The following is a 55,776-nucleotide window of genomic DNA, read 5'->3' on the forward strand; positions in this document are numbered from 1 at the left end:
CCGCTCCTTCCCAGCCAGGGAAATCTCAGCGGAAAACTCTAACGTCCGGTGATCCAGTTTTCGGGGAGCAGATCACTCCGCGTGGAGGAAATTCTCAGGGGCACGTCACAGGCACAAACGGTTGCTGGGCCAGGGCGTCCAGAGCGTCGGCGATCTCAGTAGGGTTCATCATCAATCCAGAGACGGAAATCGATTGCGGTCAGGGCGGCGCGGAAGCGCCGTCAGTCCTGGGGCGCGAGGAAATAGACCGGCACCAGCGGCAGGCGACGGCGCGCCTCATCGGCCAGTTTGTCGTAGGTCTCGACCCACAGGGTGACGAAACGGCGTGCGTCGATCAGGGTGACGCGGCGGTTCTCCTGATTGCGGGCGTAGTCCTGAGCGTCCTTGGTGAAGCCGGCCAGGCAAACGTACAGGCCCACATCGCCGTTCGAGAGGGAGGCCAGGAAGGACTTCAAGCCGTCACTATCGACCTTGGACTGCCAGCGCTTCACCTGGACCTTGATGCGCGGTCCAGCGGCGCCAAGCGGATCGGTGAAGGCGATCACATCGACCCCGCCATCCTTGCCCGGCGGCGAGACCCACGGGACGTGATAGCCCATGCCGCGCAGCAGATCGGCCACCATCTCTTGGAACTCGAACGGGTCGCTGGCGTGCAGGAAGGCCGAGATTTCGGCCCAGGCGTGATCCTGCGCGGACTCGACCGTCACGCTGAGCTTTTCAGCCGCATCCTCGATCGCCTCAGGCTCGACAGCCGGGCTGACCGGCACCGCCGAGGTCGCATCCCTCTCCGCTTTCCAAATCGCGTACAGGCGGCACGCCTCCTTGTAGAAGGCCTCCGGGTTCACGAAATCGTTGTAGGCTTTCGCGCCCGCGTCGGTGACGGTCCAGACGCCATCGTCCTTGCGCAACCACCCCGCCTTCACGCCGTCCACGGTCGCAAACCGCAGGATCTTCTCGAACCTCTGCCCGCCGGACGGATAGGAACCGGCCTCATAGTCGCTCAACTTCGTCGCGGATCGGACCAGGTCGATGGCCGCTGACGCGTGCATGCCTTCAGGCTCGGCCATCAGCACTTCGAACAGCTTGCGCAGAAACTCGCCCGTACGGGCCCGTGTGATATTCGCCATGACGCCTCCCGTACCGGGCTTAGCCTAACGGCGGGTTGGCGGCCAGAAGACAGCGCGCCACGATCGGAGCCAAGATAAACTCCCGCTATGGACAGCCACCTCTGTGGTTATTTCTCGCCACCTCGGCGCGGCTGATACGTCCTCGACATCAACATCCCACCGATAAACAAGCCTTCGACCGGCTCGCCGTATGTCGTCGAACGCGGCTGCGGGCATCATCGCCGCTCCTCCCGTCTCAACGACCAGAGTGAATCAGCGTGCCGCCCTCACGCCAATTGCCGGACGCCGCGTTTTTCGACGAAATCCGCCAGTTGCGGACATTGGTACCGGCGCGGAAGTGAACATTCTGATTGTGCTCGGCACCGCACACCTTACGCGGGTCTGCATCAAAACATCAAATCGCGTTAACGTTCGCGTAGGATTATCGGGAAACCCAGGGACGCGTTTCGGGTGGTTCTTCGCCTTCAGGGGGAGCAGCGCACCTGCCTCACAACTCTTTGCGCCCCCTCCGAATCAGAGACACTAGCCAATCTAACGTTGATCGGCGCGCGCCAAACGGTCGCTTTCACATCGGTTTCCATGATGAAAAATCGCTTCCTGAACATCCTCCATCTGAGTGATTTTCACCACGCAACCAGTTCGGGAAGCAGCGAAGATGTGGTGGTAACCGCCCTCGTCGAAGACCTGCGCTCGTTGAGACACACCGAGCTAGCTCCTGACGTGTGCCTGTTCACCGGGGACCTCCTCTACGCTGCCGACGACTGCGCCTACTCGGACTTCCACGAGATGGTTTTTTCGCGCGTGGCCGAAGCTACCGGCCTTACCAAAGATCGCATGTTCGTCTGCCCTGGAAATCACGATGTCCATCGTGGCGTGGCTGAGCGTCAGCGCAGTTTTGTAGAGGGTCTCAGAACATCGCCCGACGCAGTCGACGCGATGTCCAAAGCCTACGAGTCCGGGGACTTGGCCAGGTACGCAGATGAAGCTTTCAAGAATTACCTTGAGTACGAAAACCGGCTCGACAACGCGTCAACGATTAAGCGATCGAGTCTCATAAGCTTGTACGAAATTCCCGAGCTCGATCTGCGGCTGGCGGGGATTAACACTGCAACCCTTTCCTTTGGTGGTTTGAAGGGGTTCCCGCGCGATGAGCGCCAACTGCTTATCCCAGAAGCCTTTCTCTTGAATGGGCCGGAATCACTGTCCCGGTTTAGGCCCGATATCGTTTTCGGCCACCACCCGCCCGCCTCACTGAACCCGGCGCTCGAAAGTCGCTTTCGCGGTGAACGCCTAGGCCAGGCGCACTTGCATGCCTACGGTCACATGCATGCGCCGAAGCCGGCGACTGCCTTTGAAGACGACAGCGCTCGTATGACCAACCAGTCTGGAGCCCTGTTCTACAAATCTCACAAGGAGAAAGACTATAAGGGCTACGCCGTTGTGGTCCTGGACAGAGAGGAACGCATCTACAAGGTTCATCATCGGTCCTATTATAACGACAGGGTCAAGTTCGACTTGGCGCTTCAGCATTACGACCATGGGACGTACTACTCGTCGCCCGGAGCTCGACAGCACTTCTTAACCCACACTCCCCGCTTCAACCGACAAAAGCTGCTGGATTGGTCAGCAGGTGACGGCTTGCAGGCGGTCTCGGAGAAGCTAGAGGCCCACCTAAAGCGCCTAAGCTTTTTCGGGGAGCCGATTACCCCGAACTTCGAACTTGAAGGCCAAGTGACCTCGCTAACGGCGGAGGTGGGTGCGACACAACGAAGAGAAGTGAACTCTCTCGATGAGCTTGCTGCCCTTCCGGATCACGTCCTGATCCAGGGACAAACGGAGAGCGGAAAATCCACTGCGCTGTTGATCTGGGCCAAGCTGAGGTCGACTTGCCCTGGCCCCTACGACCGTGTCCCGGCATACGTTCATTGGGGCGATCTACCGAAGGGTCCGAAAGCCTTTAGTCGCCTCGTTAACCGATCCATCGCCCTTCCTGACGGCTTCAGCGCGACCGACTTGCTGCGTCGGGGAGCCTTGGAAGTCCTCATCGACGATTTCGTCGTAACGTCAGAGTCGGTGGAGTGCCTTCAGGCCGCCGTCACCGAATTCCCGATGACTCGGTTTGTTGTTGCCTACAAAACCAAGGCGATTAGCGAACTGGGATTTGCATCGTTCGTCCCCGCTGAAATCCCGTTCCTCAGCACACGCGTCATCCAACTCAAGCGTGGTCAAATCCGGGCAATTGTTAAGACAAAGGCAAACCTACCGAAGAGCGATGAAGACACCCTGATCCGGGAAATCATGAGGGAGCTTGTTTCCAATAACCTCCCACTGACGGCGTTCACCATCAGTTCGGTCATGGAAATCTATGGGACCGAGGGCGCTCTAAAGTTCACAAACAAGGCTAATTTTCTAGAGCGCCTAGTCGAGATAAAACTTGAGAAGTTCTCAGAGGGGGACATCAAGGTTGGAGCATTTGACTTCAGCAACAAGGTGAGATGTCTTGCTGACATTTCGTACTGGATGGCGACGAATGATAAGTATGTGATCTCAGAAAACGAGGCATTCCAGATCGTCAAGGATCACATGGATGCACACGGATTTGAGGTAAAGGTAAGAGATCTTCTCGACCATTTCTACAGGTCATCAATTCTAACGGAATCTAACGGCCAAGTTCGATTTGGATTTATGTGCTTTTTGGAATTTTTCATTTCCAAAAAGATGCTGAACAACAAATCATTTAGAGATTACATTGTCGATAAAGAGAGATACCTAGAATACCAGAACGAAATCTCTCTTTACTTTGCCCAATCGAGAGAAGACGCTTCTCTACTTGACGAGATTGCAACCCGTATTGGAGAAATCCGCGACCATCTGGTGTCGAAGCAGATATTTGCGCGAGACGCGGGTTTCTCGCTGGATAAGGTCGTTGTTACGCGGGGCGGTGCCAGTCAGGAAGAGCTTGCTGATTACGAGCATACCGTGCTCTCGCCACAGCTTTCAGACGAGGATAGAGACCACCTTCTTGACGGCGAAACACCAAAGGACATTGGGGGCCGCCAAGAAGTTTATCGCCCTAAACTCGATACACCAGAAAGCCAGTGGCTTTATGCGCTCATACTTTATTCATCAATGGTCCGCTCTTGCGATTACCTCCTCAAGTCCGACAAAGAAAGACATCTTAACAACGCACTTGAATGCTGGCTAGAATTTTTACAGTTCAGCCTTAACATAATTCCAACACTGGCAGACAAGGGCTACGTAAAGATAGACGAGGTTGAATACAAAATTCCAGGTCTTATGAATTTGGAAATGCCGGATAGATACCGCGCCCTTCAAGTAATGATGCCCATGGGTGTTTCCAGGATGATTTCTAACTATATGAATACGGATAAACTTCGCGCTCAGATAAAATCTGGGGATAGGGTGAGTGAGTCTGGATTTATGTCATTCCTTAGACTCTCTATGCTTATGGATCTGTCATATGCTGGCCTGCCGGAGGACATGAAGCCCCTTTTCGAGAACATCAAAGGCAAATCGACTTACGCCGAGTATGTCGCGATCCGAAACGCGGCTGAGACGTACACCTACAACCGGCTCGTAGAGGCCGACCGGAAGGAATTCGTTTCGGTGGTTAGTACGGCGATTGCCCGGCTGAAGGCGAAGACAGCCTCTGGCATCAAAACAGAGGCTTCTAAAGTCACGGCCCGACTTGAGCGGAACCGGCTTCAGATCGTGGCAAAGGAGAAGGGCGGCCAGTAGCCCTTTCAGGTCAGGGAACTCGCCAGGGCATGCCCTTGGCGAGATCCCTGACCCGAGAAGTCAAAGGGCGTCTCAAATGGGTCGCTCCATGGATTAGGATGACGTGCTCCTGAGTTTTCATCCAGCGGTGACCAGAGCAGCGTGGGGTGAGTAACTGGCCGGGCCGCGCAGCTTTCATACTGCGCAGCGGGTCGGCCTGTTGCGATCAGACTGGCGACAAAATCCTCGGGGTGAGGTAGCCGATCGACGCATTGCCCCCAGCGGACGCCGCCAAAGACCGCGATGAGTCACGCGCGGTTTTTGCGCCTCCTCAAGTCGAGAGGTTGTTGCTAGCGAGGCAGTAGCTCGTACTCCGTCCGCCCCCGGCATCCCTCTCTAGAATTCCTCGTTGCATCAGGTCGCTGATGTCCCGCAATGCGGTGTCAGACGAAGTCTTCGCCAGCGCCGCCCATTTGGCGTTGGTCAGTTTGCCCTCAAAGCCGTCGAGTAGGCGGTTCAGCACCTTCCTCTGGCGTTCATTCAGCGGATGATCCACCAAGGCCTCCCAGAAGCGAGCCTTGCGCATGACGCTGGCCAGAATCGTCTCGGCGCCGTCGAAGGCGCGGTCGAGACAGGCGATGAACCAGAGCAGCCAAGCGGTGACGTCCAGATCGCCTTTCTGGGTCGCTTCCAGCATTTCGTAGTAGGCCTTCCGCTCCGCACGGATCTGGGCGGACATGCTGTAGAACCGCTGAGAGGTGCCTTCAGCGCGAGCCAGGGCGAGGTCCGCGATGGCCCGGGCGATGCGGCCATTGCCGTCGTCGAAGGGGTGATTGGTGACGAACCACAGGTGGGCGACCCCGGCCTTCAGCACCGGGTCGGGCGTGGCGGTCTCAAACCAGTGCAAGAAGGCCATCATTTCGGCGTCGAGACGGTCGGCGGACGGAGCTTCGTAGTGGACGCGCTCGCGCCCAATCGGACCGGACACCACTTGCATCGGGTCACCCTCTGGCGTCCGCCAAGCCCCGACGGTAATCCGGCTCATACCGCTGCGCCCAGTCGGGAACAGCGCAGCGTGCCAACCGAACAGGCGGTCGGCCGTGAGCGGCTGAGCATAGTTCTGAGTGGCGTCGAGCATCATCTCGACGACGCCCTCGACATCGCGATCCGCAGGAACCAGACCGACGACGTCCATGCCCAGGCGGCGGGCGATGGAGGAGCGAACCTGTTCGCGGTCAAGGACTTCACCCTCGATCTCACTGGACTTCAACACGTCCTCGGTCAGGGTGCGGAGGACGGCCTCTTCACGAAGCGCAAAGCCCAAAGCCTCCATCCGCCCGATCAGCCGGCCCTGGCGATGGCGCACAGCGGCAAGCGGCTGGGCAAGGGCGCTGTCGTCCCAAGTCAGGTTTGGCCAGTCGGCCAGTTCGTGAATATAGGTCATATTTGCCGCACCTTATGCGGTGAATGTGGACATTATTCGCCGCAAGGACAAGACTCAATCAACGCAACATTTGCAGGGAATATCGCAAACATTCGCCGCAAGGCCCCGATCAGGCCGCGAGGCGTGTGGCTTCGCAGTGCAGAGCGATAGACACGCCTCTCTCTGCAAGCGGGCGACCGACAAGGTCTTTCAGCCGACCGAATGCGGTAGGACTGGAGCAGACGATGAGCTGGCCGTCGGGCTCCCATCTGGCGCGATCCAGATAGCTCACCGTCGCAGCTTCACCCACGATCTGAACGACCGCCTGTCGGATGTCAGCCTGAACGAACGGAGCACCCCGCGCCGGCGTCCCTGCGCTGCCGTCCGACTGACGGTTTGTCGCGACGCGAAATTTTTTAATGGGGTCATAAAGGTATTGTCGGTCATCGGTGACCGGTTTTCGTGTCGCCAATGTCCAGTTTCCTGGCGCTTGAGCGGTCACCTGTGACCGGTTTTTGCGGGTTTGAGCGGTCACGGATGACCGCTTTTGCGGCGCCTCAACCACCTCACCGGGCATGATTGCGCGGCAGATGTTGGTACGACCACGCCCACGGCGGACCTCGACCTCTAGGTAATCGGCGGCTTGAAGCTCGTCGAGGAGGCGGCGCAATTGGCGGGGACTGACCCCAAGACTGGTCGCCATGCTCTCCTGGCCACGCCAGGCACCGCCTTCGCAGGGGTTCAGGTCGTGGAGGATAAACCCCGCGACGGCCTTGGCCGGGAGGCTGATCGTGGGATCGCTGGCGATCCGCTGATGCCAGGCCAGTTTCTCGGCCACGAAGTTTTCGGGATCGAGACGGCGGCTCATCGGCAAGCCTCCGGCGTTGCGACCGAACCGAGCAGGGCGTAGAATCCCTGTGGCCTTGAGTGTTGTGCCAAGCCCATTCGAACCCCGCCAAGCGCTGCAACGCTGGCGGGGTTTTTCGCGGCCAAGATGTCTCCCGCTGGGTTAGCCAAACGGGGAAAATCCTCAAGGATTTCAGTATAGGGGCTACACCCCGTTAGACGCATCAAGGTTTTGGATTTACAAGAAAAAACGAGTTCCTCTCTGTCCGCCACACCATCGCCATTTCTCCCATTTTCAGTCCGTTACCATTCGATTTGGCTGACTTCCCAGCCTGGCTGACCAAAGCTTGTGCGTGTTGCATGTCGCCAATCATAGCGAAAGCGTCTTGCGTCAGCAGCCGCTGATCCCCGCCTGCGCACCTCATTCTTTCGAACCTCGGTGAGAACGTCCCCGCCTTCTCGTCTGGAGACGCCTCATCATCGCGGACGCGCCCATCGACAAGAACAGCCGCGGCCGCCCTCCGGAGGGACATGCGCGTGACCATGTTGCAGGCAAGCCTCCTCGTTGACATGCGCGCGCGCCTGAAAGAACGACGTCACTGCTGGGAAACAAAATCCATGACGAACAGCCCGTTGAGCGCCGACGCCCAGGCGATTATGACCTTCGAGGCCAACAAGAAATCGGCTGGCGTCGCGTATTTGTTGTGGTTCCTCGCCGGCGGCTTCGGCGGGCACCGCTTCTACATCGGCCGCACAGGCTCCGCCGTGACCCAATTGCTCCTGTCGTTTTTCGGCTGGACCACGATTTGGTTTCTAGGTTTTGGGCTGCTTTTCCTCATCCCGCTCGGAATCTGGTTGCTCATCGACCTCTTCACGTTGGGCGGCATGGTGGCTGAGCACAATAACACGCTCATGCAACGCCTGAACTCCAGCCCCGCACCGCGCGCCGCGTCCGTTGATGAACTGGCCAAGTACGCAGCGCTGCGTGACAGCGGCGCCATTTCCGGCGATGAGTATGAAGTTCAGAAGCGCCGCCTGCTGGACGTACCGGCCGCCGTGACGCCGTAGGACGTGACATTCGACCAAGCGCCGACGTTACACGGTTCACCGCCCGTTCACGATCAGACGAAGGCTCCGCTGGACCGGCGCGTTTCCGGCACGGCTGGCCAGAGTATCTTTTCTTGCCCGCCAAGATAATGAAACTTAACGCTGATTCACGATGGCGTTTAAGCGCCCGCTAAGGCTGTCTGATCGGCGAGCGTTAAGAGCCCCTCCCTTATGGTCCTGTTGCAATCAGGAGCCCATGAGGACGCCATGACCAAGTTGATGCGATCGCGCCGCCACGCGCTTCTCGCCGCCGTCGCCATCGCCATGACGGCTTTCGCTTCGCCGCAGATCGCTTCGGCCGGCCCCAAGGCTGGCGGTTCCTATCAACTGCGCGCGGTCGTACCGGTCGCGTGCTGGGTGAGGCCCGACGCGACCGTCGTGGCGGAAACCGGTCGGACAGGTTCGGTGATCGAAGCCTGCAACAGCCCCGGAGGCTTCACCGTCTCAGCGGCCTACCGACCGCTCAAACAGACGGAGAAGGCGCGCATGACCTATGGCGAACGGTCATTAAACCTGACCAAGAGCGGCAACCTGGAACTGCGTCGCTCCAACATGGCCGCTATCCGCACCATCGCCTACCGTTTCGACGACGTACAGCTGGAAGAGCCGCTGATCCTCGCCCTGACGATCCAGCCAATCTGATCCGAACGCTCAACCCTAGCCCCCCTCCGCCGATACGTCGGCGGGGGGTTTTGTTTGCCTGCTTGCGGATTACCCTTGGGCGCTGCACGGGCTTGAAAATTTACAATCCCCTCTTTCGATTTTACATAATGACGTCGTTCGCTGATCGATATAATGTCGAGGGAAGCGAGATGGGGTCTGCGGACGCCAGATTGTCGACGGAGGGAACGGGGTGGGCCTGCAGGGAACGGCAGAGGCGCGTCGATTCTATGAAATTGAATCGGTCAATGAAGCCGCCTGCTCTGAAGCCTGGAGCAGAAGCTGCAGCCGCGCTGCGATGATCATTACGCCCAGCCTCCACCTTCTGTGGAGCAATGACGAAGGGCGGCGGCTTCTGGACATCGACCGAGATCTTGGAGAGGTCGGCGGGCGGCTGAGCTTCGCACAACGCACCGGCTTGTTCGCCTTCGCCGCCTTTCTCGAGAATCTGGGTGACGAGCCTAGAGCCTGGGTTCTGGCGCGACGTGACGGCGGCGGAGATTGCCTGATCATCCGGGCTGTGCGGATCGCGCTCGGCAAAGCCGACGCAGTCATCCTGGCTTTCAGCGACACCGCAGGATCACGCCGCCTATGGGCCGATTTCGGCCCCGCGCTCGACCTCACCTCGGCGGAGACGACCCTGCTGAAACGTCTGGTCGACGGCGCTACAGTGACGGAAGCCGCACACGACCTCGGCGTGACCCTGGAAACCGCCCGCACGCACGTCAAACGCGCCTACGCCAAACTGGGGGTCAGCAGCCGCGAAGAGATGTTCGCCAAGATATCGCCCTTCCGACTGTCCTGATCCGTCAATGATGATCAGGCTGCAGGACACGGCGGCGGCGGGTCACGCACGATACGTACAACCTCATCCGAACGTTCATGGCCCACGCGCATCGTGGTCGTACGGCTGACTTCAGAAACCCATCCATCCGTCACGTAAAGGGTCGCGCGCGTATCCCGCTTCATGCTGTCCGCCGCACCGGCAGAGCCCGGCCCTTCCGCACTGAGCGATCGCGTGAGCAGAAGCCCGCATCCGTCAACGGATCGGGAAACCGATTGCACCCCTGATCTGGAGGTTTCGCCCGCGCTCTGAACCGGCTGCTCGAAACGCCCTTCGGTCAAGGGCTGGCGCGGCTGCATCTCCGCCAGGAGGGCCACATCGCTCAACAGTTGGGAAAGCCGAACCTCTGACGACAACGTGTCGAGCCCCGCCACCAAGACGTCCCGCTCACCCTTCGTCAGTCCGAGGGAACCAAGCCGAGCGGCGTAGGCGTCTCGTACGGCCGGCCAATCCTCGAACGCAATCGGCCGCCCAGCGCTATCCGCAGAGATAACCACGTCCACCCCGATCCAGGCTTTGAGAAGACGCTCCAGATCGGGAGCGCTGCTGTCAGTCAATGAGGCCTCCAACAGCCGGAACCGGAGCGTCACTCCCTCGGTTGAGGCCGCCATGGTCTCGAGCTCGAATTTCTGGCGGTTGACCTGACGCGCGTCGCCGCCCGCCCCGGATGAAGTGAGTTCGGTCTCGCTGACGAAGACGCGTCGATCACCGACAGCGTCCGCTCGATGTTGAACCTCAAGGACAGCCGCAGGAGCAGCATCAGGCGTAGCGGCGTCCTGCTCACCGACAAACGCCAGAGCGTAAAGGGCCGCCAAAAGGGTTTTCATGCCGGGGCTCCGTCAACGAATTCGACAAGGGGGAAGGCCGCCCCAATTCGCTTACGCGGCGAATTTCATCGAATAATCATGAAATTAACTATTTTTTCTTCGAGCGCGTACCCCAAATGGGGGACGATTAACAAAAGCCTAACGTGCTCCTTAGCCCTCGAACGAGGGAGCGGCGACCGACGCCGGGGAGCAGATGCGAACAGCCTGTATGCTTGCAGTCGCCATGCTGGCCGTCGCGGGTACGACGGCGAAGGCGGACGACGCCGGACGCAAGTCACTGACGCTCGAAGCCGTCGGGCGGATTTCACCGCGTTGCGATATCGGCGCCCTGGGCGGGGTCGATTTCGGCGACTTGCGGCGTAGCGGCCTGGCCGTCGAGACGCGCTTCGGCCTGAGTTGCAACGTCCCGTTCGACATCAATCTGCGTTCCGCCAATGGCGGACTGGCGCATGAAAGCCTGCCCCGCGGACAAGGGCCGTACAGCGGCCTGGCGGCCTATCGCCTCGCCATCAACGTGCCCCTCGAAACCGGACATCCGGGCCGCGGCGGGCGCGGCGGCGCGGCGGCGGGCGATTTCACCAGCCGGCAGTTGCAAGCGGGACAAGTGATCTCAAGCCGTGGCGGCGTCGCCTTCGACGGCGGCAGCTTGAACATCGAGATGATGGAGCCCGAAGGCGCCGGCCTGTTGGCGGGGCGCTACTGGGAAACCGTGGAGATCAGCCTCGTACCGAGGCTGTAAGGACCGGCGATGGACGCAACGCATATCGAGCGTCGAGCGGATGCCTGGCGCCCCAGAGGGGCTGCTGAGCGGACGGTGCGGAAGCTCGGCGTGTGCGGCGCGGCCAAAGCGGGTGTGACTGGCGCAATCCTGCGCACTTCTTGGAGGAAGACTGAAATGAAAGCCTATCAACTGATCGCCGGCGTCGCTGTGCTGGCCCTCTCCGCGACCGCCGCTTCGGCCGGCAGCTTCAGCCAGAGCGCGGCTCACCTGCCGATCGTCGGCAGCATCAGCGGCTCGGGCCAGGGCTCGGCCATCGCCGGCCAGAGCGCCAACGCCCTGTCGACCTTCTTCGGCGGCGAGGAAGTCGCGTCGTGGATTTCGGCCTCGGGCAGCGTCGCCAACAACATCGGCACCGCCGGCAACGCCACCGCCAGCTTCACCCTGCGCGGCGAGGTCTCGCAAGACTGCTCCTTCTACTCGGGCAACATCAACACCGTCCTGAACTTCGGCCAGATCGGCATCAACACGCTGGACAACGGCGGCGTTGACGACGCCTTCGACATGGCCGGAGCCGCCAACGCCTCGATCGAGACCAACACTGCAGGCTGCAATACCCGCAACGAAGTCCGCATCACCAAGGCCAACGGCATTGCCGGCATGAAGTCCAACTTCGCCGGCGCCTTCGACGGCGCCCAGTTCCAGGCCAACCTGCCGTACAAGGTGGATGCGACCTGGACCGGCGTTCCCGCCGGCGCCGGTTCGGCGACCGCCTCGACGCAAACGCTGACTGTCGACACCACCGAAGCCAGCGACCTGAAGGTCCAAGGCGCCTGGAAGTCGCACTTCAACGTCAACATCAACGTGCCGGTCCCGAACAAGTCGCTGGTCTCGGGCACCTATCAGGACACCCTGACGATCGAACTGGCCGCCATCTAAAAACGGCCCAGTGACGAGAAGAAGCCCGCCCGGCCCTGTCGGGCGGGCTTCAAGCATCAGTACGCACGTCATTCGCGTATCAGTGGCACGAATTCTGCATGACGTCGGTACACGAATGCGCAGGCCGTGGGGGAGAATAAATATGGGACTAGGGCTGAAATATCGGACCGCGATGCGCGCCGACCAACCAAAGAAAAGATCCCGTATCGGGTTAATTCTGGCCGCTACCCTGTTCCTGGGAATCACCGCCACCGCCGTCGAAGCGATGCGCGTATCGCCCATGGTCGCGGAAATTTCTTCGCGCGGCGCCGGCTCCTCCGCCCGGATCGAGGTGCAGAACCTCGCCGCCAAAGCGCTGCCCTATGAAACGCGCATCACGCGCATCTCCTTCGACGAGGACGGCAAGCTTGTCGAAACGCCCGCGGATGAGGACTTCCTGGTCTTCCCGCCGCAAGGCGTCGTGCCTGTACGCGGCCGCCAGGTGATCCGGGTCCAGTGGGTCGGAGACCCCGACATCGACGTATCGCGCGCCTATTACGTCGGCATTCGCCAGCTTCCCGTCGAATTGGAAGAGGGCGCCAGCGGCGACCTCGCCGCCCAGGTTCAGGTCGTCTATCATATGAAGTCGCTCGTCACCGTAGCCCCTCCGGGCGCAACGGCGGACGTGTCCGTGGTCAGCGCTCGCGCGATCGAAATAGACGCCGCCCCAGCCGCCCCAGTGATTGATGAAAGCCTCGGCGGGACCGGTGAGGCTACGCCCACGCCGACCGCCGACAAGGTTCCCGGCGTCGAGGTCCGTGTGCGCAACGCCGGCCGCCGCTACGCCCTGATGAGCGGCGCCACATGGTGGGTCGAGGGAAGCGGCCCGGACGGAACCCGCACGGAAATCCGACTGGACGCCTCCACCGTCAATGAGGCGGTGGGCGCCGGCTATCTTGAACCTCTGAAAGGCGACCGGACCTTCTATCTGCCCACCAGCGTCGCCTTCTCGCCTGACGCGCCGATCAAGGTGCGCTTCAGCCAATGAAGCCCCGCATGGTCCCCACGGCGATTCTGGCATCCGTGCTGGCGTCAAACGGCGCGGCCCCCGCCAGAGCGGCTCCGCTCCCGGAGGACGCGCCCATCATCACGGCCCCTCCCTTGCTCCAGGATTCACCTCAGGAAAGCGTCGCAACCGGCGCCACGCTTCAGGCTCCGGATCAAGCAGACGTTCAGACAGCGTCCACGGGTCAGACCGACGCAGCGCCTGCGGCTGTCGTTCGGCCGAACATCAACCCCTACAACCGCGATATCACCCTGACCGCGCCTCTGACCTTCAATCGGCGGCCGCTGGGGGAGGTGCCGGTAACGCTAACGCGCGACGACCGTTTCATCGTCGATTCAGCGGGCTTTCTTGAACTGATCGCTCCCCTGCTAACCGATGAGGCCGCTGCGGCGCTCACGATGAACCTGGCCGGTCAGCAGGGTTTCGAAGGCGACGAATTGGCAGATCAGGGCGTTTCGCTCGAATACGATCCGACGGCCCTGTCTCTGCTGGTAGTGCGCATCGCCCCCAACCTGCGCCGCCTGGAAGTCTTGTTCGAACGCGGCGGCCCCGAAGAAGCAGGCGTGTCTCCCCTTCCCTTCTCGGCCTTTCTGAACGCGGCGGCGTCCTGGAGCTATCGTCACGCGACCAGCGAAGCTCCCGCGCCGAATGTTTATCTAAACGGGGCCGGCCGCTGGCGGGGCCTGGTTCTGGAAGCCGAAGTTCAGGGACGCGAAACGCTGGGATCCGGCGACTATGAATGGCTGAGGCGCTACGCCCGTTTTGTCTATGATCAACCGCAGGAATACAGGCGCTGGACCGTCGGCGACCTCAACCCCGAGTTCCGCGGATTGCAGGGGTATGCCGATGTGGGCGGCGTCGGGGTGACGCGCCAAAGACGGCGTTTCGATCCTTATCGTCCGAACGTGTTCCGTCAGGATCGCCAACTGCTGCTGCAGAGCGAATCCACCGTCCGTATCTTGCGCAATGGCGCCCTAGTGCGCGAACTGCGCCTGGATCCTGGCCAGTACGACCTCTCCAACCTGCCGGTACAGACAGGCAGCAACGACCTGGAAGTCGTAGTGGTGGACGGATCCGGCGCATCACAGTCCTATCGCTACAGCGCCTATATCGACTCGATCGACCTCGACCCCGGCGAATATGAGTATGGTGGTTACTTCGGTGTCGTCGGGCGGCCCAGCTTCGGCCAGCCGGATTATTCGGATGGCGACCTCGCGTTCACCGGCTACTGGCGCAAAGCCTTCATCGACAGGCCCGCATTAGGCGTCGGGTTTCAGGCCAGCGAACGGGTCCAGATGGCCAACGCCCAGACCCAGTTCATCCTGCGCAACGGGTCGCGCCTGAACCTTCAGGCCGGCGCCAGCAACAGCAACACGGCCGGCAGCGGCTACGCCCTGGTCGCAGCCTACGACTTCTACATCGACCGCCCCACGACATCGGACTTCTTCACGCTCCAGTTCGAACATGTGTCGGAAGGCTTTGCGACGCTTTCGGACCCGGACGCGTCCAACCCAATCGCCTGGCAGGCCTATGGCCAATATTCTCGCGTCTTCTCCGATCGTCTCTACGGCAGCGTGGGCTTGGCCTACAACAAATCGCGAGACAACGCCGGACTGGGGGATTCCTTCCGCTCGGACCTGACGGCCAACTACGCCATCAGTCGCCAGTGGAGCGCCCAGGCGGGCGTGAACTACCTCAAATATGAGGACACGCCCGGCGGCCGCCGCGACCGCGACGGCTGGGGCTTTACCTTCGCCCTGACCTGGCGGCCGTCCAGCGACGTGCGCGCTGACGCGCGTTACGATTCCAACCTGAACAGCGCCAGCGCCTCCTTCTACAAGATCCCCGAGAATCTGGCGGGTTCGATCGGTTATTCCGCTATCGCCACCTATGACGACGGCCCCGCCAGTTTGACGGGCGGCGTCGACTATGTCGGCAACCGCTTCAACGCTTCGGTCTCGCACGCGGGATACGGCCAGGACTTCGGCTCCATCAGCGACCAGCAGGTCACGACGGCCAGCGTCTCGACCGCCATCGCCTTCGCGGGAGGCAAGGCCGCCATTGGCCGGCGCGTCGCCGACAGCTTCGCCATCCTGTACGGCCACCCCAGCCTGGAAGGCCGTCCGGTCATCGCCGGCGAAGTCCTGCGCGACGGCCGCTATTCGGCCGCCAGCGGGCCGCTGGGTCCGGTGCTCTATCCCTACCTGGGGTCGTATGTGAACGATTCCGTCTATTACGACGTCATCGACGTACCGGCCGGCTACGATATCGGCGAGGGTGTCCGGCGGGTGCGGCCGGCCTATCGCAGCGGCTACGCCTTCGAGATCGGTTCGGACGCCTTCGTCAGCGCCGTGGGATCCGTAACAGGGCGCGGCGCTGACGGCCCGACCCCCTTGTCGCTGATCGGCGGTCGCGTGATCGCCCTGGACGAACCGGACGCCCCTTCCCAGCCCTTCTTCACCAACAGCGTCGGTCGGTTCGCCGTCCAGGGGCTTAAGCCGGGCGGGCGCTATCGCGTCGAACTGTTCACTGACCCCAGGGGTGGTTTCGACTTTACCGTCCCGGGCGACAATGACGGCCTCTACAATCTGCGTGTCGTCCACATCGACATCGCTGCGCCCGAAGGAGATTGAGCATGAGCGTTCTTCAAAAGCGTGCGGCGACCGCCTTCGCCGGCATGGCACTGATCGCGTCGCTTGCTGCGGCCGGAGCCGCCTCGGCGCAGGCGTCGCGCCCGGCCCCCGGTTGCCAGGTGAGGATCGAGCCTCAGCAGGCGCGATGGGAGATCCGCGGCTACGACCCTTATGGCGACGATGCGGCCTTCGCCACCTTCGACATCGCCTGGTCAAACGACGGTGCAGCCGCCTGTGAGGGCGAGGTGGAAGTCAACACTGTGGGACAGCCGTTCGGTTTGCGGCCGACCACAGGACCGAGCGGCCGCTGGTCCACCCTGCCCTACAGCCTGACGGACGAGTTTTCGGCGGCGAACCTGACCCCGGTCGCGGGCCGATCCCAAGCCCGCCCAGGCGGCGCTGCCTTGGCGCTTCAGCCGGGCGCGCGCGTCCTGCGCCGCTATCGTCTCGAAGTCGATGTCGATCAACTCAGCCAGGACGGTCTGTTCGAACAGCCGGTGCAATTCGCCTTCCGCGCCAAGGACAATCGCATTTCAGCGGACAAGCTGCTGGTGCTTGCGCTCAACGTCCAGCCGTCGGCCGTCATGGGCCTGCGCGGCGCATTCACCCGCACGGACGGCGGCGGCCGGATCGAACTGGGCGAACTGGCCGAAGGCGGGACCAATCTGCCGCTGCAGGTGTGGGTCAAGAGCACCGGCGGCTATCGCGTCGCGGTGTCGTCGCGCAACAAGGGCCGCTTGGTGCTGGCCGAGGACTCGTCCTGGTGGGTGCCCTACCGCCTGAGCCTGGGTAGCCGTTCCATCAACCTGGGCACGGGTGGTCAGGTAGAGAGCCGCAAGGGCACCGGCCTGGGCGAAGACGCATATGATCTACAACTGCAGGTGGGTGAGACGGCGCGGCGTCGGGCCGGTCTCTATTCCGACCTGATCGAACTGACCGTGGCGCCGATCTGAACCGCAGGCGCTTTTCGCCGGGTTTTCGGTTAAGGGGCGGGCATGAGTCTTCCCCTTCTTCCCGACCGGACCTGTGGCGGCTGTGTCGAGTGCTGTCGCGTGATCCCGCTGGACCTGCCCGAACTGGCCAAGCCGACGGGCGAGCTGTGCGGCTATTGCGTTGATGGGGCCGGATGCTCGGTGCACGAAATCCGGCCGCAGACCTGCCGCGTGTGGTTCTGCCTGTGGCGCGCGGTCGAACTATCGGACAACTGGCGCCCGGACCGCAGCGGCGTGATCGTGCGGCCCGACGGGGTCGAGGACGGGGTGATCACCCTCTATGTCCTGCGCCGCTCGGACTTCCTAGCGGGGATGGAGTTCTTCGTCACTGTGGCGGGCTGGATCGCCGAGGGTATCGAGGTGGCCTTGAGCGTCCCCGGCCCGGTCGGAACCTATCCGGCGCGCGCCGTCGTCACCGACTGGCTGCGCCCGGCGATCGAGGACGGCGATCCCGAAGACTTCCTGGCCCGCGTCCTGGCCTCGCTGGAGCGGCTGGAGCAGCACGACTTCCAGCCGGACGGGATCACCGCCCTCTATGCGGTGGCCTGATCCTTCTCCCCTTGCGGGAGAAGGTGCTCAAGCAGCCGAAGGCGGTAGCACTCTCAGAGCTTTCTCCCCTTGTGGGAGAAGGTGGCCCGTCAGGGCCGGATGAGGGGTGGCGGCGCGAGGTTTGACAAGAGACCGTCAGCCCGTTTCCCTCGCACCCCTCATCCGTCCGGCTTCGCCGTCCACCTTCTCCCACAAGGGGAGAAGGATCATGTCGTTCGCTAACGCCTTCGGCTGCTTGAGCGCGTCAGCCCGCGATCTGGCCGAAATCGGCGACGCGGTTCATGACGCCGCGCACCTGAACCAGCAGCTTCAGGCGGTTTTCGCGCTCGTCCTTGTCGTCCGAGTTGACCATGACGGCGGTGAAGAAGGCGTCCACCGGGCCGCGCAGGGCGGCGAGCGCCGTCATGGCGGCGGCGAAGTCCTCGGCCTCCAGCGCGGCGTCCACGGCCGAGGCGGCGGCGGCGGCGGCGAAGGCCAGGGCGGTCTCTTCCGCCGGCTGGTTCGGCAGGCCGGTGGCGACGGCGCCTTCCGGCAGCGGTCCCTTCTTCTCCTCGGCCTTGAGCAGTTGGGCGGCGCGCTTGTAGCCCGCCAGCAGGTTCGCCCCGTCGTCCGTCGCCAGGAAGGCGGCCAGCGCCTCCACCCGACGCACGATCCGCACCAGATCGTCGTCGCCCAGCGCAAAGACGGCCGCCACGAGATCGTGACGCTGGCCCTTGTCGCGGAGCAGAACGGTCAGGCGGTCCATTACAAACAACCCAAAATCGAGGGAGCGTCGACGCTCCCACTCCTGAGGCGGCGTTTTCTCAATCGTATCAACGACAAGCACACCGGCAGTCTTTTGAGATACGCTTGAAAGCTGTTGCAACAGCCCATCGTCTGCCAAGTCGCCGCTCTTGCGAAGCGGCTCCAAGAAAGCCTCAAGCTTGTCAGCGCGGCCAGCCAACTGCTGAGCCATTAGTCGCCGCCCTGCATGGATGACGATATTCGAAAGCTCGACCCGCACCCCATTCTCCAGCACCAGCCGGATCACGCCCAGCGCGGCGCGGCGAAGCGCATAGGGGTCTTTCGAGCCCGTGGGCTTTTCGTCGATGGCGAAGAAGCCGACCAGGGTGTCCAGCTTTTCGGCCATGGCGACGGCGACCGTGACCGGGGCGTTCGGGACGGTGTCGCCCGGTCCCTGCGGCTTGTAGTGGTCGCGGATGGCGTCGGCCACGGCGTCGGGCTGACCGGCCAGGCGGGCGTAGTAGCCGCCCATGATCCCCTGCAGTTCCGGGAACTCGCCCACCATGCCCGAGGCCAGGTCGGCCTTGGACAGGCGCGCGGCCTGTTCGGCCTGCGCCGGATCGGCGCCGACCAGCGGGGCGATCTCGCGCGCCAACGCCGCGATGCGGTCCACCCGCTCGGCCAGCGTGCCCAGCTTGGCGTGGAAGGTGACGTCCTTCAGCTTGGCGTTCCAGGCGTCGAAGCCGACCTTCTGGTCCTCGGTCCAGAAGAACTCGGCGTCGCTGAGGCGGGCCGACAGCACCTTGGCGTTGCCCGCCGCCAGAGCCTGCCCCCCGTCGGTCGCCTCGACGTTGGCGACGACGACGAAGTGTGGCGCCAAGCCTTCCTTGCCCGGTTCGCGCACGGCGAAATACTTCTGGTGCACCTTCATCGACAGCTGGACCACTTCCGGCGGCAGGGCCAGGAACTGGGGGTCCATGTCGCCGAGGATCGGCGTCGGCCATTCGGCCAGGCCCGACACCTCGTCCAGCAGGCCGTCGTCATCGACCAGGGCCAGCCCCCTGGCCGCGCACACGGCCTTGGCGCCTTCGAGGATGCGCAGCTTGCGGTCGGCGGCGTCCAGCAGGACGAAGTTGCGCTCCAGCTTGGCGCGATAGTCGGCGAAGTCCTTGACCGCGAACGGCTGGCCCGCGCCCATAAAGCGGTGGCCCTCGGTCACGTCGCCCGAGGGGATGCCGTCCACCTCGAACGGGATCACCGCCCCGTCGTACAGGGCCAGAATGCGCTTGATCGGCCGCACCCAGCGCAGGGTTCCCGTGCCCCAGCGCATCGACTTGGGCCAGGGGAAGTGGCGGATGATGTCGTCGACGCTCTCGGCCACGACCTCGGTGGTCGCGCGGCCCTTGCTGCTGATTTCGGCGAACCAGACGCCGTCGCGCTCGACCAGTTGGTCCTGCGTCAGGCCGGTCTTGCGCAGGAAGCCTTCCAGCGCCTGCGCGGGGGCCGAGGTCTTCGGGCCCTTCAGCTCTTCATTGCGGTCGGGCGTGGCGGCGGGCAGGCCGTCGATGACCAGCGTCAGGCGGCGCGGCCCGGCGTAGGTGGTCAGCGCCTCCCAGGTCAGGCCCGCGGCCTTCAGGCGGTCCGACGCCATGCGCTCCAGATCGCGCGCGGCGCCGGGCTGCATGCGGGCGGGGATTTCTTCGGAGAAGATTTCGAGGAGAAGCTGGGACATCAGGCGGTCGCCCGTTCGTGTTCGACTTGAGCGAGGGCGCAGGCTTTGCACAGGTCGCGGATGCGGCCGATGTAGCTCTGGCGTTCGGCGACGGCGATGGCGCCACGGGCGTCCATCAGGTTGAACAGGTGCGAAGCCTTCAGCACCTGGTCATAGGCGGCCAGCACCAGCGGCTGTCCTTGCGGCCCCTTCATGGTCAGGAAGTGGGCGGCCTCGCGCTCCATGTCCTCGAAGCGGCGCTTCAGCGCGGCGACGTCATAGCCGTGGAAGTTGGCTTCCGACTGCTGGCGCTCGTTCTCGAGGAAGACTTCGCCATAGGTCAGGCCTTCCTTGTTGAACTTCAGGTCATAGACGTTGTCGACGCCCTGAACATACATGGCCAGACGCTCCAGCCCGTAGGTCAGCTCGCCCGAGACGACGTCGACCTCGATACCGCCGACGCCCTGGAAATAGGTGAACTGCGTCACCTCCATGCCGTCGCACCAGACCTCCCAGCCCAGCCCCCAGGCGCCGACGGTGGGGTTTTCCCAGTCGTCCTCGACGAAGCGGATGTCGTGCAGGCTGGGGTCAATGCCGATGGCGCGCAGGCTGTTGAGATACAGCTCCTGCAGGTTGTCGGGGTTCGGCTTCAGGATGACCTGATACTGGTAATAGTGCTGCAGCCGGTTGGGGTTCTCGCCGTATCGGCCGTCGCCGGGACGGCGCGACGGCTGGACATAGGCGGCCTTCCACGGCTTCTTGCCCAGCGCCCGCAGCACGGTGGCGGGGTGCAGGGTGCCGGCGCCGACCTCGATGTCATAGGGCTGCAGGATGGCGCAGCCCTGCTCGCTCCAATAGTGGTGCAGGGTCAGGATCAGATCCTGAAACGAAAGAGGTTCAGCAGCGGCCACGGTCGACATTTCGGTCCGATTTCGGGAGGCGCGGACCATAGGGCCGCCACGCTTCGCCAGCAAGGCGAGGCGGTGGAAACCTTCACCCTTCCGCAAGCGCATCTGCGCTAGAAGGCGGCCATGATGCAGCAACGGATCGATCAGATGCGCCGCCGGGCGGCGCGCTACCTGGGCGTCAGGCCGGTGACGGTCGCGCCTGCGCGCGGGATTCTCAGCCTCAGCTTCGACGACTTCCCGGCCAGCGCCTGGACCGAGGCGGGGCCGATCCTGGCCGAGCACGGGATCAAGGCGACCTACTATGTCGCGGGCGGCCTGTGCGGCGGCGAGAACATCGGCAAGGCCCAGTTCGAGGTCGAACACCTGCAGGCCGCGCATGAGGCGGGCCATGAGGTCGGCTGCCACACCTTCGACCACGTCAGCGCCCTGCGCCTGAGCCCCGCCGACCTGACGGGCCAGTTGGCACGCAACGCCGAGTGGGTCGCCGAGCGGCTGGACAGCCACGTCATGACCACCTTCGCCTGGCCCTTCGGCGACGTGGCTCTAGGCGCCAAGGCGGTGATCGACGAGCGGTTCCTGCTGGGGCGCGGCGTGCGCGACGGGGTCAACGCCGGACGCGCCGACCGGGCCAACCTTCAGGCCATCGGCCTGGAGTCCCGCCGCCTGCCCCACTACGACCTGGAGGCTCTGGTCGCCCGCGCGGCCGAGGCGCCCGGCTGGCTGATCGCCTATGGCCATGACGTCGAGAGCGATCCCACCCCCTACGGCTGCACGCCCGAAGACCTGGACCGCCTGATCCGTCTGGCCAAGGCGGCGGGGCTGGAGATCCTGCCGGTCGGCGAGGCGTGGGAGCGATTGGGCGGCGCCTGAATCTTCCTCACCGCTCATCCCGGCGGACGCCGGGATCCAGTAAGAGCCTCCCGCGCGGCCGTCTGAGGTGAGCGAGCCAGCTATCCGCCTTGGAGTTGGCAGCCAAAGCACTGGATCCCGGCGTCCGCCGGGATGAGCGGTTTCAACATGCGCCGCCCAAAGAAAAACGCCGCCGCCCGCTGAGGGCGACGGCGTCTGTCCGTCAGGATCGCCGGGGCCGAAGCCCCGGCGCCCGCCTTATCAGAACCGGAAGCTGACGCGGCCGGTCAGGCGATGGTCCTTGTAGTCGTCGTTGAAGACGCCCGAGTAGCCGACCTCGATGTTGGTCGACTTGGACGCCTCGATGTTGAAGCCCAGGCCCGCCTGCAGCGCGCCCGAGTTCAGGTCGGCGCCTTCGACGCGGAACACCGGACCGTCCGAGAAGGCCGCGTTGAACACGGGGCCGTCGCCGCTCAGGTCTTCGGTCCAGGCCAGGTGGCCGATCGCCGACAGCGCCGGACGGCCGTTGCCGCCCGCCAGATGCGTCTCAGAGCGCAGACCCGCCGTCAGCAGGTCCGAGGTCTGGGAGACGTCGCCCGACAGGGCCGCGTCGCCGCCGCGCTCGACCACGTCCGCATCATATTCGACGCGGGTGTAGTTCAGGTACGGCTCCAGCACGGTCGAGGCCATGACCGACTTGCGCCACGACACTTCACCGTAGGCCTGCCAGGCTTCGCCGTCGTAACGGCCGGTCAGTTGCTCGTTGAAGCGGTTCAGCGAGGCCGAACGGTCGGTGCGGGTGCGCGAATCCATCCAGGCGCCGCCCAGACGGAAGTCGAAGCCGCCCAGCGTCGCGGCGCCGTAGACGCCGATGTGCTGGGTCTTGACCTCGCCCGTCGAACGCAGACGGTTGGCGCGGATTTCCGACTGGCTCTCACCGACGGCGACGCCGATGTGGGCGCGGCCGTTCAGCGTCTTCTCGACACCGGCCAGATAGCCGGTGGCCTCGCTGCGGAAGCCGGCCAGTTCGCCGTTGTCCTGACGTCCGCTGCCGAAGACGCCCGAGGCCCAGACGGCGACGCCGCGGCCGTCGGTCGCCTCGGTCGTGCCGTTACGGCCGCGCGTCAGCATGGCGTCGCGGATGAAGCGCGAGTCGCCCGAAGCGACGCCCGCCAGGGTGGCGTGAACCTCGCCCGTCAGGCTGTTCAGAGCCGCGCGGACGTTGTCGGCGCTGCCGTCCAGGATGGCGTCTTCCAGAGCCGTGTTGCGGCCGGCCGGCGGATTGGTCATGGCCGAGGCGGTCATGACGTCCAGGGCCCCGCCCAGCGCCTTCTGGTTCGGGGTGGTCCCGACCGAGGCGATGGTGACGTCGTTGCGCGCCAGCGTCAGATGCACGGTGTTGGCGCTGTAAGTCAGCATCGGCGTCAGGAAGGCCAGATCGCTCTTGGCGCCCGTGAAGGTTCCGGTGACGCCGCCCGCCGACTGCAGGATGTTCATGCGGGTACGCAGGTTCCAGTTGCCCTGGTCGGCCTTCACGATGACCTCGCCGCCTTCCAGCGTGGTCTTGCCTTCCACCGCGAGACGCGAGTGCGCCGCGCCGTTCACGTTCGAGCGGATCCACAGATAGGAACCGGCCTTGAATACGGCGTCGTCGGCGACCGTCAGCGTACCGAACAGATTGCCCGAGCCGCCCGGCGCCAGAACGCCGCCCTTCTCGACGGTCAGGCCGGCCAGACGACCAACGCCGCCCAGCATGCCCAACTCGGCCACGGTCGAGGCCGAGTTGATCAGGCTGCCGTTGACGGTCAGCAGGCCGCCCTCGACGCGGGTGACGCCGCTGTAGTCGTTGGCGCCCGTCAGGATCAGCTCGCCGCCGCCCTTCTTGACGATGCCGCCGATATCGTCGGGGTAGGACGCCAGAACCTCGGCCGAATAACGATCGCGGGCGTCGCCGATGTCGTTGCTCCACACGTCCACCGTGCCGACGCGGACATCGACATCGCGGACGTCGCGCAGGGCCGTCGGGCCTTGCAGGGCGACCTGCATCTGAGGCGCGCCCCAGCCCGACTTCAGGTCCACCCCAGGCGTGTCCAGGTCCAGCGAGCTGGAGACCAGGATGTCGCCGATCAGGGCCGTGTCGTATTCGGGGAAGTGCTCCATCAGCAAGGCCGCGAAGCCCGAGATGTTCGGCGCCGCCATCGAGGTGCCCGTATAGGCCTCATAGCCCGGCCCCGTGTAGGTGATCAGCGTCTCCAGGCGCTGCATCAGCAGGGCGTTGGCCTGGGTCAGCACGTCGGACGAGAAGTCCGGCGTCAGAAGGGCCATGTTGTTGGTCGAGGTCAGCAGACCCGCGAGCTGAGCGGTGAAGCCGTTCGGATCGCCCAGACGACCGCCGGAGATCAGGGTGATGGCGACGGCCTCTTCGGCCACGCGACGACGCGCGGCGGCCTCGTCGAACGGGCGCCCGGCGGCGGCGGCGGCGCGCTTGTTGGTCAGATAGGCGTTCAGCTCGCCCAGGAAGCGGTTCACCGAAGCGGTCTGCAGCGCCGCGACGCTCGTCGCCGTATAAAGCGGGCGATAGTCCGCCGGACGGTAGATTGCAGCGATAGCGTTCAGGCTGAAGTCGTAACCCGGCACCGACGAAACGATTTCATGGCCCGGTCCTGCAACGCACCAGGTCGCGGTCTGGCCGCAGAAGCTGGTCGAGGCGCTGGGCGTCAGGTCGCTTGTGTAGTTGGCGACGGACAGCCAGTTGGAGCGCAGACGTGGATCGAACATGGGCGCGGCGGCGTCGATGCCGGCGTGAGCCCCGTAGCCGTTACCCGCCGAGAAGACGACCAGGACGTCGTTGTCGAGCACCGGCTTGTAGAAGTCGCCGTAGTTGCTGCGGGGGCCGAAGGCCTGGCGCACCACCGCCTCGGACGCATTGTAGGGCAGGCTGTTGCCCGAGCCCCAGCTGTTGTTGATGATCCGCACCTCGCCCGTGGCGGCCAGATCAACGATGTTGGTCTGGGCCGTGCTGACGATATCGCCGTTGATGAAGACGTCGCGGTACCAGAGGAAGTCGCCGGCGGCGAAATTGGTCGTGGCCGAATAGATGTTAGCGCCGAAGGCGTTGCCGAACATGGCCTCGCCTTCGATGCGGGCGCCGCCGATGGTGCCGGCGACGTGGGTGCCGTGGCCTTCCCAGCGACGACGCGGGTTGATGCGGCCGTCATTGCCGTAGTCGTCAGAGACGACTGTGTTCAAGCCCTTGATCTTGCCTGCGCCGCCGAACAGCGGGTGGTCCATGTAGACGCCCGCGTCATTGACGCCGACCGTCAGGCCCTTGCCCGTCAGACCCAGGGCATAGGCGTGCTCAAGCCCCAGATAGGCCTTGGAGTAGTCGACCGAGAACTGGGCGTCTTCGCGCCAGGACGTCAGCGCCGCGTCGTAGTCCGCAGTGCGCGACCCGTCCGCCATGTAGAACCCGCCCGGCGGCGGCGTCACATTCGCCTGAGCCGAAACATCACTCGCTCACACAAGGGCGGAACCGGCGACCGCAACAAGAAGTCCGGCCTTGAACGCGTTGATCATAATCCCCCACAACGACAATGGTTATTGAGTAAGGCTGCGTACGCCCGACGGTCCCCTGACCGCCGATTCACGTCGCTCCTCCCGGCCCCATTTGAGACGGAAACTTCCGCCTACTGTCAATCGCGGAACGCAGATTCTTCTTCACAAAAAGGAGTTTCCGAAACGGCCACGCTTCAGCGCGCCCAAATTGGAATTTCTAGCCCCGCCGGCGCCCTTCGCGACAAAACGCCGGTCCAACTCGCGAAATCACGCCCGTCGCCTCGACATCGCAACACAGGGGCGCGCTAAAATGTCGCAGATGTTCCGAGTGAAGCCATCATGGCGGCGTCAGATCCGTCCCTGCGTCTCGGCCCAACGGATCAACGACCTGCGCGGCCAGCACAACAGCCAGGAGCAGGCGCTGTACTCGCCCGACTCGATCATGGCGCGGCGGGTGGGCGAGGAGGCGGAGGCGCGCTCGTCGTGGATCTCGCCGCCGCCCTGATGGATCATGAAGGCGCCGTTCTTCATCGGCGTGGCGCGCAGGTAGGTCAGGCGCGGGCTGATGGTCTCCAGCGGAGGATCGAAGAACCAGCTGGAGCCGATGACGCCCGCCAGTTCCGGCCGCGTCTTCAACAGGGCGGCGGCGGCGGCCCAGTTGCGCTCCCAGCCCGCTTCGTTGAAATCCGACAGGTCGCGCGCTTCGGTGTGGGTCTCAAGCCACGGACGCCAGCCGCCCGCCTGGACCCAGGCGATCAGGGGGCCGGGGCCGCGCCCGCCCAGCATGTGTCGCACCACCAGCCCCGGCCCGACGGGCGAGGACAGGTCCAGCATCTGAGTGTTGCTGCCCGGCACGCTGAGCGCCAGGGACACCCGCACGTCCTTGGCCCAGAAGTCGGGGTCATACGAATCCGCCCCGCTGTCCAGATAGGCGGCCAGCCGGTCCACATAGGTCGGATAGCCCGCCAGCACGACTTGCGGCAGGCGCTCGGTGGCGATGCGGCCGGGCAGCTCCAGCGCCCAGGCGGCGATCAGGCCGCGCCTCTGGTCGTCGTTGGCGTCCTCGCCCAGCAGGCCGTCGACGGTGCGGGCGGCCAGTTCGAAGTCCCAGTGCGGGGCGACCTCGGCGGCGGCGCGGGCGGCGGCGTCCTTGATCTCGTTCACGCGGGCGCGGTCGGCGGGCGACAGGCGCGACAGGGCGCGTTCAAAGGCGGCGGTCTGTTCGGGCGAGAGCTGGGTCATGGCGGCCAGCTTGGCCGCAGGGGCTGTAAATCCGGTTAAATAACCGCACGCGGTTCGATATCCGGCGCGCCCAGCACCACCGGCCGCGACCACCAGCCCGGCCGATCCAGGGCGAAGGCCGCCTCGATCGCCGCCGCCCGGTCGTCAAACAGGCCGAAGACCGTCGCGCCCGACCCCGACATCCGCGTCAGTCGACAGCCCGGCGCGGCGCGCATGGCGGCCAGCGCCGCTTCGATGCCCGGCGTGACGGCCAGGGCGGGCGCTTCCAGGTCGTTCCGCTGGGCCGACAGCCAGTCGATGACGGAGGCGACGGACCAGTCGATGGGCCACGACGGCCGGTCCGCATCCCCGGCGGGCGCGGCGTCATAGGCGCGATAGACCGCCCCCGTCGGCGACGGCAGGCCGGGGTTGAGCAGCACCCCATGCAGGATCGGCAGGCGCGGCTCGTCTTCCAGCGCCTCGCCGACGCCCGAAGCCCAGGCCGGGCGCGCCCGCAGGCACATGGGGCCGTCCGCCCCGGCGGCCAGGGCCAGACGCTCCAGCGCGCCTCCCGTCAGATCGAGGCCCAGCAGGCGCGCCGTCAGCCGCAGCGCCGCACCTGCGTCCGCCGAACCTCCGCCCAGACCAGCGGCGATGGGCAGGCGCTTGTCCAGAGTCACGGCCACGGGCGGTTCGCCGATCCCGACCGCCTCGCCCAGGGCGCGCAGGGCCTTGAGGATCAGATTGTCGCCCTCCCCGTCCAGACCGGCGGCGAACGGCCCCTCGACCCTCAGCGACAGGGCCTCGGCGCGACGCACCGTCACCCGGTCGCCGACATCGGCGAAGACGGCCAGGCTGACCAGCGGATGATAGCCGTCGGCCCGCACCGGCCCGACATGCAGCAACAGATTGATCTTGGCCGGCGCCAGGCCGCTCAGAACATCGGAAACAGACATGGCGGCGTCAGTCGTCCGAACCCAGGCCGTGATCCCCGGTCGGATTCTGATTCAACCGGTCGCGCAGCTTGGCCTCGACCTCGCCGCGGCGCTTGTCGTCGACCTTCAGCGTCAGCACGCGGTTCCACTGGAAGCCCGCCTCGCGCTGACGGCCCACGGCCCAATAGGCGTCGCCCAGATGGTCGTTGATCTCGGCGTTGGCGGGCTCCTTGTCGACCGCGCCCTCCAGATTGACCACCGCCGCCTCATACTGCCCCTGGCGGAACTGAGCCCAGCCGAGCGAGTCCTGAATGTTGCCGTCCTTGGGATCCGCGGCGTGAGCCCGGGCGATCATGGCGGCGCCTTCCGCGACGCGCGTCCCGGTATCGACCCACAGATAGCCGAGGTAGTTCAGCAGGGTCGGATTGTCGGGCTGCATCTGCAGGGCGGCCCACAGCTCGGCCTCGGCCTGCGCGTCCTGATCCAGGGCCTCATAGGCGGCGCCGCGCAGGAAGTGGGTTTCATAGCCCTGATCCGCCGTATTCAGCAGCGGACCGTTCAAGAGCTCCAAAGCCTCCTCCCGCCGCTCCATCTGCAGCAGCTGGCTGGCCAGCATATACGCCACCGTGGCTTCGTCAGGTCGCACCGAAGCCGCCCGGCGGAGTTCGACCAAGACTTCGTCGTCAAGGCCGGTCTTGGACAGGCTGATCGCCATCTGCACGCGCGCGGCGGCGTAGATCGCAGGCGAGGCCTCGCTGACGTGAGCCAGGGCGGCGCGGCCGGCGGGCTCGATCCCGCCCTGGATCAAGGTCTGGCCGATGAGCAACTGGGTATTGTCGCTGGGAGCCAGATTCTGAGCCAGGCGCAGATAGACGGCGCCGAATTCATAGGCGCGCTGGGCGATCATCTGATCCGCAGCGGTGCGCAGGGCCTGAGCCGCCCCCTCGCGGAAGTTCAGCAAGGCCGGCGGACGCGCCTTGGACAGCACCCGTTCGCGCCCTTCCATGACACGGCGGTCGGCGGTACGAGCCGCGACGGCCGCGTCATACTGGACCAAGGCGTCGTCGCGACGGCCTCGCCGCTCCAGGAACTCGCCATAGGACTGGCGGAACAAAGCGCCGGCCAGGGCGTGGCTGGTCAGGTCGCGCCACTCGGCGTCGGCTTCATCATAACGACGACGCTGCTCCAGTAGGCGGGCCCGGTTACCGCGCGCCACCAAGGCGCTGACAGGATCGAATTCGGCCGGCGGCATGGCAAGCGCGCGGTCCCAGTCCCCAGCGGCGGCGGCGATCCAGGCCTGAACATAGAAACCAGCGCGGTCATGCGGCTCGCCCACCGGGGCGACCTTCAACTCAGCATTGGCGCGGCGGGCGCCCCCGCCGGCATAGGTCTGTACCGCCTGCACCAGACGCCCCGCCTGGACGATGACCGGCGACACCTCGGGATCCGTGGGGGCGATGCGGCCCGCCTCGTCCAGATCGCCGGCCAGAAGCGCGGCGGTAAAAGCCTGTTCGCGCACGCGCGGCTGTTCCGGCGTCAGGGCGTAGACACGGCTGAGATAGTCGGCGCCGACTGCGCTCTCGCCGCTGGTCAGGGCGTTGCGGCCCGCCAGATAGAGGCCGAAGGCGCTGTTCTTCTCGGCGTCCAGAGGGATCGGCGCCCATTCGGCGGGAATGGGCGTGACCTTGGGTTCCTCGGGCGTTTCCGGCTCGTCGGCGATGATGATGTGCGGAACGGGGTCGCCGTTCGGCTCAGCATCCTGTGCTTCAGCCTCCTGCGCTTCTTCGGCCGAGGTTTCCGGCGCGGGCGCGGGAGCCTCCTGCGCCAGGGACGGCGCGGCCAGCGACAGCGCAAGGGCGGAAGCCGCCAGGAACAGGGCAGGACGAGAAGAGACGAAACGCATGGCCGGACCCTTCACGCTTTCCCCTGCGCCCGCAAGAGTCTGAAAGCGCAAATCCCTCTCCCGCCGGGAGAGGGTTGTCGGCTTACATGTTCGGATAGTTCGGGCCGCCGCCGCCTTCGGGCGTGGTCCAGACGATGTTCTGCGACGGATCCTTGATGTCGCAGGTTTTGCAGTGAACGCAGTTCTGGGCGTTGATGACGAAACGCGGATCGGCGCGGTTCGCCTCGTCCGCATAGACGACTTCGTACACCCCCGCCGGGCAATACAGCCGCGCGGGCTCGCCGTACTTCGGCAGGTTGACGTTGATCGGCACGGACGGGTCCAGCAGCTTCAGGTGCGCGGGCTGGTCCTCGGCGTGGTTGGTGTTGGAGATGAAGACGCTCGACAGCTTGTCGAACGACAGCTTCCCGTCCGGCTTGGGATAGGCGATCGGCTTGTGCTGCGAGGCGGGCTCGGTCGAGGCCGCGTCGGTCTTGCCGTGACGCAGGGTGCCGAAGAAGGAGAAGCCGCCCGTCAGGTGGTTGACCCACAGGTCGAACATGCCGACCGCCCCGCCCATCATCGTGCCCAGCTTGGACAGCAGCGGCTTGGCGTTGCGGACGACCTTTAGCTCCTTATAGACCCACGAGCGCAGATAGGCGGCCTGATAGGCGCTCAGCACGTCGCCCTCGCGGCCCTCTATGACGGCGTCATAGGCGGCGTCGGCGGCCAGCATGCCGGTCTTCATCGCGTTGTGGCTGCCCTTGATGCGCGGCACGTTCACGAAGCCCGCCGAACAGCCGATCAGGGCGCCGCCGGGGAAGGCCAGTTTCGGCACCGACTGGAAGCCGCCCTCGGTGATGGCGCGCGCGCCGTAGGAGACGCGAGTGCCGCCCTCCAGATGCTCGGCGATGGCCGGGTGGTGCTTGAACTGCTGGAACTCGTCGAACGGCGACAGGAAGGGGTTCTTGTAGTTCAGGTGGACGACGAAGCCGACGGACACATAGCGATCGCCGAAGTGATACAGGAACGAGCCGCCGCCCGTCTTGTCGTCCAGCGGCCAGCCGGTGGTGTGCTGGACCAGGCCGGGCTGGTGCTTCTCGGCCGGGATCTGCCACAGCTCCTTCAGGCCGATGCCGAACTTCTGCGGGTCGGCGGCGTCGCACAGGTTGTGGCGGGCCATGATGGTCTTGGCCAACGAGCCGCGCACGCCCTCGGCGATGAAGACGTATTTGCCGTGCAGTTCGAGGCCCGGCTGGAACTCACCGGTCGGTTTGCCCTCGCGGTCGATGCCGAAGACGCCGGCGACGACGCCCTTCACCCGGCCCGTCTCTTCCTCCCAAACCACATGGCTGGCGGCCATGCCGGGATAGACCTCGACGCCCAGGGCTTCCGCCTGTTCGGCCAGCCAGCGCGCGACATTGCCCAGCGAGGCGATGTAGCAGCCGTCATTGTGCATGAAGGGCGGCATCGCGAACATCGGCAGGGAGGCCTGCCCCTGCGGACCCAGGACCAGGAACTTGTCCTTGGTCACCGGCGTCTCCAGCGGGGCGCCGCGTTCCTTCCAGTCGGGGAACAGCTCGTTCAGCGCCTTGGGGTCGATGACCGCGCCCGACAGGACGTGGCCGCCGATCTCGGCCGATTTCTCGAGCACGGCGACGGAAATCTCCTTCCCGTCCTTCTCGGCCCGCTGTTTCAGGCGGATGGCGGCGGACAGGCCGGCGGGGCCGCCGCCGACGATGACGACGTCATACTCCATGACCTCGCGCTCGACGCCCGCCAGGGCCTCGAGCGGCGGCAGGTTGTCGATGACGGCTTCCTGCCATGCGTTCCTGGCGCCGCCTTCGATCATTTCCTCGGCCATGTCCCCTGAATCCTCGTTGTCGTCGTGGTTATCCGCCTTATCGGGAGGTGACGCGGGGGCGGTCAAGGCCTATTGCCTATAGTCAGATGAACGCCCCTTCCCTCGACATGGCTGCCGCAGAGGCCCTGTTCGCCTTCTGGCGCGACGCAGGCGTGGACGCCTGTTTCGAGGCGGAGCCGGTCGACCGCACCGTCTTCGTCGCCCCCGTCGCGGCCAAGGGTCCGGCCACGATCACCTCCTTGCGCGCTCCCGGCGCCGCGCCCGCGCCCGGCGAAGCGGCGGCCGAGGCCCGTCGCCTGGCGGCGACGGCCGCCACGCTGGACGAACTGGCCGAGGCCGTCGCCGCCTTCGAGGGCTGCCCCCTGCGCGCCATGGGCGCCCGCCAGTCCGTCTTCGCGCGCGGCAATCCGCAAGGATCGCTGATGATCGTCGGCGAAGGCCCCGGCGCCGAGGAAGACGCGCGCGGCCAGCCCTTCGTCGGCCAGGCGGGCCAGCTGCTGGACCGCATCCTGACGGCGGCGGGCCTGCTGGACGACGCCTTCATCACCAACACCGTCTTCTGGAAGACGCCCGGCAACCGCACCCCGACGCCGCAGGAACAGGCGGTCTGCGCCCCCTTCCTTGAGCGCGCTGCGGCCCTGCTGAAGCCCAAGGCGGTGCTGCTGGTCGGGGCGGCGGCGGCCAAGGCCGTGCTGAAGACCGACGACGGCATCATGCGCACGCGCGGCCAGTGGCGCGAATGGCGATTGTCCGAAGGCGGAATCGCCGCCCCCGTCATGGCCACCCTCCACCCCGCCTTCCTGTTGCGTCAGCCGCAGGCCAAGGGTTTGGTTTGGAAGGATATTCTAGATTTGTCCGCTCGCCTGCGCGGCGAAGTGGTTGAGCCGGACGCCTGATTCAGGCATCCTGAACTCTTGGAGACCAGTCCGCAGAGCGTCGTAGAATCCCGAATCGAGACGGGACCGACGCCGACGAAGGGGGCCGCCGCGTCATGTATTCTTTCCGCCGGACGCGTCGTGCGTCTCTGTTCGCCTTCACGCTTTGCGCTCTTGCTGCGACCGCAGCCCAGGCTGAAGATGTCGATACCTCCCGACCCTATGTCGCCGCTGGCGCAGACTCTGGCGCGGACGCCTCGCCTTCGCCCACGGCGCTGAGCAGCGAGGATCGTCTCAGCTACACCACCGCCTTCGACGCCCTGCGTCGCGGCGACCTGGAGCTGGCCCGCGCCTCGGCGCGTCAGGCCAAGGATCGCGTCCTGCTGGGCCAGGTCGAGTTCGAGCGCCTGTTCCACCCCAGCCACGTCGCCACCTATGACGAGCTGGCGGCCTGGCTCGAGACCTATTCCGACCTGCCGATGGCCGAGCGGGTCTATACCCTGGCGATGCGGCGCCTGCCCGACGGCGCGGCCGAGCCCAAGCGCCCCGGCGGCCTGCTGACCCGCACCTGGGCCAGCCTGACCAGCTCTGGCTCAGGCTCTGGCGACGGCGGCGTCAACGACCCGGCCAAGGCCGCGCGCGTGGCCCTGAACAACGACGACCTGGCCGGCGCCTACACGATGGGCCAGCAGATCGGCGACTGGTGGACGGCGGGCCTGGCCGCCTGGCGCATGGAACAGCACGCCGACGCCTTCCGCGCCTTCGAGCACGTCGCCCAGGATCCGACCGAGGATCCGTGGGTGCGCTCGGGCGGCGCCTTCTGGGCGGCGCGGGCGGCGGGCCAGTCGGGCCGCCAGGATCGCGTGACCGAATACCTGCGCCAGGCCGCGCGCTGGCCGGCCACCTTCTACGGCCAGATCGCCCTGCGCCAACTGGGCGAGGAGCCGGTGATCGAGAACCAGGGGCCGCGCCCCTATGAGGCGACGCTGCAACGCGCCTCATTCACCCCCGAGCCGATCGGCGTGGATACGCGCGCGCTCAACGCCTTCATCCGCTCCGACGAGGACGCCCGCCGCACCGTGGCCCTGTATGAGGTCGGCCGCCGCAACGACGCCGAGCAGGCCGCCCGCAACGGCCTGCGCGCCGCCAGCGGCGACAGCGCCGCGCGCCAGATGTGGGTCGGTCTGTATCGCCTGGTCGCGCCCGGCCGCGCGGCCCAGTCCGAGGCCAGCCGCATCGACGCCGTCCGCTATCCGATGCCGGACCTGCAGCCGATGGGCGGCTTCACCATCGAGAGGGCGCTCGTCTACGCCATCGCGCGCAAGGAGACGGACTTCAACGCCAACGCCCGTTCCGGCGCCGGCGCCTATGGCCTGATGCAGGTGATGCCGACCACGGCCGCCCACATGACCGGCGACCAGGGCTATGTCCGCACGCCCCAGCGCCTGCTGGACCCGGCGGTGAACATGAAGCTGGGTCAGGATTATGTGAACCGCCTGTTCCAGATCGAGTCCTTCCAGGGCGACCTGCTGAAGGCGGTGGCCTCGTACAACGCCGGACCGGGTCCGATGCTGGCGGCGATCCGCAAACTGGGCGCCGACGCCGATCCCCTGCTGCTGATCGAGACCATCGACGTGCCTCAGGCGCGCGAATACGTCGAGAAGGTCGTCGCGGCCTACTGGATCTATCAGCGCATGATGGGCGGGCCGGTGAAGACGCTGGACGCCGTGGCCTCGGGCGCGCGCGCCGTGCCGATCCGCCTGGATTACGTCGCGCCGCCCCCTGCGCCCCTGCAGGTGGCCGAGGCCGTGCTGGGCGGCGGCTCGCGCTGAGGCGCGGGCTTCAGATCATCAGGGACGCCAGTGAAGCCCAGACCAGGGCCAGAACGACCGCCGCCAGGACATAGGCGCGCGCCGTGCGCGCCCAGTCGGTGTTCCTGCTGATCGTACGCATGGCTCCGCCCCTCCGAGAACAAGCTGGACTATAAGTCCGCTCTCTTAAACCCGCGTTCTCAGGATCGGTTAATCAACGTTAGATGACAGCGCCGCCGCCTCCCACTCGCGGAAGTGCGGCTGGGTCAGAAGGGCGGCGACATAGGCGGCGGCTGTCCCGTCGTCGCCGTGGGCCGACAGGTCGATCTGGAAATGGCGCACCCGCGCCGCCACGGGCGTGAAGAAGGCGTCGGCGATCGACCAGTCGCCGAACAGCCACGGCCCGCCCGCGCCGAAGCGTTCGCGTATCTGCGTCCACAGCACGACCAGACGCGCCAGGTCGCGGTCCAGCCCCGGATCGGACGGCGCCGGGCTGCGCGCATCCCCCGCCATCGCATGATCCGGCCCCATGCCGCACAGGTCGCGCAGGGCGTGGAAGCCGGAGTGCATCTCGGCCGTCGCCGAACGGGCCAGGGCGCGCGCGATCGGATCGACCGGCCACAGATGCGCCTCGGGATAGCGTTCGGCCGCCCATTCGCTGATGGACAGGGTGTCCCAGATCGTCTCGCCCTCGACCTTCAGCAGCGGCACGAAACCCGAGGGCGACAGGCGCCGCAGTTCAGCCTTTTCAGCCTCGGAGCGATACCAGACCTCGCGCGTGTCGAAGACGGCGCCTGCGCGCCTCAACACCAGCCACGGCCGCAGGGACCAGGTGGAGAAGAGGCGCGGTCCGACGATCAGTTCCATGGCGAAGCTCCGAGGCTGTCGCCGTGATTAATGGCTGGAGGCGAGCTTCAGCACAACCAGGCCGCTGACGATCAGCACGGCGCCGATGACGCGCATCGGCGTAATAGGCTCGCCCAGCACGGCGATGCCGACGACGAAGGCGCCGACGGCGCCGATGCCGGTCCAGATCACATAGGCGGTGCCCAGCGGCAACGTCTTCATCGAGATCGACAACAGGCCGAAGCTGATGATCATGAAACCGATGGTGCCGATGGTCGGCCAGGGCTTGGTGAAGCCCTCGGAGGCCTTCATCAGGAAGGCCCAGACGATCTCGAACAGACCGGCGAGAAGAAGGAAAATCCAGGCCATGACGTGCTCCTTGCATGGCATGCCGGGTCGTCCCAGCGTCATGCCCACTGATGGGAGAGGTCGTCCTCTGAGCGCGCCCTATTTGGGACAGGAGCGCGGCAAGTCAAGGTTTCGACACGCCGCGCCGTCGATCCGGTCGCCGGTGATGCCCAAAAGCCTCCATTCCCGCACGGCGAACCTTGACTCATGGCCCCTCGCGCACGACACGACCGGTCCATGATCACGCGCTATTCCCGCCCCGACGCCGTCGCCATCTGGTCGCAAGAGACCAAGTACAAGATCTGGTTCGAGATCGAGGCCCACGCCGCCACCAAGATGGCCGAGCTGGGCGTGATACCCAGGGAATCGGCCGAGGCCATCTGGGCCAAGGGCAAGGACGCGACCTTCGACGCCGACCGCATCGACGAGATCGAGCGCACCACCAAGCACGACGTCATCGCCTTCCTGACCCACGTCGCCGAAATCGTCGGCGAGGAAGCCCGCTTCCTGCACCAGGGCATGACCTCTTCGGACGTGCTGGACACCTGTTTCGCGGTGCAGCTGGCGCGCTCGACCGACCTGCTGCTGGGCGGCGTCGATCGCGTTCTGGCCGCGCTGGAGACCCGCGCCAAGGAGCACAAATACACCCCGACCGTAGGCCGCTCGCACGGCATCCACGCCGAGCCCGTCACCTTCGGCCTGAAGCTGGCCGGCTATCACGCCGAATTCCAGCGCGCCAAGCGCCGCCTGATCACGGCGCGTGAAGAAATCGCCACCTGCGCCATCTCGGGCGCCGTAGGCACCTTCGCCAACGTCGATCCGGCCGTCGAGCAATACGTCGCCGACCAGATGGGCCTCAGCGTCGAGCCGGTCTCGACCCAGGTGATCCCGCGCGACCGCCACGCCGCCTATTTCGCCGCCCTGGGCGTCGTCGCCTCCTCGGTCGAGCGCCTGGCCGTCGAGATCCGCCACCTTCAGCGCACCGAGGTCCTCGAAGCCGAGGAGTTCTTCGACAAGGGCCAGAAAGGCTCGTCGGCCATGCCGCACAAGCGCAACCCGATCCTGACCGAGAACCTGACCGGTCTGGCCCGTCTGGTCCGTTCGGCCGTGACCCCGGCGATGGAGAACGTCGCCCTGTGGCACGAACGGGACATCAGCCACTCCTCGGTCGAACGCGGCATCGGTCCGGACGCCACCATCCACCTGGACTTCGCCCTGCATCGTCTGGCGGGCGTGATCGAACGCCTGAACGTCTATCCCGAGAACATGCAGAAGAATCTCGACCGCCTGGGCGGCCTGGTCTTCTCGCAGCGGGTCATGCTGGCCCTGACCCAGGCGGGCGTCTCGCGCGAGGACGCCTATGCGGCGGTGCAGGAGAACGCCATGAAGGTCTGGCGCGGCGAGGGCGCCTTCATCGACTTCCTGAAGGCCGATCCGCGCGTCACCCTGCCCCACGATCAGCTCGAGTCCCTGTTCGACCTCGGCTACCACACCAAGAACGTCGACGTGATCTTCGCTCGGGTCTTCGGCGAGAGCTGACATCCGAACGGAATCCGTTCCTCATGGGAGGTGCTGCAATGCGCCTCCTTTTCTCAAATCCCGCCTCAGCTTCACCTCAAAATTGGAGCCGCCTGTCCGCTTCCTTACTGGTCGCCTTCCAAATCTCATCTAGACTAACCCCTTAGGCTGCCCATGCTTTCGGAATTTGACATGCTTCTGGTGTTTGCGTTTCTGATCATGGCGTCGCAAATCGACGACACTGCTCCCGCCTTGACCCCGCGCCTAACCGATCCCTCTCGAGTCATGGACTGCATGGCGCCCCTTGGCGGCGAAACGATCGATCGACGCGTCGAAGTTCAATGCAAGGTTGACAACCGCGGGCGGCCTAAAGACTGCTTCGTCAATGCGCCTGATCTGCCGCCGAAACAGCGTACGGCCGCAATATGCCTTGCCCGCGCCTATACGGTTGAAGCCAATGACGGCTCCAACAACGCCGGCCGCTTAGTCACCATCCCGATTCATCTCAGGATGAACACCGTCCCGCCTCCGCCTGGCTTCAAACCACCGGGCTTCTGAGGCCGAACACGCCTTCAGCTAAACAAGGGTCCGGAGAGTTGCCCCGCTCATAGCCACGTCGCGCCTGCTACCCTAAGAGAGAATACCGGCGTGATCCCACGCCCCGGAGCGCCTGCATGAAGTCCCAGCCGACCCTTCGCCTGAACCCCGTACTCGACGTTCAGAAGTATGCGGAGATTTATGCGCGTGACGGTCTGGTGCAGATTCCGAACGTCTTCGAGCAGCCGACAGCGGAGCTGATCACCGAGATCATGGAGACGTCGCTGCCCTGGTCCTTGACCTTCCTGGGCGAGAACGGCCGCCCGGTCAAAATCTCCATGGACGCCCTGCAGGACGCCGGCGCGGACATCAAGAGTCAGATAGCCGCCCTCATCCAGCGCAGCGGCCAGCAGTACGGCTTCATCTACTTCAACTTCGGAATGGTGTCGGCCTACAACAGCGGCCAACCGCGAGCCAACCACCCGATCCATCCGGTAACGGGCTTTCTGATGGGCGAGGAATTCGCCGCCTTCGGGCGTCAGCTGACCGGCGACGATTCCATCCGCTGGGCGGATTCCCAGGCGACCCTGTACCGCCCCAACGACTTTCTGGGCCTGCACGACGACAGCGCCAGCGGCGAGGTCCAGCGGGTCGCCGCCTATACTCTGGGCTTCACCTCGCGGTGGCGCTCCGACTGGGGCGGCCAGACCCTGTTCCATGACCCCGAGACCGGCGATGTCACGCGCGGGCTGATCCCGCGCTGGAACACCCTGACGCTGTTCCGCGTCCCCCAGCTCCATTCCGTCGCGCCCGTCGCGCCCTATGCGCAGAGCGCGCGGCTCTCCATCGTAGGCTGGTTCCGGCGCGACCATTGACGACCGCCCGCCGGATAGGCTTCCCCCCCGTCGTCGATGAGCGCACCCGCCTGCTGATCCTCGGCAGCCTGCCCGGCGACGCCTCGCTGAGGGCGGCGCAGTATTACGCCCATCCGCGCAACGCCTTCTGGCGGCTAATCGGGGCGGTGATCGGGGCGGATCTGATCCCCGTGCCCTATGAGGCGCGGCTGGAGACCCTGCGGACCCACGGCGTGGGGCTCTGGGACGTGATCGCGTCAGCTGAGCGGCGGGGCAGCCTGGACGCAGCCATCCGCAACCCTCAGGTCGCCGACTTGATCGCCCTGACGAACCGACTTCCGGCCTTGCGCGCCGTGGCTTTCAACGGAGGAAAGGCGGCGCGCGCCGGGCGACGCATGCTGGAAGGCGCCACAACGGCCGAGTTGATCGACCTGCCCTCCTCCAGCCCCGCCCACGCGCGTCCGTTCGAGGAAAAGCTGGGCCGATGGTCCGTCCTGAACGCCTGTCTGGATTGACCGGCGAAGCCGCCCGTTCACGGGCCGCGCCGGAAAATTTGACGCCCGCCGCATCCTTTTTCGGGTCTGAGCCGTAATCCCCTCCGACGCGGGCGCCGCCCGTTCACCGAAGGAGAGAAGCCATGACGACCTATCGCACCGCCGCGTTTGCGGCTGCTTCGACCGTCGCCCTGCTGGCGCTGGCCGCCTGCGGTCAAAACGACGCCAAGAAGGAGCCCGCCCCCGTCGAGACCCCGGCCCCGTCAGCAGCCCCCGCCACGACCGAGCCGATGGTCGGCGGCGTGGCCATGAACCCGTCCGACAATATCGTCGCCAACGCCGCCAAGGCTCCGAACCTGACCACCCTGGTCAGCGCGATCCAGACCGCCGGCCTGACGGAGCGCCTGCAGGGCGCCGGCCCCTTCACTGTCTTCGCGCCCGACAACGCCGCCTTCGAGAAAATTCCCGCCGCCACGCGCGAGGGCTGGATGCAGCCGGCCCAGAAGGCGGCGCTGACCAAGCTGTTGACCTATCACGTCGTGCCCGGCCGCCTGACGGCCGCCGACATCGCCGCCCAGGCCCAGGCCAACGGCGGAACCGCCACCCTGACCACGGTCCAGGGCGAGAAGCTGACGGTCAAGGACGCCGGCGGCGGTCAGTGGCGGATCACCGACGCCAAGGGCGGAACCTCGACCATCACCCAGGCCGACGTGGCCCAGTCGAACGGGGTGGTTCACATCGTCGACACGGTGCTGATGCCGAAATAGGACATCGGATCGAACCGACCGGCCGCGGGCGCGTTGTTCGGATGCGCCCCGGCGCCTCCGGTCGCTCCCGTTTCCCCGGCGGGAGGCAGATCGAAGAAGGGCCGCAACCGGCGACGGTTGCGGCCCTTGTGTCATTCGATTGCGATGCGATTATTCGCCGGCGCGGATCTGTTCGCGCGCGATCGAGGCCAGTTCGTCCATCTTGGAGCGCAGCTCGCCCTCGGACACCGTCATGCCCGAAGCCTTGAAGTCGCCGGCCACCTTGCGGAAGACGTCTTCCTCGCCCGGCTGTTCGAAGTCGGCGCGGACCACGGCGGCGGCGTATTGCTCGGCGCTCTCAGGCGACAGGCCCATCTTCTCGGCAGCCCACAGGCCCAGCATCTTGTTGCGACGCGCGATGGCCTTGAATTCCTGTTCCTGATCGAGGGCGTATTTGGCCTCAAAGGCCTGTTCCCGATCGTCGAAGGTCGTCATGCGCGTCGTAACTCCAGCCACGGACGAGTCTTGTCCGCAAACGGCTCTATGGCCCCCGGCGCGACCGAACGCAACCAGACTTCGGTCTCGTATGCTGACGCAGGGTCGCTTCAGGATATTTGTGTCACAGACGCCCTTCGGCTAAAGGGCGCGTGGTTCTATATAGCCGCCGTCGATTCAGGAACCGCGCCGCCCCGACCTTCGGGCCGCGCGTTTTTCGTTTTGAGGCCGTCCGTTTCCTTCCCCCCGGGGCCCGAAGATGAACACCAAGCGCAAGAAGCTCTACGAGGGCAAGGCTAAGATCCTGTACGAGGGGCCCGAGCCGGGCACGCTGATCCAGTACTTCAAGGACGACGCGACCGCCTTCAACGCGCAGAAGAAGGCGACCCTGGAAGGCAAGGGCGTCATCAACAACCGCATCAGCGAATTCATCATGTCGCGCCTGAACTCGATCGGCGTGACCAACCACTTCATCAAGCGCCTGAACCTGCGCGAGCAGCTGATCCGCGAAGTCGAGATCATTCCGCTGGAAGTCGTCTGCCGCAACGTCGTCGCCGGCTCGCTGGCCCAGCGTCTGGGTCAGGAAGAGGGCACGCCCCTGCCCCGTTCGATCATCGAATTCTACTACAAGAAGGATGAGCTGAACGACCCGATGGTGACCGAAGAGCACATCACCGCGTTCAACTGGGCCACGACGCAGGAGCTGGACGACATCCTGGCCATGACGGTGCGGGTGAACGACTATCTGTGCGGCATGTTCGGCGCTGTCGGCATCACCCTGGTGGACTTCAAGATCGAGTTCGGCCGCGTGTGGGAGAACGACTTCGCCCGCGTCATCCTGGCCGACGAAATCAGCCCCGACTCGTGCCGCCTGTGGGATTCGACCACGGGCGAGAAGCTGGACAAGGACCGCTTCCGCCGCGACATGGGCGACGTCATCGAAAGCTACACCGAGGTGGCCCGCCGCCTCGGCATCATGAAGGACATGCCGACCGTGATTCAGGGAGGGCTGCATTAATGGCCAAGGTTAAAGTTCACGTCTTCCTCAAGCCCGGCGTCCTGGACGTCCAGGGCAAGGCCGTCGAAGGCGCCCTGCAGGGTCTGGGCTGGAACGGCGTCTCGGGCGCCCGCGTCGGCAAGCTGATCGAGTTCGACCTCGACGACGCCGTCGCCGACAAGGAGGCCGAGGTCAAGCGCATGTGCGAGACCCTGCTGGCCAATACGGTCATCGAAAGCTACCGGATCGAAATCGCCTGAGGGCGATGACGGATCAGACGATCAGGGCCGCTCGGAAGAGCGGCCTTTTTCTATGCCCGCCGACCTAGCCGCACAGGTAATCCCGGCTCAGCGGCGCGGCCGTTTGCTTCTTCGTCAGCTGCAGTTGGAACACCATGTGGCCCAGCTCGCGGAAGGCGACCTCGCTGGCGGCGAGGTAGAACTCCCACATCCGGCAGAAGCGCTCGTCATACATGGCCAGAGCCTCGCCGCGCCGGGCCAGAAACCGCTCGCGCCAATGCCGCAGCGTCTCGGCGTAGTGCAGACGCAGCACCTCCATGTCCGTGACCCACAGGCCCGCGCGTTCGATGGCGGGCAACACCTCGGACAGGGCCGGGATATAGCCGCCGGGGAAGATGTATTTGCGCACCCACGGCTGGGTGCGGTTGGGCGGCGACTTGCGGCCGATGGAATGGATCACCGCCACCCCGTCATCGTCCAGCAGCCGAGCGACCGTGTCGAAATACTCCTGATAGTTCGGCACGCCGACGTGCTCGAACATCCCCACCGATATGATGCGGTCGAAGGTCTGATCCAGGTCGCGATAGTCCTGAAGCCGGAAATCGGCCCGGTCGGCGACGCCCAGCGCCGTCGCCCGTTCATTGGCCGTGCGATGCTGTTCGGTGGACAGGGTGACGCCGGTCACGCGCGCCCCGCGCTCGACCATCGACAGGCCCAGCCCGCCCCAGCCGGCGCCGATGTCCAGGGCGCTGTGCCCCGGCTCCAGCAGCAGCTTGTCGATCAGGCGGCGCTTCTTGGCGACCTGGGCCTGTTCCAGACTGGCGTCCGGCGTCTCGAAGAAGGCGCAGGAATATTGCAGGTCTTCGTCCAGGAACAGGCGGTAGAAATCGACCGTCAGATCGTAGTGGTGGTGGACGTTGCTGCGCGCGTGCAGCCGGTCGTTGGCCTGCTCCGCCCCGCGCTTGATCCGCTGCATCCAGGTCAGCATAGGCGAGCGCGGCCGAAGCGCCAGTTGCGAGGTCGTCAGTTGCAGGAAGTCATAGATGCTTCCGCCCTCGATCCGGAACGTCCCGTCCATGAAGGCTTCGCCCAGGGCCAGATCAGGATTGGCGGCGATGGCGACGGCGGTCTTCATGTCCGTCAGCACGGCCGTCAGTTCCGGTTCGCCCGGCCCCGCCGTCAGCTCACGCCCGTCCGGAAGCCGCACCCGGATCGACCGCGTCTGAAAGGTTCGGTCCAACAGGGCTTGCAGCATCCCGTTCCTCCGCTCATCAAGACAGCTTGACCTTAGCTAGGGACAGAATGTCGCGACGCAACGCCCGTGGCGAGTCTTCCGTTAGTTTGGGCATCCGAATCCGCCGTCAAAGGAAGAGCGCGCCATGAGCTTCACCGTCACATCGACCGACTTTTCCGACGGAGGCGTCCTGCCCGACGCCCAGGTCAAGGCGCTGGGAAACACCTCGCCGCAACTGTCGTGGTCCGGCGCGCCCGAAGGGACCAGGAGCTTCGCCGTCAGCTGCTATGATCCCGACGCCCCGACCGGCTCGGGCTTCTGGCACTGGACGGTCGCCAACATTCCAGCCGATGTCGCCGAACTGGCCGCCGGCGCGGGGGCCGTGGGCGGGGCGAACCTGCCCAAAGGCGCCGTCCAGGGGCGCACCGACTATGGCGAGGCCGGCTTCGGCGGCGCCGCCCCGCCGCCCGGCCACGGCCCGCACCGCTACATCTTCACCATCTTCGCCGTGGATGTGGAACGGCTGGACGTGACGGAAGACAACTCGGGCGCGGTCTTCGGCTTCAACCTGCACTTCCACACCCTGGCCAAGGCGTCGATCACGGCGACCTACGAGAACCGGGGCTGACCAGCCGACACAAAGCGTGATGACCGCTTCGACGCCGCCCCGGTTGATGCCGTGGGCGGCGTCCTTATTTTGCAGCGCAACCTCCCCTTGCTGCATCGCGACAATCCATGGCCCCTGCCGACGCCCCCTGCCTCGACGATCCGCGCTGCGCCGCGTCCATCCGAGACGAGCGCGTGGCCGAACCGGGCAAGGCGGCGCTGGTGCTGCTGGCGCTGGCCATGGGCGGCTTCGCCATCGGCGTGACCGAATTCGCCGCCATGAGCGTCCTGCCCGACTTCGCGGCGGGCCTAGGCGTCAGCGAACCGACGGCGGGCCATGTCATCAGCGCCTATGCCGCCGGGGTGGTCGTCGGGGCGCCGATCCTGGCCGTGCTCGGCGCACGCCTGCCGCGCTGGCTGCTGCTGATCGGCTTCATGGCCCTATTCGCCGTCGGCAATGCGCTGAGCGCCATCGCCCCCACCTATGAGTGGATGCTGGTCTTCCGCTTCCTCAGCGGCATTCCGCACGGCGCCTATTTCGGCGTGGCGGCCCTGGTCGCGGCGTCGCTGGTGCCGCTGCGGCTCCGAACCCGCGCCGTCTCGACCGTCCTGCTGGGCCTGACGGTCGCCACGGTGATCGGAGTGCCGGTCGCCAACGCCGTCAGCCACTCCTTCGGCTGGCGCTGGACCTTCGCCATCGTCAGCGTGCTGGCGGTGCTGACCATGGCCCTGGTCGCCCTGTTCGCGCCGCGCGACCCGGCCCATCCCGACGCCAGCCCCTGGCGCGAGCTGGGCGCCCTGAAGCGCGGCCAGGTCTGGCTGACGCTGGGCGTCGGCGCCGTCGGCTTCGGCGGCATGTTCGCGGTCTACGCCTATCTGGCCTCGACGCTGAAGGCGGTGACGGGCGTGGGACCGGAAGTCCTGCCCTGGGTCTTCGCCCTGTTCGGCTTGGGGATGGTGGCGGGCAATCTGCTGGGCGCCTGGGCCGCCGACCGCTTCGGCATGATCGCGGCGGGCGGCCTGTTGCTGTGGAGCGCGGCGGCCCTGGCCCTCTACCCCTTCGCCGCGCCGCACCTGTGGGCCGTGATGATCGTGGTGGTGCTGATCGGCGGCGGCGGCGGGCTGGGTTCGGTGCTGCAGACCCGGCTGATGGACGTGGCCGGCGACGCCCAGACCCTGGCCGCCGCCCTGAATCACTCAGCCTTCAACACGGCCAACGCCATCGGCCCCCTGCTGGCGGGCATGGCCGTGGCCGCGGGCTGGGGCTGGACCTCGACCGGCTGGGTCGGGGTGGCGCTGTCGCTGGGCGGTTTCGCCGTCTGGGTCGTCGCCTGGACGACGGGGCGCAAGGCGCAACAAAGCGACGCCTGACATTCGTCCCGAAGGGTGCTAGGAGGCCCGGCCATGAGCGCAGCCGTCATTGTATTCCCCGGTTCCAACTGCGATCGCGACTGCAAGGTCGCCGTCGAACGTTCCACTGGCGAGCAGGTCCAGATGGTCTGGCACGCCGAGACCGAACTGCCCAAGGGCCTCGACCTGATCGTGTTGCCGGGCGGCTTCTCCTACGGCGACTATCTGCGCTGCGGCGCGATGGCGGCGCAGGCCCCGATCATGCAGGCGGTCAAGAAGGCCGCTGACGACGGCGTCACCGTGGTCGGCATCTGCAACGGCTTCCAGGTGCTGTGCGAAGCCGGAATGCTGCCGGGCGCCCTGATGCGCAACAGCAGCCTGAAATACATCTGCAAGCCGATCAGCATCACCGTCGCCAACGGCCAGACGCGCTTCACCTCGGGCTATCAGGGCCAGCGCGAAATCATCATGACCCAGGGCAACGCCGACGGTAACTACTTCGCCGACGAAGAGACCCTGAAGCGCATCGAGGGCGAGGGCCAGGTGGTCTTCCGCTACGTCGACAACCCCAACGGCTCGGTCGGCGACATCGCCGGCCTGCAGAATGAACGCGGCAACGTCCTGGGCATGATGCCCCACCCGGACCGCGCGTTCGAAGCCGAACTGGGCAGCGCCGACGGCGCGATCCTGTTCCAGAGCATCTACGCGGCCGCCTAGATTTCCTTGCGGTCCAGGACGCTGGCGCTGCGTCCGGCGTCGCCGACCTCAACCTGTTCCTCGACCGGTTCGCCGTCCTCATCAACGGCGCGCTCCAACGTGCCTTCGGCGCCGGATTCGTGGATGGCCGCCAGTTCGCGGGCGCCGACGCCCAGGCCCCGCTCCAGGGCGCGGTTGGTTTTGACTTCTTCCTCGAGCGTCTGCTCGATCGGTTCGGGCGCGTCGTTCGGATCAGGCATGGCGGCCTCCTTCTCGGTCTGCCTCAAAGCAAGGCGAAAAGCCTTGCGCAGGTTCCCTTGAACCTTCTTCGACGCGGCGCGTAGATACGGCGAAGCTGAGCTGGAGAGACGCATGACCGCCATCGAACGCCCCACCCCCGCCCAGCAGACGCGCCGCCTGGCCGTGCTGGCCGCCGCCGTCTTCGCCGTCATCGTTCCCGTCGTTCAGGCCCTGGGCGGTTTCGGCCTGAGCCAGGCGGAGTTCGCCGCCGACGGAAACCAGACGTTGCGGGTGGCCGGCTACGCCTTTTCGATCTGGAGCCTGCTCTATCTGGGCCTCCTCATCTACGCCGGACGTCAGGCCCTGCCCCAGACGGGCGAAAGCGTGCTGATCAACCGCATGGGCTGGCCGTCGGTCGTCGCCTTCTTCGGCATCGGCTTCTGGATCGTCATGGCGGCGCTGAACCTCAAAGCGGCCAGCGTCGTCGTCATCCTGGCCTCGCTCCTCGCCCTGCTGCTGCCGATGCTGGCGAGCGCGCGCACAATCCGCGCGACCGGGGCGATGGAGCGGGACCGCTGGTTCCTGATCTGGCCGCTGGCGGCGCTGGCGGGGTGGTTGACCGTGGCCGCGCCGCTGAACCTGATCACCGTAGCGACGGCGTTCGAGGCCTTGCCCGCCGCCCTGTCGCCGACCGGCTGGGCCGTGCTGGCCGTGGTCGCGACCACCCTGGTCGGGATCGGCGTGACCTGGGCCCTGCGGACCCTGGCCTATCCCCTGCCCATCGCCTGGGGTCTGGTGGGGGCCTTCGTGGCCGAGCAGGAGGTCAAGCCGGTGCTGGCTTTCACGGCCCTGGCGGCGGCCTTTGCCCTGGTGGTGGCGGGGGTCATCATCGTCTTCGGTTTGAGACGCGGCGTCGAACGCCGGTGACGGGCTGACAGACGCCCCAGAGACGGCTAGAAGGCCCGCCCATGAGCGCGCCCCAAAAGACCATCGCCCAGCTGGCCGAAGAGTACGGCCTCGCCCCCAATGAATATCAAGTCCTGCTGGACCGGCTGGGCCGCGAGCCCAATCAGGTCGAGCTGGGCGTCTTCTCGGTCATGTGGTCCGAGCACTGCTCCTACAAGTCGTCGAAGAAGCAGCTGATGAAATTCCCGGTCACGGGCGAGCGCGTCATCTGCGGCCCCGGCGAGAACGCGGGCGTGATCGACATCGACGACGGCGACGCCTGCATCTTCAAGATGGAGAGCCACAACCACCCCTCCTACATCGAACCCTATCAGGGCGCGGCGACGGGCGTGGGCGGCATCATGCGCGACGTCTTCACCATGGGCGCGCGCCCGGTGGCCCTGCTGAACGCCCTGCGCTTCGGCGATCCGTCGCACGAGAAGTCCAAGCGTCTGGTCAAGGGCGTGGTCTCGGGCATCGGCGGCTACGGCAACTGCGTCGGCGTGCCGACCGTCTCGGGCGAGACGAACTTCCACAAGGGCTACAACGGCAACATCCTGGTCAACGCCATGTGCGTCGGCCTGGCCCGCGCCGATGAGATCTATTATTCGGCCGCGCCGGAAGCGGGCCACGACGTGGTCTATTTCGGCTCCAAGACCGGCCGCGACGGCATCCACGGCGCCACCATGTCCTCGGCCGAGTTCGACGACGAGTCGGACGCCAAGCGCCCGACGGTGCAGGTCGGCGACCCCTTCGCCGAAAAGCTGCTGATCGAGGCCACGCTGGAGCTGATGGCCTCGGGCGCCGTGGCCGCCATTCAGGACATGGGCGCGGCGGGTCTGACCTCTTCGTCCGTCGAGATGGCGGGCAAGGGCGGCGTCGGCGTCGAACTGGACCTCGACAAGGTGCCCCAGCGCGAAACCGGCATGACCGCCTATGAGATGATGCTGTCGGAAAGCCAGGAGCGCATGCTGGCCGTGCTGAAGCCCGGCTATGAAGACGTCGGCTACCGCATCTTCCAGAAGTGGGGTCTGGACTTCGCCATCATCGGCAAGACCACCAACACCGGCCATCTGGTGCTGAAGCACCACGGCGATGTGGTCTGCGACGTGCCGCTGGCCCCGCTGTTCGACGATGCGCCCCTGTACGACCGTCCGTGGATCCAGCCGGAACTGCAGCCGCGCCTCGACCCGGCGGAAGTCCCCGCGCCCGAAAGCTGGAACGACGCGGTGCTGAAGGTCGTCGCCTGCCCCGACATGGCCTCCAAGCGCTGGATCTGGGAGCAGTACGACCGCCACGTCATGGCCGACACGCTTCAGGACAGCTCGACCGGCGCCGACGCGGGCGTGATCCGCGTCCACGGCACGGAAAAGGGTCTGGCCATCACCTCGGACTGCACCCCGCGCTATGTCCAGGCCGACCCCTATGAAGGCGGCAAGCAGGCCGTGGCCGAAGCGTGGCGCAACCTGACCGCCGTCGGCTCGCGTCCCATCGCCATCACCGACAACCTGAACTTCGGCAACCCGCAGCGGCCCGAGATTATGGGCCAGATCGTGCGCGCCACCGACGGCATGGCCGAGGCCTGCCGCGAGCTGGACTTCCCGGTCGTGAGCGGCAACGTCAGCCTGTATAACGAGACCAACGGCGTCGCCATTCCGCCGACGCCGACCGTCGGCGCCGTGGGCCTGCTGACCAACTATGACGTGACCACCGGCTTCGGCGGCGCGGCCGAGGGCGACCAGCTGGTGCTGATCGGCCAGACGCACGGCGAACTGGGCGCCTCCATCTACCTGCGCGAAGTTCTGGGCCGCGAGGACGGCGCCCCGCCGCCGGTTGATCTGAAGCTGGAGCGCAAGACCGGCGACTTCGTGCGCGGCCTGATCGAGGCGGGCGAGCTGACGGTCGTCCACGACCTGTCGGACGGCGGCCTGGTCGGCGCGGCGGCGGACATCGCCCTGGCCTCGGACGTCGGGGTCGAGCTGAACGCCTCCAGCGCCGCCCACGCCCACGCCTTCCTGTTCGGCGAGGACCAGGCCCGCTATCTGGTCGCCGTGGCGGACGCGGACGCCCTGATCGCCAAGGCCACCGAGGCCGGGCTGCACGCCTCGGTCGTGGGTCTGGTCAAGGGGACGGATTTCGCCTCCTCGGGTCCGAAGGGCGAGCTGTTCCGCATCCCCGTCGCCCATGTGCGTGAGTTCCACGAAGGCTGGATGCCGAACTGGATCGAAGGCTGATGCGCGGCGCCGCCCTCATCCTCGTCGTCGCGGGCGCCGCCCTGCTGTCGGCCTGCGAATTCGAGGGCGGCGATCCCGTCCAGCACGCCCTGCGCGACGCGGCCGCCGCCCGTCAGGCCGCCGCGCTGAAGACCACCGAGGAAGAAGAGCTCCAGGCGATCCGTCGCCCGACCGCCTCCGGCCCGGCTCTGCATGAGCCGGACGAACTGTCGCGCCTGATCGCTGCTCGTCGTCAGGCGGTGCAAGAGACGCGCACGGCGTTGGCCGCCATCGCCGACCCTGCGCTGAAAGCCCAGCTGACCGAAGACCTGAAGGCTGAAGAAGCCAGCCTGCGCGCGCTGGAAGCCCGCGCCGCCGCCAGAGCTTCCAACTAACCGGAGACACGCAGGGTGATGAGAACCGCCGTCGTCATGCCTGTCGGCGCGCGCTTCGACCTGCACCAGCCGAACTCGATGGAGACGGTGGCGCGCACCCTGGCGCGGGCGGACAAGGGCGAGGTCCGCGTCTTCTGCTGTGAAGGCGCCCAGGATCACGGCGACCTGCCGGTGCAGACCCTGCCCGCGGCGAACCGGCTGAAAGCCCTGCGTCAGGCGCTGGCCGACTATCGCCCCGATGTGATCGAGTTCCACCAGCAGACGCAGCAGGCCGTCGCCCTGGGCCCGCATTTCCGAGACGCAGCGATCACCCTGTATCGCCACAACGCCGTGAAGCCGCCGCGCCATGTCATCGACCGCTGGCGCTATGAGCGGCGCTATGACCGCATGGACGGACTGATCTTCGTCAGCGAGGCGGCGCGCCTGGACTTCCTGAAGGACTTTCCCCGACTGGAGGCCAAGGCGCTCGCCGTGCCCAACCCCATCGACGTGGACCTGTGGCGCGCGTCGGTCGAGGTGCGCGAGCCGCTGATCGCCTTCGCCGGACGGGCCATGCCGGAAAAGGGCGTGGACCTGATCTGCGCCGCCCTGCCCGCCGTGCTGGAGCGCCATCCTGACTGGCGCGCCGTGCTGATGCTGAACGACTGGGACCGGCATGCGGACTGGGCCGCGCCCCATGTGGCGCCGCTGGAGCGGTTCGGCGACCGGGTCCAGGTGCTGAAGTCGGCGCCGCTGGCGCAGGTGCGAGCCGAGATGCAGCGGGCGGCCATCGCCCTGACCCCCTCGGTCTGGGCCGAGCCTCTGGGCCTGACGGCGCTGGAGGCTCATGCGGCGGGGGCGGCGCTGATCTCATCCGGTCGCGGCGGCCTGCGCGAGGCCAGCGGGCCGCACGCCGTCTATGTCGATGATCTGACGGGTGAGGGCCTGGGCGAGGCCATCGACAGTCTGATCATCGATCCCGCGCGTCGCCTGACTCTGGCCCGCGCGGCGCAAGCCTATGTGAGCGAGACCCACACGCCCGAACACCGCGCCGCCCAGTTGCACGACCTGCGCGAACGTCTGGTCCGGGCCAAGCGTCGCCAAGCCGGCGTCAGACCTGCGGGATCGCCTGGCTGAGGCGGCCGCCGACGCGGATCGGCTCGACCCGCTTGGCCAGGCCGGTGCGGTCGTCGGTCTCGACAAAGACGCCGCAGATGGTCGCCGGGCCGCTGGCGGGGGTGTAGCGCCCGCCCGACAGACGGGTGGTGAAGCGCCGCAGCGGCTCTTCCTTGTCATTGCCGATGACGGAGTCGTAGTCGCAGCAGCCGCCGGCGTCGGTCTGATAGGCCGTGCCGTGGGGCAGTATCTGCGCGTCCGCCGTGGGGACATGGGTGTGGGTGCCGACCACCAGACTGGCGCGACCGTCGCAGAAGTGGCCCATGCCCATCTTCTCGCTGGTGGCCTCGGCGTGCATGTCGACGATGACGGCGTCGGCGACGACGCCCAGAGGCGCGGCCTCCAGCTCGCGCTCCACCGCGCTGAAGGGATCGTCCATCGGATCCATGTGGACGCGGCCCAGGACGTTGATGACCAGCACCCGACGGCCGTCCGGCGTGACGAAGACGTCGGCGCCGCGCCCCGGCGCGTCCATCAGGCGCGGATAGTTGGCCGGACGGATCAGGCGCGGTTCGCGCACGATGTAGGTCAGGGCCTCGCGCTGGTCCCAGCTGTGATTGCCCAACGTCAGGACGTCGGCCCCGGCGTTGAAGATGTCGTTGGCCGTGTTCTCGGTGATGCCGAAACCGCCCGCCGCGTTCTCGGCGTTGACCACCACGAAGTCGAGCCTGAGGTCGCGCCTCAGCCCCGGAAGATGATCCGAAAGTCCATCGCGCCCGGACTTGCCGACCACGTCACCGAAAAACGCCAATCTCATGGGAAGGCTCTATAGCCGGTCTCGGTCAAAACGCCATGCAGGCGGATGTCGTGCGGCTCCAGAGCGAGGCGATCGACCGCCTGCCCCGCATAGGCGAAGCCGACCCGATGCGCGTCGGGCAGCGCCGCGAAGGTCCGGTCGTAGTAGCCGCCCCCCTGCCCCAGCCGCCCGCCGTGGGCGTCGAAGGCCAGCAGGGGCGTCACGATCAGGTCCGGCCGCACCACCTCGCCCAGCGGCAGGGGCGCGGGGCATCCGGCGGCGTCCAGCTCCAGCGGCTCGCCCGGCGTCCAGGCGCGGAAGATCATGGCCGCGTCGCGCTCCAGCACCACCGGCAGGCACAGACGGCGTCCCGACTGGTGCAGGACATTGGCCAGGGCGTCAGTGTCCAGCTCCGACCCCATGGCGCGATACAGGGCGACGATGGCGCCGCTGGGCAAGGCGTCGGCATGGCCCGCCGCGCGCTCGGCGGCTTCGGGATCGGTCTCGGTCAGACGCTTTCGCAAGGCGCGCATGGCGGCCCGGAGTTCGTGCTTGGGGGTCATCGCCGCTCGGCCCTTCGCCAAATTCCACCGACAGGCCGAGCGCGTCGCCCAACTCGATCCTCGGGTCAAGCCCGAGGATGACGGCGGGAGAAGGAACGATTGGGGAAATGCTCGCCAACTGTGCAAGGAGCCAGCGACCGCGTCGCCAGCGTAGCGCACCCAGACGCGCTCAAGCAGCGCGCCGCCGCGCGGCGAGCGATAGCGCACTAAAGAAGAAGGGTTGGCGGCGCCGCGTGAGCCGTGAAGAACGTTTAAATCCTCTCGACCTGGGTAGCCAGGTGGGCTCCGTATGCCCAGGCCCTCGAGCCCGGACAGGGACAGATCCCTATGAGTGAATTAAGGTCAGAAGGATATGTTGTCTTCGACGTGAGCCGCAGCATGACCCGCCGCTGCGCAAGATAGGCGTTCGGACGAGTTTCAACAATGGCGAAGCGCGCCTTTCTCCCTCTCCGCTTCGGGAAGATAGAGGCGACGCCCTACATCGTCTGGACGATCTTCTCGATGCGGGCGGCCACGGCGTTCAGGGCCTCGGCCACGCCGTCGCTGACCGGGACGGGCGTCGTAACGGCCGCCGTCGCCGCCTTGGCGCGACCCGAGTTCTGGACCGCCGCCTGGCGCTTCGCTTCTCCAAGCTCATCGGCCAGCATCAAAGCGGCCATCAGGAACAGGCGCACGTCGCCGACCTGGCCGACCTGATCGGCCACGCCCTGCACCCGTTCGTTGAACTGGGCCGCCAGGTCGCGCACCCGCGCCTCCTGACCGTCCGCGCAGCCTACCGCATAGGGGCGGCCGTGGACCTCTACCGTCACCGTCGCCATCAGTTCGCCTCCTGCTCGGTTTGAGCCTGCTGCTGCGCCAGCACCTCGCGCACGGCGTCGGCCGCGCGGGCCAGGGCCTGGGCGGTTTCCTGACCGGCCGTCTCCAGCTCGGCGATGCGGGCCAGGTCGGCCGCGTTCGAGGGGCGCGGCGCGAACAGGTCGTCGTCCGCGATGGGCGGCGCCGAGGCGGGCCTCGCCTTCAGCTCCAGCACCTTGCGCTCCAGATCGGCTAACGCCCGATCGATCCGCGCCTTTGCAGCCGTAACGGCGTCCATGATGGTCCTTTCTTCCAGATTCCGTGTAGAACCTGCCGGCGCGCCGGGGTAAAGCGGCGCCGCCCCCGCTTTATCCTGTTCCTGAGGAAAGGTCTCGCCGTGACCGACGCCCCCCATGCTTCTGCTATGGCTGCATTCGCCAAGCCTTCGCCCAAGCAGATGGCCGACGCCATCCGGGTGCTGTCCATGGATGCGGTCGAAAAGGCCAAGAGCGGCCACCCCGGCATGCCGATGGGCATGGCCGACGTCGCCACCGTGCTTTACTCGAAATTCCTGAAGTTCGACGCCAGCCGTCCCGACTGGGCCGACCGCGACCGCTTCATCCTGTCGGCCGGCCACGGCTCGATGCTGATCTACAGCCTGCTGCACCTGACGGGCTACAAGGACGCCACCAAGGAACAACTGGAAAACTTCCGCCAGTGGGGCTTCAAGACCGCCGGCCACCCCGAATACGGCCACATGACGGGGATCGAGACCACGACCGGCCCGCTGGGTCAGGGTCTGGCCACCTCGGTCGGCTTCGCCCTGGCGGAGCGCCATCTGGCGGCGCGCTTCGGCAAGGATCTGGTCGATCACCGCACCTGGGTCGTCGCCGGCGACGGCTGCCTGATGGAAGGCGTGTCGCAGGAGGCCATCGCCCTGGCCGGCCGTCTGAAGCTGAACAAGCTGTGCGTCCTGTGGGACGACAACGAAATCACCATCGACGGCAAGGTGTCGCTGTCGGACGCCACGGACCAACTGACGCGCTTCAAGGCCTCGGGCTGGGCGGTCAAGGCCATCGACGGCCATGACTACAGGCAGATCCAGAAGGCCCTGGCCTGGGCGACCAAGCAGGACAAGCCGACGCTGATCGCGTGCAAGACCAAGATCGGCAAGGGCGCCGCCACCATGGAAGGCAGCCACAAGACCCATGGCGCGGCCCTAGGCGCCACCGAGATCGCGGCGACCCGTCAGGCGCTGAACTGGCCCTTCGCGCCCTTCGAGCTGCCCGAAGGCGTGCAGAAGGCCTGGGCCAAGGTCGGCAAGCAAGGCGGCAAGGCCCGCAAGGCCTGGGAAGGCCGTCTGCTGAACCACGCCCAGCGCGACGACTTCACCCGCGCCATGGCCGGCGACCTGCCCACCGGCGCCTTCGAGGCGCTGGACGCCAAGCTGAAGCAACTGGTCGTCGACAAGCCCGCCCTGGCCACGCGCCAGTCCTCGGGCGAGGCGCTGGAGACGGTGTTCAACGCCATCCCCGAAATGGTCGGCGGCTCGGCCGACCTGACCGGCTCGAACAACACCTTCGTCAAGAACACCCAGATCATGGACGCGCCGGATTACGCCGGTCGTTACCTGAACTACGGCATCCGCGAGTTCGGCATGGCCGCGGCGATGAACGGTCTGGCGCTGCACGGCGGGGTCATCCCCTACGGCGGCACCTTCATGGCGTTCGCGGACTACAGCCGTCCGGCGATCCGTCTGGGCGCCCTGATGGGCGTGCGCGCGATCCACGTCCTGACGCACGACAGCATCGGTCTGGGCGAAGACGGCCCGACGCACCAGCCGGTCGAGCATCTGGCGGCCCTGCGCGCCATTCCGAACCTGCTGACCATGCGCCCCGCCGACACGGTCGAGGCGCTGGAGTGCTGGCAGGTCGCCCTGCAGCACAAGACCACGCCGACCGCCATGTGCCTGTCGCGTCAGAAGACCCCGGCCGTGCGCGTGACCGACGCCGGGGAGAACCTGTCCCGCAAGGGCGCCTATGAGCTGAAGGCCGCCAACGGCGCGGCGAAGGTCACCCTGTTCGGCACCGGCACCGAGGTCGCTTTGGCCCTGAAGGCCGCCGAGACGCTGGAGGCCGAAGGCGTGCCCACCCGCGTGGTGTCGGTCCCCTGCTTCGCCCTGTTCGAGCAGCAGCCCAAGGCCTATCAGGACGCCGTCATCGGCCGCGGCACCGTCCGCGTCGCCGTCGAGGCCGCCATCAAGCAGGGCTGGGAACGCTTCATCGGCGAGGACGGCGGCTTCGTCGGCATGTCGTCCTTCGGCGCCTCGGCCCCGGCCGAAATCCTCTACCGCGAGTTCGGCATCACCGCCGAGGCCGTGGTCGAGGCCGCCAAGGCGCGGCTGTAAACGCCATGCGCCGCCTCGCCCTCGTCCTGAGCTTCGGCTTGTCGATGGCGGGCGGCGCGCCTGCCTTCGCCGAGACAACCGCCCCCATGGCGGTCGAGACGCCCGTTGTCATCGGCCAGTCCTACGCCCTGCCCTCCGCCGGCATGAACCAGACGCGCGAGATCAACGTCTGGCTGCCGCCCGGCTACGCGCAAAGCCATCAGACCTATCCCGTCCTCTACGTCCTCGACGGCGGACAGGATCAGGACTTTCACCACATCTCGGGCATCGCCCAGCTGGGAACCATTGTCGGCACGACGCGCGACGTCATCGTCGTGGGCATCGCTTCGATGGATCGTCGCAACGAGTTGGCCCTGCCGACCGACGACGCCGAACTGATCGCCCGCTATCCGACACAGGGGCAGTCCGACCGCTTCCGCCGCTTCATCGCCGAAGAGGCCATGCCCTTTATCGACGTCCGCTATCGCACCAGCGGCGAGACGGCCCTGATGGGCGAGTCCCTGGCGGGCCTGTTCGTGGTCGAGACCTTCCTGAAGGAACCGCAGATGTTCGACGCCTATGTCGCGGTCAGCCCCAGCCTGTGGTGGGACGGCGGCAAGCTGGCGCGGCAGTCCGGCGCGCATCTGCGCGACCACTCCAACGACCCGCGCACCCTGATCCTGACGCTGGGCGACGAGGGCGAGATGATGCAGGCGCCGATGGACGTGCTGACCGCGAACCTGCGCGATCACGCCCTGCCCAGCGTCACCTGGGACTTCACCCCGCGCCCGAACGAGAGCCACGCCACCATCTATCACGGCGCCGCGCTGGACGCCTTCCGCCGCCTTTATGCGGTCCCTGCACAATGAGCCACCTCGGCGCCGTCAGCCTGCTGGTCCGCGACTATGACGAGGCCATCGCCTTCTACGTCGGCAAGCTGGGCTTCGACCTCAGCGAAGACACCGACATGGGCGACGGTAAACGCTGGGTCCGCGTCACGCCGAAAGGCGGCCAGACCTCGCTGCTGCTGGCCCGCGCCGCGACACCCCAGCAGGTCGCCCGGATCGGCGATCAGGCCGGCGGCCGCGTCTGGCTGTTCCTCTACACCGACGACCTGATGCGCGATCACGTCGCCTGGCTGGAGGCCGGCGTCGTCTTTCGCGAAACGCCCCGTCACGAGGCCTATGGCAAGGTGGTGGTCTTCGAAGACCTCTACGGCAACGCCTGGGATCTGATCGAACCTGCTGGAGCCTGACGCCATGAAGATCGGCACGCCGCTTACCGACCACGCCACGCGCGTCATGCTGCTGGGCTCGGGCGAGCTGGGCAAGGAGGTGGCCATCGAGCTGCAACGCCTCGGCGCCGAGGTGATCGCGGTCGATCGTTACGCCAACGCCCCCGCCATGCAGGTGGCGCACCGCAGCCACGTCATTCCCATGACCGATCCTCAGGTGCTGAACGGGATCATCATGGCCGAGGCCCCGCACATCATCGTGCCGGAGATCGAGGCCATCGCCACCGACGCCCTGGCGGCGATCGAGGCGGCGGGTCTGGCCCGCGTCATCCCCACCGCCCGCGCCACCCAGCTGACCATGAACCGCGAAGG

51 protein-coding genes and 1 other RNA gene (1 of these 52 only partly in view) are annotated in these 55,776 nt (G+C 66.1%); 31 read left to right on the top strand and 21 right to left on the bottom strand.

Features of this window, described 5'->3' with window-relative positions; translation table 11 throughout:
* Positions 1–221 precede the first annotated feature (221 nt).
* The gene (locus EGK63_RS12105) at positions 222–1,127 is read right to left on the bottom strand and encodes a restriction endonuclease (RefSeq protein WP_125901700.1); all 906 of its coding nucleotides are present in this window, start codon (positions 1,125–1,127) and stop codon (positions 222–224) included.
* Positions 1,128–1,706: 579 nt separating this feature from the next.
* On the opposite strand from EGK63_RS12105, the gene EGK63_RS12110 reads away from it, so the two are divergent.
* Complete coding sequence (locus EGK63_RS12110) at positions 1,707–4,886, top strand: metallophosphoesterase (protein ID WP_125901701.1); 3,180 nt, start codon at positions 1,707–1,709, stop codon at positions 4,884–4,886.
* A gap of 310 nt (positions 4,887–5,196) precedes the next feature.
* Here EGK63_RS12110 and EGK63_RS12115 read toward each other — a convergent pair whose 3' ends face one another.
* The gene (locus EGK63_RS12115) at positions 5,197–6,309 is read right to left on the bottom strand and encodes a Fic family protein (RefSeq protein ID WP_125901702.1); all 1,113 of its coding nucleotides are present in this window, start codon (positions 6,307–6,309) and stop codon (positions 5,197–5,199) included.
* Between the two features lie 109 nt (positions 6,310–6,418).
* Positions 6,419–7,156: a hypothetical protein gene (locus tag EGK63_RS12120; RefSeq protein WP_125901703.1), complete on the bottom strand. Its 738-nt coding sequence runs from the start codon at positions 7,154–7,156 to the stop codon at positions 6,419–6,421.
* A gap of 509 nt (positions 7,157–7,665) precedes the next feature.
* Between EGK63_RS12120 and EGK63_RS12125 the strand changes: the two genes are divergently transcribed.
* The 3 genes from EGK63_RS12125 (at position 7,666) to EGK63_RS12135 (ending at position 9,706) form a co-directional block, all read left to right on the top strand.
* Positions 7,666–8,202 (top strand): NINE protein, encoded by a 537-nt coding sequence (locus EGK63_RS12125; RefSeq protein WP_207896376.1) that lies wholly within the window; start codon positions 7,666–7,668, stop codon positions 8,200–8,202.
* A gap of 246 nt (positions 8,203–8,448) precedes the next feature.
* A complete protein-coding gene (locus EGK63_RS12130; protein WP_125901704.1) occupies positions 8,449–8,883 on the top strand; it encodes a hypothetical protein in 435 nt (144 codons plus the stop codon).
* Positions 8,884–9,199: 316 nt separating this feature from the next.
* Complete coding sequence (locus tag EGK63_RS12135; RefSeq protein ID WP_125901705.1) at positions 9,200–9,706, top strand: helix-turn-helix transcriptional regulator; 507 nt, start codon at positions 9,200–9,202, stop codon at positions 9,704–9,706.
* A 14-nt stretch (positions 9,707–9,720) separates the two neighbouring features.
* Here the strand turns inward: EGK63_RS12135 and EGK63_RS12140 are convergent, their stop codons facing one another.
* Positions 9,721–10,572: a hypothetical protein gene (locus EGK63_RS12140; RefSeq protein WP_125901706.1), complete on the bottom strand. Its 852-nt coding sequence runs from the start codon at positions 10,570–10,572 to the stop codon at positions 9,721–9,723.
* A gap of 223 nt (positions 10,573–10,795) precedes the next feature.
* Between EGK63_RS12140 and EGK63_RS12145 the strand changes: the two genes are divergently transcribed.
* The 6 genes from EGK63_RS12145 (at position 10,796) to EGK63_RS12170 (ending at position 17,448) form a co-directional block, all read left to right on the top strand.
* Positions 10,796–11,311 carry a hypothetical protein gene (locus tag EGK63_RS12145; RefSeq protein ID WP_125901707.1) on the top strand — a complete coding sequence of 172 codons (516 nt, stop codon included), beginning with the start codon at positions 10,796–10,798 and terminating at the stop codon, positions 11,309–11,311.
* Between the two features lie 156 nt (positions 11,312–11,467).
* Positions 11,468–12,229 carry a spore coat protein U domain-containing protein gene (locus EGK63_RS12150; protein WP_165906602.1) on the top strand — a complete coding sequence of 254 codons (762 nt, stop codon included), beginning with the start codon at positions 11,468–11,470 and terminating at the stop codon, positions 12,227–12,229.
* Between the two features lie 115 nt (positions 12,230–12,344).
* Positions 12,345–13,256: a molecular chaperone gene (locus EGK63_RS12155; protein ID WP_125901709.1), complete on the top strand. Its 912-nt coding sequence runs from the start codon at positions 12,345–12,347 to the stop codon at positions 13,254–13,256.
* Between the two features lie 113 nt (positions 13,257–13,369).
* Positions 13,370–15,907, top strand: coding sequence for a fimbria/pilus outer membrane usher protein (locus EGK63_RS12160; protein WP_165906603.1), 2,538 nt, complete (start codon positions 13,370–13,372; stop codon positions 15,905–15,907).
* A gap of 2 nt (positions 15,908–15,909) precedes the next feature.
* Entirely contained in the window at positions 15,910–16,860 is a 951-nt protein-coding gene (locus tag EGK63_RS12165) for a hypothetical protein (protein WP_125901711.1), read from the top strand.
* 42 nt (positions 16,861–16,902) lie between these two features.
* The gene (locus EGK63_RS12170; RefSeq protein WP_125901712.1) at positions 16,903–17,448 is read left to right on the top strand and encodes a hypothetical protein; all 546 of its coding nucleotides are present in this window, start codon (positions 16,903–16,905) and stop codon (positions 17,446–17,448) included.
* 244 nt (positions 17,449–17,692) lie between these two features.
* On the opposite strand, the gene glyS is transcribed toward EGK63_RS12170, so the two are convergent.
* Positions 17,693–19,903, bottom strand: coding sequence for a glycine--tRNA ligase subunit beta (gene glyS, locus EGK63_RS12175; protein WP_125901713.1), 2,211 nt, complete (start codon positions 19,901–19,903; stop codon positions 17,693–17,695).
* Positions 19,903–20,802 (bottom strand): glycine--tRNA ligase subunit alpha, encoded by a 900-nt coding sequence (locus EGK63_RS12180; protein WP_003165881.1) that lies wholly within the window; start codon positions 20,800–20,802, stop codon positions 19,903–19,905. The genes glyS and EGK63_RS12180 overlap by 1 nt, the downstream gene beginning before the upstream one ends.
* Positions 20,803–20,913: 111 nt before the next feature.
* Between EGK63_RS12180 and EGK63_RS12185 the strand changes: the two genes are divergently transcribed.
* Entirely contained in the window at positions 20,914–21,660 is a 747-nt protein-coding gene (locus EGK63_RS12185; protein ID WP_125901714.1) for a polysaccharide deacetylase family protein, read from the top strand.
* Between the two features lie 240 nt (positions 21,661–21,900).
* On the opposite strand, the gene EGK63_RS12190 is transcribed toward EGK63_RS12185, so the two are convergent.
* The 5 genes from EGK63_RS12190 to EGK63_RS12210 all read right to left on the bottom strand — a co-directional run bounded on the left by EGK63_RS12190 (position 21,901) and on the right by EGK63_RS12210 (position 30,991).
* Entirely contained in the window at positions 21,901–25,128 is a 3,228-nt protein-coding gene (locus EGK63_RS12190) for an autotransporter domain-containing protein (RefSeq protein WP_243637678.1), read from the bottom strand.
* Positions 25,129–25,542: 414 nt separating this feature from the next.
* Complete coding sequence (locus EGK63_RS12195) at positions 25,543–26,436, bottom strand: hypothetical protein (RefSeq protein WP_125901715.1); 894 nt, start codon at positions 26,434–26,436, stop codon at positions 25,543–25,545.
* Between the two features lie 35 nt (positions 26,437–26,471).
* Complete coding sequence (locus EGK63_RS12200) at positions 26,472–27,371, bottom strand: 4-(cytidine 5'-diphospho)-2-C-methyl-D-erythritol kinase (RefSeq protein WP_125901716.1); 900 nt, start codon at positions 27,369–27,371, stop codon at positions 26,472–26,474.
* 7 nt (positions 27,372–27,378) lie between these two features.
* A complete protein-coding gene (locus EGK63_RS12205; protein ID WP_125901717.1) occupies positions 27,379–29,253 on the bottom strand; it encodes a tetratricopeptide repeat protein in 1,875 nt (624 codons plus the stop codon).
* Between the two features lie 82 nt (positions 29,254–29,335).
* The gene (locus EGK63_RS12210; RefSeq protein WP_243637686.1) at positions 29,336–30,991 is read right to left on the bottom strand and encodes an electron transfer flavoprotein-ubiquinone oxidoreductase; all 1,656 of its coding nucleotides are present in this window, start codon (positions 30,989–30,991) and stop codon (positions 29,336–29,338) included.
* A 191-nt stretch (positions 30,992–31,182) separates the two neighbouring features.
* On the opposite strand from EGK63_RS12210, the gene EGK63_RS12215 reads away from it, so the two are divergent.
* Entirely contained in the window at positions 31,183–31,992 is an 810-nt protein-coding gene (locus tag EGK63_RS12215) for a uracil-DNA glycosylase (protein WP_125901719.1), read from the top strand.
* A gap of 95 nt (positions 31,993–32,087) precedes the next feature.
* Positions 32,088–33,803, top strand: a complete 1,716-nt coding sequence (locus tag EGK63_RS12220) for a lytic transglycosylase domain-containing protein (RefSeq protein WP_125901720.1) — start codon at positions 32,088–32,090, stop codon at positions 33,801–33,803.
* A gap of 189 nt (positions 33,804–33,992) precedes the next feature.
* Here EGK63_RS12220 and EGK63_RS12225 read toward each other — a convergent pair whose 3' ends face one another.
* Positions 33,993–34,649, bottom strand: a complete 657-nt coding sequence (locus EGK63_RS12225; protein WP_125901721.1) for a glutathione S-transferase — start codon at positions 34,647–34,649, stop codon at positions 33,993–33,995.
* A 27-nt stretch (positions 34,650–34,676) separates the two neighbouring features.
* Complete coding sequence (locus tag EGK63_RS12230; protein ID WP_125901722.1) at positions 34,677–34,997, bottom strand: multidrug efflux SMR transporter; 321 nt, start codon at positions 34,995–34,997, stop codon at positions 34,677–34,679.
* 216 nt (positions 34,998–35,213) lie between these two features.
* On the opposite strand from EGK63_RS12230, the gene purB reads away from it, so the two are divergent.
* From purB to EGK63_RS12255, 5 genes are all read left to right on the top strand, one after another.
* On the top strand, positions 35,214–36,515 hold the full coding sequence (purB, locus tag EGK63_RS12235) for an adenylosuccinate lyase (RefSeq protein ID WP_125901723.1): 1,302 nt from the start codon (positions 35,214–35,216) through the stop codon (positions 36,513–36,515).
* Between the two features lie 171 nt (positions 36,516–36,686).
* A complete protein-coding gene (locus EGK63_RS12240) occupies positions 36,687–37,052 on the top strand; it encodes a hypothetical protein (protein ID WP_125901724.1) in 366 nt (121 codons plus the stop codon).
* Between the two features lie 116 nt (positions 37,053–37,168).
* Positions 37,169–37,906 (top strand): 2OG-Fe(II) oxygenase family protein, encoded by a 738-nt coding sequence (locus EGK63_RS12245; RefSeq protein ID WP_125901725.1) that lies wholly within the window; start codon positions 37,169–37,171, stop codon positions 37,904–37,906.
* On the top strand, positions 37,903–38,400 hold the full coding sequence (locus tag EGK63_RS12250; protein ID WP_125901726.1) for a DNA-deoxyinosine glycosylase: 498 nt from the start codon (positions 37,903–37,905) through the stop codon (positions 38,398–38,400). The genes EGK63_RS12245 and EGK63_RS12250 overlap by 4 nt, the downstream gene beginning before the upstream one ends.
* 122 nt (positions 38,401–38,522) lie before the next feature.
* Positions 38,523–39,146 carry a fasciclin domain-containing protein gene (locus EGK63_RS12255; protein WP_125901727.1) on the top strand — a complete coding sequence of 208 codons (624 nt, stop codon included), beginning with the start codon at positions 38,523–38,525 and terminating at the stop codon, positions 39,144–39,146.
* A gap of 150 nt (positions 39,147–39,296) precedes the next feature.
* On the opposite strand, the gene EGK63_RS12260 is transcribed toward EGK63_RS12255, so the two are convergent.
* Positions 39,297–39,620: a DUF1476 domain-containing protein gene (locus EGK63_RS12260; protein ID WP_125901728.1), complete on the bottom strand. Its 324-nt coding sequence runs from the start codon at positions 39,618–39,620 to the stop codon at positions 39,297–39,299.
* Positions 39,621–39,879: 259 nt separating this feature from the next.
* On the opposite strand from EGK63_RS12260, the gene purC reads away from it, so the two are divergent.
* Together purC and purS are read left to right on the top strand one after the other, a co-directional pair.
* Positions 39,880–40,638, top strand: coding sequence for a phosphoribosylaminoimidazolesuccinocarboxamide synthase (purC, locus tag EGK63_RS12265; protein WP_003165779.1), 759 nt, complete (start codon positions 39,880–39,882; stop codon positions 40,636–40,638).
* Positions 40,638–40,877, top strand: coding sequence for a phosphoribosylformylglycinamidine synthase subunit PurS (gene purS, locus EGK63_RS12270; RefSeq protein ID WP_125901729.1), 240 nt, complete (start codon positions 40,638–40,640; stop codon positions 40,875–40,877). The genes purC and purS overlap by 1 nt, the downstream gene beginning before the upstream one ends.
* 64 nt (positions 40,878–40,941) lie before the next feature.
* Here the strand turns inward: purS and EGK63_RS12275 are convergent, their stop codons facing one another.
* Complete coding sequence (locus EGK63_RS12275; protein ID WP_125901730.1) at positions 40,942–42,111, bottom strand: cyclopropane-fatty-acyl-phospholipid synthase family protein; 1,170 nt, start codon at positions 42,109–42,111, stop codon at positions 40,942–40,944.
* Positions 42,112–42,235: 124 nt separating this feature from the next.
* Between EGK63_RS12275 and EGK63_RS12280 the strand changes: the two genes are divergently transcribed.
* The 3 genes from EGK63_RS12280 to purQ all read left to right on the top strand — a co-directional run bounded on the left by EGK63_RS12280 (position 42,236) and on the right by purQ (position 44,763).
* Complete coding sequence (locus EGK63_RS12280) at positions 42,236–42,718, top strand: YbhB/YbcL family Raf kinase inhibitor-like protein (protein ID WP_125901731.1); 483 nt, start codon at positions 42,236–42,238, stop codon at positions 42,716–42,718.
* 107 nt (positions 42,719–42,825) lie between these two features.
* Positions 42,826–44,067 carry an MFS transporter gene (locus EGK63_RS12285; RefSeq protein ID WP_243637679.1) on the top strand — a complete coding sequence of 414 codons (1,242 nt, stop codon included), beginning with the start codon at positions 42,826–42,828 and terminating at the stop codon, positions 44,065–44,067.
* 33 nt (positions 44,068–44,100) lie between these two features.
* Entirely contained in the window at positions 44,101–44,763 is a 663-nt protein-coding gene (purQ, locus tag EGK63_RS12290) for a phosphoribosylformylglycinamidine synthase subunit PurQ (RefSeq protein ID WP_003165784.1), read from the top strand.
* On the opposite strand, the gene EGK63_RS12295 is transcribed toward purQ, so the two are convergent.
* Complete coding sequence (locus EGK63_RS12295; protein ID WP_243637680.1) at positions 44,760–45,002, bottom strand: hypothetical protein; 243 nt, start codon at positions 45,000–45,002, stop codon at positions 44,760–44,762. The genes purQ and EGK63_RS12295 overlap by 4 nt on opposite strands.
* A gap of 112 nt (positions 45,003–45,114) precedes the next feature.
* Between EGK63_RS12295 and EGK63_RS12300 the strand changes: the two genes are divergently transcribed.
* Genes EGK63_RS12300 through EGK63_RS12315 form a run of 4 tightly spaced genes read left to right on the top strand, consistent with a single transcriptional unit; the run spans position 45,115 to position 49,651 of the window.
* Entirely contained in the window at positions 45,115–45,909 is a 795-nt protein-coding gene (locus EGK63_RS12300) for a hypothetical protein (RefSeq protein ID WP_125901733.1), read from the top strand.
* Between the two features lie 41 nt (positions 45,910–45,950).
* Positions 45,951–48,161: a phosphoribosylformylglycinamidine synthase subunit PurL gene (gene purL, locus EGK63_RS12305; protein WP_125901734.1), complete on the top strand. Its 2,211-nt coding sequence runs from the start codon at positions 45,951–45,953 to the stop codon at positions 48,159–48,161.
* Entirely contained in the window at positions 48,161–48,535 is a 375-nt protein-coding gene (locus EGK63_RS12310) for an indole-3-glycerol-phosphate synthase (protein ID WP_125901735.1), read from the top strand. The genes purL and EGK63_RS12310 overlap by 1 nt, the downstream gene beginning before the upstream one ends.
* A gap of 18 nt (positions 48,536–48,553) precedes the next feature.
* Positions 48,554–49,651, top strand: a complete 1,098-nt coding sequence (locus EGK63_RS12315; RefSeq protein WP_243637687.1) for a glycosyltransferase family 4 protein — start codon at positions 48,554–48,556, stop codon at positions 49,649–49,651.
* On the opposite strand, the gene EGK63_RS12320 is transcribed toward EGK63_RS12315, so the two are convergent.
* From EGK63_RS12320 to EGK63_RS12340, 5 genes are all read right to left on the bottom strand, one after another.
* A complete protein-coding gene (locus EGK63_RS12320; RefSeq protein WP_125901736.1) occupies positions 49,626–50,447 on the bottom strand; it encodes a TIGR00282 family metallophosphoesterase in 822 nt (273 codons plus the stop codon). The two genes, EGK63_RS12315 and EGK63_RS12320, sit on opposite strands and share 26 nt — an antisense overlap.
* On the bottom strand, positions 50,444–50,989 hold the full coding sequence (locus EGK63_RS12325) for a 5-formyltetrahydrofolate cyclo-ligase (RefSeq protein ID WP_125901737.1): 546 nt from the start codon (positions 50,987–50,989) through the stop codon (positions 50,444–50,446). Before EGK63_RS12325 ends, EGK63_RS12320 begins: the two co-directional genes overlap by 4 nt.
* A 222-nt stretch (positions 50,990–51,211) precedes the next feature.
* Positions 51,212–51,372, bottom strand: a non-coding RNA gene (ssrS, locus tag EGK63_RS12330) — 6S RNA.
* A 93-nt stretch (positions 51,373–51,465) separates the two neighbouring features.
* The gene (locus tag EGK63_RS12335) at positions 51,466–51,807 is read right to left on the bottom strand and encodes a cell division protein ZapA (protein ID WP_125901738.1); all 342 of its coding nucleotides are present in this window, start codon (positions 51,805–51,807) and stop codon (positions 51,466–51,468) included.
* Positions 51,807–52,082 (bottom strand): hypothetical protein, encoded by a 276-nt coding sequence (locus EGK63_RS12340; RefSeq protein WP_125901739.1) that lies wholly within the window; start codon positions 52,080–52,082, stop codon positions 51,807–51,809. Before EGK63_RS12340 ends, EGK63_RS12335 begins: the two co-directional genes overlap by 1 nt.
* 126 nt (positions 52,083–52,208) lie before the next feature.
* On the opposite strand from EGK63_RS12340, the gene tkt reads away from it, so the two are divergent.
* The 4 genes in view from tkt to purT are tightly spaced (at most 5 nt apart) and all read left to right on the top strand, a layout consistent with a single transcriptional unit that may run on beyond the window.
* Positions 52,209–54,191 carry a transketolase gene (gene tkt / locus EGK63_RS12345; RefSeq protein WP_125901740.1) on the top strand — a complete coding sequence of 661 codons (1,983 nt, stop codon included), beginning with the start codon at positions 52,209–52,211 and terminating at the stop codon, positions 54,189–54,191.
* Between the two features lie 5 nt (positions 54,192–54,196).
* Entirely contained in the window at positions 54,197–55,039 is an 843-nt protein-coding gene (locus tag EGK63_RS12350; RefSeq protein WP_125901741.1) for an alpha/beta hydrolase, read from the top strand.
* Positions 55,036–55,425 (top strand): VOC family protein, encoded by a 390-nt coding sequence (locus tag EGK63_RS12355; RefSeq protein ID WP_125901742.1) that lies wholly within the window; start codon positions 55,036–55,038, stop codon positions 55,423–55,425. Before EGK63_RS12350 ends, EGK63_RS12355 begins: the two co-directional genes overlap by 4 nt.
* A gap of 4 nt (positions 55,426–55,429) precedes the next feature.
* Positions 55,430–55,776, top strand: partial view of a formate-dependent phosphoribosylglycinamide formyltransferase gene (gene purT, locus EGK63_RS12360; protein ID WP_125901743.1) — the start only. It continues 847 nt past the right edge of the window; 347 of the gene's 1,194 nt are visible here — the first part of the coding sequence; it begins with the start codon at positions 55,430–55,432; its stop codon lies off the right edge, out of view.

Origin of the sequence: Brevundimonas sp. 357, from assembly GCF_003938605.1 — a bacterium.
In the GTDB taxonomy this organism is placed as follows: domain Bacteria; phylum Pseudomonadota; class Alphaproteobacteria; order Caulobacterales; family Caulobacteraceae; genus Brevundimonas.

What these genes read in the sequence shown, in the direction of transcription:
- purS (WP_125901729.1), top strand. Translation starts at nt 40,638, where the DNA reads ATGGCCAAGGTTAAAGTTCACGTCTTCCTCAAGCCCGGCGTCCTGGAC.
- EGK63_RS12280 (WP_125901731.1), top strand. Translation starts at nt 42,236, where the DNA reads ATGAGCTTCACCGTCACATCGACCGACTTTTCCGACGGAGGCGTCCTG.
- EGK63_RS12150 (WP_165906602.1), top strand. Translation starts at nt 11,468, where the DNA reads ATGAAAGCCTATCAACTGATCGCCGGCGTCGCTGTGCTGGCCCTCTCC.
- EGK63_RS12355 (WP_125901742.1), top strand. Translation starts at nt 55,036, where the DNA reads ATGAGCCACCTCGGCGCCGTCAGCCTGCTGGTCCGCGACTATGACGAG.
- EGK63_RS12225 (WP_125901721.1), bottom strand. Translation starts at nt 34,649, where the DNA reads ATGGAACTGATCGTCGGACCGCGCCTCTTCTCCACCTGGTCCCTGCGG.
- EGK63_RS12300 (WP_125901733.1), top strand. Translation starts at nt 45,115, where the DNA reads ATGACCGCCATCGAACGCCCCACCCCCGCCCAGCAGACGCGCCGCCTG.
- EGK63_RS12335 (WP_125901738.1), bottom strand. Translation starts at nt 51,807, where the DNA reads ATGGCGACGGTGACGGTAGAGGTCCACGGCCGCCCCTATGCGGTAGGC.
- EGK63_RS12120 (WP_125901703.1), bottom strand. Translation starts at nt 7,156, where the DNA reads ATGAGCCGCCGTCTCGATCCCGAAAACTTCGTGGCCGAGAAACTGGCC.
- EGK63_RS12210 (WP_243637686.1), bottom strand. Translation starts at nt 30,991, where the DNA reads ATGGAGTATGACGTCGTCATCGTCGGCGGCGGCCCCGCCGGCCTGTCC.
- EGK63_RS12130 (WP_125901704.1), top strand. Translation starts at nt 8,449, where the DNA reads ATGACCAAGTTGATGCGATCGCGCCGCCACGCGCTTCTCGCCGCCGTC.
- purQ (WP_003165784.1), top strand. Translation starts at nt 44,101, where the DNA reads ATGAGCGCAGCCGTCATTGTATTCCCCGGTTCCAACTGCGATCGCGAC.
- EGK63_RS12180 (WP_003165881.1), bottom strand. Translation starts at nt 20,802, where the DNA reads ATGTCGACCGTGGCCGCTGCTGAACCTCTTTCGTTTCAGGATCTGATC.
- EGK63_RS12350 (WP_125901741.1), top strand. Translation starts at nt 54,197, where the DNA reads ATGCGCCGCCTCGCCCTCGTCCTGAGCTTCGGCTTGTCGATGGCGGGC.
- EGK63_RS12215 (WP_125901719.1), top strand. Translation starts at nt 31,183, where the DNA reads ATGAACGCCCCTTCCCTCGACATGGCTGCCGCAGAGGCCCTGTTCGCC.
- EGK63_RS12185 (WP_125901714.1), top strand. Translation starts at nt 20,914, where the DNA reads ATGATGCAGCAACGGATCGATCAGATGCGCCGCCGGGCGGCGCGCTAC.
- EGK63_RS12165 (WP_125901711.1), top strand. Translation starts at nt 15,910, where the DNA reads ATGAGCGTTCTTCAAAAGCGTGCGGCGACCGCCTTCGCCGGCATGGCA.
- EGK63_RS12230 (WP_125901722.1), bottom strand. Translation starts at nt 34,997, where the DNA reads ATGGCCTGGATTTTCCTTCTTCTCGCCGGTCTGTTCGAGATCGTCTGG.
- purC (WP_003165779.1), top strand. Translation starts at nt 39,880, where the DNA reads ATGAACACCAAGCGCAAGAAGCTCTACGAGGGCAAGGCTAAGATCCTG.
- glyS (WP_125901713.1), bottom strand. Translation starts at nt 19,903, where the DNA reads ATGTCCCAGCTTCTCCTCGAAATCTTCTCCGAAGAAATCCCCGCCCGC.
- purL (WP_125901734.1), top strand. Translation starts at nt 45,951, where the DNA reads ATGAGCGCGCCCCAAAAGACCATCGCCCAGCTGGCCGAAGAGTACGGC.
- EGK63_RS12220 (WP_125901720.1), top strand. Translation starts at nt 32,088, where the DNA reads ATGTATTCTTTCCGCCGGACGCGTCGTGCGTCTCTGTTCGCCTTCACG.
- EGK63_RS12295 (WP_243637680.1), bottom strand. Translation starts at nt 45,002, where the DNA reads ATGCCTGATCCGAACGACGCGCCCGAACCGATCGAGCAGACGCTCGAG.
- purB (WP_125901723.1), top strand. Translation starts at nt 35,214, where the DNA reads ATGATCACGCGCTATTCCCGCCCCGACGCCGTCGCCATCTGGTCGCAA.
- EGK63_RS12195 (WP_125901715.1), bottom strand. Translation starts at nt 26,436, where the DNA reads ATGACCCAGCTCTCGCCCGAACAGACCGCCGCCTTTGAACGCGCCCTG.
- EGK63_RS12205 (WP_125901717.1), bottom strand. Translation starts at nt 29,253, where the DNA reads ATGCGTTTCGTCTCTTCTCGTCCTGCCCTGTTCCTGGCGGCTTCCGCC.
- EGK63_RS12260 (WP_125901728.1), bottom strand. Translation starts at nt 39,620, where the DNA reads ATGACGACCTTCGACGATCGGGAACAGGCCTTTGAGGCCAAATACGCC.
- tkt (WP_125901740.1), top strand. Translation starts at nt 52,209, where the DNA reads ATGGCTGCATTCGCCAAGCCTTCGCCCAAGCAGATGGCCGACGCCATC.
- EGK63_RS12135 (WP_125901705.1), top strand. Translation starts at nt 9,200, where the DNA reads ATGATCATTACGCCCAGCCTCCACCTTCTGTGGAGCAATGACGAAGGG.
- EGK63_RS12275 (WP_125901730.1), bottom strand. Translation starts at nt 42,111, where the DNA reads ATGCTGCAAGCCCTGTTGGACCGAACCTTTCAGACGCGGTCGATCCGG.
- EGK63_RS12105 (WP_125901700.1), bottom strand. Translation starts at nt 1,127, where the DNA reads ATGGCGAATATCACACGGGCCCGTACGGGCGAGTTTCTGCGCAAGCTG.
- EGK63_RS12110 (WP_125901701.1), top strand. Translation starts at nt 1,707, where the DNA reads ATGATGAAAAATCGCTTCCTGAACATCCTCCATCTGAGTGATTTTCAC.
- EGK63_RS12140 (WP_125901706.1), bottom strand. Translation starts at nt 10,572, where the DNA reads ATGAAAACCCTTTTGGCGGCCCTTTACGCTCTGGCGTTTGTCGGTGAG.
- EGK63_RS12340 (WP_125901739.1), bottom strand. Translation starts at nt 52,082, where the DNA reads ATGGACGCCGTTACGGCTGCAAAGGCGCGGATCGATCGGGCGTTAGCC.
- EGK63_RS12325 (WP_125901737.1), bottom strand. Translation starts at nt 50,989, where the DNA reads ATGACCCCCAAGCACGAACTCCGGGCCGCCATGCGCGCCTTGCGAAAG.
- EGK63_RS12245 (WP_125901725.1), top strand. Translation starts at nt 37,169, where the DNA reads ATGAAGTCCCAGCCGACCCTTCGCCTGAACCCCGTACTCGACGTTCAG.
- EGK63_RS12285 (WP_243637679.1), top strand. Translation starts at nt 42,826, where the DNA reads ATGGCCCCTGCCGACGCCCCCTGCCTCGACGATCCGCGCTGCGCCGCG.
- EGK63_RS12320 (WP_125901736.1), bottom strand. Translation starts at nt 50,447, where the DNA reads ATGAGATTGGCGTTTTTCGGTGACGTGGTCGGCAAGTCCGGGCGCGAT.
- EGK63_RS12315 (WP_243637687.1), top strand. Translation starts at nt 48,554, where the DNA reads ATGAGAACCGCCGTCGTCATGCCTGTCGGCGCGCGCTTCGACCTGCAC.
- EGK63_RS12255 (WP_125901727.1), top strand. Translation starts at nt 38,523, where the DNA reads ATGACGACCTATCGCACCGCCGCGTTTGCGGCTGCTTCGACCGTCGCC.
- EGK63_RS12310 (WP_125901735.1), top strand. Translation starts at nt 48,161, where the DNA reads ATGCGCGGCGCCGCCCTCATCCTCGTCGTCGCGGGCGCCGCCCTGCTG.
- EGK63_RS12115 (WP_125901702.1), bottom strand. Translation starts at nt 6,309, where the DNA reads ATGACCTATATTCACGAACTGGCCGACTGGCCAAACCTGACTTGGGAC.
- EGK63_RS12155 (WP_125901709.1), top strand. Translation starts at nt 12,345, where the DNA reads ATGCGCAGGCCGTGGGGGAGAATAAATATGGGACTAGGGCTGAAATAT.
- EGK63_RS12145 (WP_125901707.1), top strand. Translation starts at nt 10,796, where the DNA reads ATGCTGGCCGTCGCGGGTACGACGGCGAAGGCGGACGACGCCGGACGC.
- EGK63_RS12125 (WP_207896376.1), top strand. Translation starts at nt 7,666, where the DNA reads ATGCGCGTGACCATGTTGCAGGCAAGCCTCCTCGTTGACATGCGCGCG.
- EGK63_RS12200 (WP_125901716.1), bottom strand. Translation starts at nt 27,371, where the DNA reads ATGTCTGTTTCCGATGTTCTGAGCGGCCTGGCGCCGGCCAAGATCAAT.
- EGK63_RS12170 (WP_125901712.1), top strand. Translation starts at nt 16,903, where the DNA reads ATGAGTCTTCCCCTTCTTCCCGACCGGACCTGTGGCGGCTGTGTCGAG.
- EGK63_RS12240 (WP_125901724.1), top strand. Translation starts at nt 36,687, where the DNA reads ATGCTTCTGGTGTTTGCGTTTCTGATCATGGCGTCGCAAATCGACGAC.